The organism is Terriglobales bacterium, assembly GCA_035624455.1.
Lineage (GTDB): Bacteria > Acidobacteriota > Terriglobia > Terriglobales > Acidobacteriaceae > DASPRM01.
In genome coordinates this window covers 57,672-105,764 of the sequence record DASPRM010000156.1, presented here as the reverse complement: position 1 = coordinate 105,764, position 48,093 = coordinate 57,672, and the positions used below count along the sequence as shown (strand labels likewise).

The window sequence follows — 48,093 nt, the reverse complement described above, 5'->3', positions numbered from 1 at the left end:
TTCTTCGCCCGGCCGCCACCTTCTTCTACAACTACTTCCTTCGGCTGGGATTCCTGGATGGCCGGGAAGGGCTGCTTCTGCACCTCTATCACGCCGGGTATGTCTCGTGGAAATATGCCAAGGCCTGGGAGCTGAACCGGTCGCGCCCGGGCTGACTCTGTGTGGGGCGGACACTCTTGTCCGCGGCCTATTGGCCCGATCCTTCCTAGGCGAATCCCGTCGTAACCTTCGTGGTTGAAAAAGGGGGTCTGAAACACGAAGGGAACGACCGTGGCCGTTCCCCAAGGACAGGGTATTGTCACCGTCCGATCGCTATACCCCGTTTACCCACCGTACTCGCGGTTCGCTTTCCAAGTCACGGGGAGGCATCTTGGTTTGTCTCTTGGCTCGGTTCTTGAGCTCGACGTCATGCCCCGGGTTGGCCTGCTTCGGTTTGGCTGGCGCTTCCGCTTCAGGAGAGGCATCCTGCGCAGTTTCTCCCTGCGCCGCCTCCATCTCTGCCTGGGCCTTCTCGCGCTGCTGTTCGAGATTCCTGGTCTTGACCGCCGTAAGCTCCAGGCTGTCGAGGAACAGCGTCTTAATCAGCATTTGCTGAGAACTGATGGTTTGACCTTGGCGATCCACGATCAAGGTTACCAGTAACGCGGCAAACAAGAACAACACCGCTACCCAGTGACGTCTGACCCAGGATCCTTGCGGAACTCCCAATGTGACGAAGTAGCCTCCCACAGCGCACCCCAAACAATTGATCTCTCTTCTGCACCCGTCAAAGTGCATATCGAGTACCAAACTATTCATGAGATGCTGGAAGCTAACTCCACGATACACACCAGTTGTAAATGTAGAGAAAAATTCGCATCCAGGCGGCTTGTGCAAAAGATTGCACATCGAATGGAAACCCTCGCCCATAGCGGCCATAAGTAGGCGAGGGCTGTTACTCCTTTGGGATTAGCCACTGCGCTCGGCCTGGTTGTCACTGACAGCGCTTGGATAGCGGAGTAACATTCGAATCGTTACCTTTCCTTCTGTTGTTACTGTCAGCATGCTGACAGCAGGTCGTCACATCGACGGGAGGCGGCCAATGATTGACCTTCACCTGGTGCGTCTTATCGAATCCCACGCAGACGAGCTGGCACAGGCTTTGATGCAGAAACTACAAGCCAGTCATCGCTGCTCCGACATGGAAAGAGTGCCTAGCTCGGAAATGCAGGCGCGTGTCCTCGAGGTCTACAAAAATCTCACCGACTGGCTCCTGAACAAGACCGAAGAAGACATTGAAGCAACTTACAAACACCTCGGGCGCCGCCGCTGGGAGCAGGGTGTTCGCTTCGACCACCTGTATTGGGCACTGATCGTCGTCAAGGAAAATCTCTGGGACTTCCTGCAGGAAGAGGGCGTTGCGGAAACGCAGATTAATCTGTATGGAGCACTGGAGCTCCTGCATCTGACGGAGCAGTTTTTCGACCGCGCTATTTATCACGCGGCGGTGGGATATCGCGAAGCGTCGCGCACGGCGTCCGTTCGCGCGGCGTGAATGGGATTGCATTTTGCACTCAGCAATCAGCGGCCAGCCGTCAGCTGTTTCGCCCCACGCAGGGGCTCCCTTATCATAGTTAGAGGCCCCTCAGCAGCATAAAAGTGAGTTTTCACGCATACACTGATTGACTCCACGCCGCCCCACGGAGCCGCCCGACAGGGGTTCGTTCGTATCTTCCTTACTCGCGCCATGTTGCTCGATTCGCAGCCATCTGCCAAGATAGAGGCATAAACCGCGCTTATGCCTCGTAAAGCCAGACCGGATACCGGCATCAAAGAATCTGCCATTCACGATGTTCTCGAAGGCCGCCATCCTTCTGCTTCCGAAAAGGACTGGGCGGAGAAAACGCTGGCTCCTTCGCTAGAGAAGAATCCCGAAAAGCCTATCGGCGCGCCTACCGGCACGAATCTCGACGAGTGCGGCGAAGCCCGCTTCAGCACGATTTCGAACGTTCCGCTGCGCCGCCTTTATACACCGGCTGACCTGCCGGAAGATTGGACCTACGAAAAATACCTTGGCTATCCTGGCCAGCCACCGTATACGCGGAGCATCCACGCCACGGGTTATCGCGGCCGTCTGTTCACCATGCGCCAGTTCTCCGGTTTCGCCTCTCCGGAGGAGACCAACCAGCGCTACAAATATCTGCTCGCGCACGGCGGTGGTGGTCTTTCGGTAGCTTTCGATTTGCCGACCTTGATGGGGTACGACTCTGATCATCCGTTCAGCGAAGGCGAAGTCGGAAAGTGCGGCGTGGCCGTCGATTCGCTGGAGGACATGGAGATTCTTTTCGATGGCATCGACCTGGAGAAGACCACCACCTCGATGACCATCAATTCTCCTGCCTCGGTGCTTTGGGCGATGTACCTGGTAGTGGCAGAAAAGCAGGGCGCGGACTGGAAAAAGATTTCCGGCACGATCCAGAATGACATTCTCAAGGAATACATCGCGCATAAGGAGTACATCTATCCGCCGGCGCCATCGATGCGGCTGGTGATCGATACCTTCGAGTTCGGTTCGAAGTACACGCCGAAGTGGAACACCGTCTCGATCTCCGGCTACCACATCCGCGAGGCCGGATCCACGGCGCTACAGGAACTCGCGTTCACTATCTACGACGGTGTGGAGTACGTCGAGTGGGCGCTTCGCCGAGGCCTCGATGTGGATGAATTCGGTCCTCGCCTCAGCTTCTTCTTCAACGCCCATAACGATTTCTTCGAGGAGATTGCCAAGTACCGCGCCGCGCGAAAGATCTGGTATCGGCTGATGCAGGACCGCTTCCACGCGCGCAATCAGCGCACCTGGCTGATGCGTTTCCATACGCAGACGGCCGGCGTATCGCTTACTGCTCAGCAGCCCATGAACAACATCGCCCGCACTGCCATCCAGGCGCTGGCAGCGGTGCTCGGGGGCACCCAGTCCCTGCACACCGACGGTTACGACGAAGCCTTGGCTCTGCCGACGGAGCAGGCAGCACGTATCGCGCTGCGCACCCAGCAAATCATCGCTTACGAAACTGGCGTCACCCAGACCATCGACCCACTGGCTGGGTCCTATTTTCTGGAGCGCTTTACTCTCGACATGGAAAATGGCGCTTTCGATTATTTTGGCAAGCTGGATGCCATGGGGGGCATGGTCAAAGCAATCGAGCGCGGCTATCCCCAGAAGGAGATCGCGGAAGCCAGCTATCAATACCAGCGCGCAGTGGAAGCACGGGAGAAGATTATTGTCGGCGCCAACGAATTTACGGTCGAGGAGCCGGCGCCCGAGATCCTCTATATCGACGAGAGCGTCGCCCGGCAGCAGTCCGAAAAACTCAAGCGCCTCCGCCAGGCGCGCTCGAATGACGAAGTGCGCCGCCGCCTCGATGCCCTGAGGAAAGCAGCCGCCCAGGAGCCGAAGGTGAAGCCCGACGGGTCTATCTCCGACGCTAACACCATGCCCTATATCATCGATGCCGTTCGCGCCTATGCCACGGTGGGCGAGATCTGTGATGCGCTGCGCGAAGTGTACGGCACTTACGAAGAGACTAGCCTGACGTAGATTCTGTTGGACCGAAGGCCTGTCAGCAAATTCTTACTCTGAGCGAGGACGCGGCGAACCGTTCCGCGTCCGAGGCGAAGGACCTTGCGTCTTCTCCTCCCAGGAATGGGGCCTGTACTCCGAACCCGCAGTTCTGTCGGTCCTCGAGATTCGCTGAATGCTGGCTACTGATTGCTGATTCCCGGCAACCCCAGCGGTCGCTTCTGGTGTCAATATATTGGGCGTCTGATTTGGACTTCAGACAGTGGCCATGCGCAAGATTCTTCTGGTTCTCACCGCTTGCTTGGCGATCGCGTTCCTGGCCTGGTGGAACTACGCCGCTCTCTCGATCCGGATTCAGCATTACCGCTACCAGGCCAAAGCTCTCTATTACCGCTATTTCGATCCCGTCGACCGCTATACTCGTGCCTTGGCCGGGGGCGGCTTCGCCGATTGTGGGCGCGTACCGCTGGCCCGCGACCCCAGCAACGCCAACCGCTGCGCCTGGCAGGCGTTCAACGCCCACAGAAATTTTCGAGTGATTTATGACCTCGCCGCGCTGGACAGCCAGCCTTTCACTGCGCTGGTAGGAACGCCCGATGGCAGGGTCTTTGAAGTTCGCTTCGACCGCACGTTATCAGCCGCCGACATCCGCTACTCTGGCGAGAGCCGCCGCTGCCCCGACCCGGTCGCCCTTCAGATCGATGAAGATACGGGGACGCTGGTCTGCACGCCCAGCGCAGTAAACGATTCGGAATTCAGCCGCATTCGGTGAACACGAGTTGTTGGGTACAGCTAACCCCATCCACTTTCCGCCAAGCTGTCATTCTGAGCGAGGGCCGAGCTTAATGACGAGGCCCGAGTCGAAGAATCTTGCGGTTTCGTACCTACGACCCGGAAATGCAGCACACTTTCCCGGGCACCGCGCATTTCCATGCTAGAGTTTGTCCAACGGAACACAACAATGCGACAAGCGGTGCTTGTTCTGATTGCAGGCGTGGTTTTCATCGGCAACACGTCAGCTCAGGAACGCGAAACCCTTGCCGACGTGCTCCAGCAGCACGAAATTCCGTCTCCTCCCGCTTCTATTCCCCACCTCACCTCGAGAATCACCAGCTACGACGTGCTCAATGATGACCGTGAATTTCTGATAGCCTATTACATGGTCGACACGGCGGACGAGAACGCATTGCGGCCGCCACTGTTTTTGACACGGTTCGACAAGAAAACCCAGGAATGGCAGCACGTGGCCATTACCGGCCAGAAGTCTGAGGGCCTTCCGGACAGGCCCGAACTACAAGATGATTGCCTTGGTTCAGTCCTGAGAGCGGAGCATCACAACAGCTGGTATTACTTGAATTTGCATTGGAACCCTTCCGCTGGGTGTCTGCTGATTCTGAATGAGGATTTGAGTGTGAGTCATACCTTGCCAGGTGGATCTGCAGGATTCTTTCAAACAGGCTTGCTGGTTTACTCAGGAAACATGGTGCACTTTGCCGACGTACATCCAGAAACGCTCTGGCTCTATGATCCCGCCACGCACAAATCCGAGCAGCTCTATCCGCAAAAGAACGACCCTTTGCGTGGAGCGTTCAGTACACGGTTGGAGAAAGTAATCGATGAAAAACGCTGTATGCACAACAACTGGGGGTGCGATCCGGACAGGTTCACCAGCGATCTCGTCTATCCCATTGAAGTAAACGATCAGACCCAATCGCTGGCTTTCCACGTCCGCTTCGAACCCGAAGGCTTTCTTCCGCGAGAGGAAGCAGAAGACAGCGGGCAATGGGACGATGATGATTACGTTTATATCTATCGTCTCAGTCCCCTGCGTTGGCGCGGATTTTCCATCTACGATCTGAAGCCCAAGTTTGGCACTGACTCGCTGTCCGAACTCCTCACGCCTGCCAAGCTAAAACAAGTATTCGCCACCCCGGCGCCATGAGCACCAATCAGCTTGCGGGGTGTCGTTCGTAATGCATCTTCCGGGATGCTGTAACAATGGTGACCAGAAGAAAGCAGGTCCCTCCACGCGCGCTGGAATCGCCGGCAGGCGATTTCAGCGCTTGATCGGGATGACAGTTGCGCTGAGATGAGATTAGCGGCCGCGTCCTACGGTGCAGCCAAAGCTGTGCTCAAAGCAAACGCAAATTCGTGCGAATCGGCGGCGATCGCAGCTAGAAAGAATATGGGGTGCCGGTCACCCAGCACCCCACGAATTAGTAGCGCGAATGATCCGCTTCTATGCCGCCGCTTCCTTCTTCGTTCCCGCCTTCTGCTGACCCAGAAAGTCGAGTAGCTCGCGGTTCACTTCCTCGGCATGGGTCCATGTGACGCAGTGCGGCCCATCCTTGATCACCGCCAGGCGTGCTCCCTTGACGAGCTTGGCCGTCCGCAGCCCAGCAGCAGAGGGAGGAACAATCCGGTCCCCATCGCCATGGATGACCAGGCTCGGTACATCCACGCGCGCCAGGTCCTGGCGGAAGTCTTCATGCCACGCAGGCACACAAGCCAGGCTGGCCGTAGCAGAGGCTCCGGCTGCGACGTTCCAGCTCGCCTGTACCACCTGTTCACTGACTCGCTTACCCAGCAGTTGGTCGGTGTTGTAAAAATTCTTGAAAAACTCGGTGAAGAAGGTATAGCGGTCGGTCGCCACGGCTTTTTCAATCCCCTGGAATACGCTGGCGTCCACGCCCTCGGGGTTATCCCCCGTCTTCAATAGATACGGTGGGACCGACGAAATGAATACCGCCTTGGTGACCCCCTTCGACCCATATTTACCGATATAGCGCGCCACTTCGCCGCCGCCCATCGAGAAACCTACCAGCGCGAAGTCGCGCAGGTTAAGCTGGGTCACGACCTTTTGCAGGTCCTCAGCAAAAGTATCGTAGTTGTAGCCGATAGTGGGTTGGCTGGATCGGCCGAAGCCTCTGCGGTCGTAGATGATCACGCGGTAACCCGCGTCCAACAGAGCGGGCAGTTGTTTCTCCCAGGACGCGCCGCTCAGGGGATAGCCGTGGATGAGGACTACGGGCTTACCCGTTCCATGGTCCTCGTAATAAAGGTCAATATTGCCGGAGTTTTCCTTACCGACGGTGATATAGGGCATTGACACACTCCTTCCTTGTAGCTGTGAGAATTGCAGTTAATGCGCGAAGCCCGGAGAATCTCTTGGGGGCCTCTAGACACTGCGCACAGTTTCGAACAAGAACCAGGTCCGGCGTTCGGTTTGATCGATCCAGACCTCGATCAAGCTAGCCGTGGCAACGTCGTTCTGCTCTTCGCAAATTTCATGCGCAGAGCGCAAAAAGCGCGTGAGCTGTTGATTGTCGGCGGCAAGCTCAGACATCATGTCTTTGGGTGTCACAAATTCTTCGTTGTTATCTTTGAGCCGCTGATTCCGCGAGATGTCACTGACGGAATGCAGGGTGGTGGCCCCGATCTTGCGGGCTCTTTCCGCAATGTCATCGCTCATGGCAAAGATCTGCTCGGAGTGTTCGTCCAGCAGCAGGTGATAATCGCGGAAGTGCGGTCCGCTCATGTGCCAGTGAAAGTTCTTGGTCTTCATGTATAGGGCAAACACGTCCGCCAATAACTGCCGTAGCGCGGCTGCGATCTCGGTGACGCCGCGGTGGTTGAGATCAGTTGGGGTTTCGAGAACGGCTAGATGTCGTTCCTCCAGTTGAGCCGCAGTGCTCCTGCTCATATGCTGCCTCTCCTTTGATTCTGATTTTGGAAGCCCTGCTAACCAGATTCGCACCAGCCAGGGCTGGCAGAGAAAGACAAAAAATCTGATGCGCTGAATCTTGATTCGGTTGAGAAAATTCTGTGAGTAAGAAAAGAAGCGACGGCCTTCGATATTGCCAGGCCTGATTGTATACCAGCCAGCGCCGGGCAGATGGTGATCCAAGGAAATGGGGTTCCCACCCCCGCCAAAAGAAGGCGAAGGGTGGGGCAAACCCACTGTCAACGAACGCCGCTCTTAACGAAGGCCGCTGTCATGGGGATATCCGCTCGCCATCAGCTCCTCGAAAAACTCAACGTGCTGGCGTGCAATCACTGGCCAGGAAAAGAGTTCTCGCGCCCGCTGCAATCCTCGTTTGGCAAGCTCATCGCGGCGCGCGGGATCATCCAGCAGCTCGCTGATCGCTCGCGCCCAACCAGCCTCCTCGTTCTCGCCGACGACGAGCCCCGCATCGCCCATGACGTGCGGAATCTCACCACTGTCGCTCCCGATTACGGCTACTTCAGTCGCGAAGGCCTCGATGAGCATACGGCCAAATTGTTCGCGCCAGTGCCGCGCAGTCTGGCTCGGGGCGCAGAGAATGTCGACAGCATTCAAGTATGCCGGCACCTCGCTATGGTGCACATTGGTTATGATCCGCACCCGCTCTCTGTACTTCGCCGCCCACTGTCGGAGAAAGGACTCTTCCGGTCCTGATCCGATAAACACCGCCCGCCACTCAACCCTCACGCCATCTACCGCTCGCGTAAGCAGTCGCAAACCTTTTTCCGGCACGAACCTTCCCAGAAAACCGACCACCGGCGGCCCTGTCTGTACCCATCCCAGTTTCTGCATGATGATCGCTCGCGCCGCTGGATCTCTGCGAAAGACGCTCATGTCCACCCCCAACGGGAGAACACGATGCGGCTTTTCGCGATAACCGGCAGTACTCTGCAAAAGTGTCGCTTCCACTTCCTTTCCCGCCGCAATCCATCCAGCGGATTTTGTCACGGCGTAGCTCTCCATATGCGCAAAGGGTGGAGGGTAGCGCTTGGAGAGATTTTGAAAGGTGTAAAAAACCAACGGAGTTTTTTTTGTGTGGAATGCGACTTGAGCGCCTGCCGCGGTAAATGGCTCCTCCCAGCAATGGATCAAGTTCCAAGGTTCCGCCAGGATGTGCCGCAAGCGCGAACTATAGAGCATGCAATGGATGCGTTCCGGCCAGCGCACCCGCACTACCTCCACGCGGCAGGGCTCATGGGACATCGGCTCAAAGGCCGTAGGCCGCAGGTCTCCGCGCATCTCATGGGGCGCAACAACAGTAACTTCCCAGCTTCCTCCGCTCTCTCGTAGTATTTCGTGAGCGATCCTCCGGTTTAATGCCACAACATAGGAATGCGCGATGGACAGCACCCGAACTGCTGGCGGCATGCCTGCATTCTAGGGTCAGGCTGAAGCCGCGGCCAGCGTCAATCCCGCCGGCGCGCGTGAACACTTTGATGCCGGAAGGAAAATGAGAGTCCTCTTCGCCATTCACACACCAAAGGATCCCCGCACCGCCGTCTATCTCAGCACCAAAGAACGCGCGACGTACCTGGAATCGATGGGTTGCGAGTGTTCCATCGTTTCCTACGAAGACTTCCCTCTGCTGGTGAAGCTTGGCCCGCGCTTCAATCCTTTCCTGTTTCCCGTGGCATTGCTGCTCCACATCCTCCAACAGGAGAAACCGTATGACATGGTTATCGCCCACAGTTACTCCGGTTGGCTAGTCTACTGTATCCGTCGTCTATTTGGCCGGCTGCAGTCTCAGCGGCGAGTGACATCCTTTCACGGCCTTGAGCCTCTATACCACAGCGCTCTGTTGGGAGAATCAAGACGTGCGGGCAAACCTCTGACTGTCCGCTATCGCCTGGTCCAGGGTCCTTTCATGAGATGGATCTTGCGAACGGCCTGCCGTAATTCTGACGTGGTGATCTGCCTTAACCCCTCCGAGTCTGCTTATCTCGAGCAGCACGGATGGGCGGAGGCTTCGTGCATTCGGGTTATTGGTCACGGCGTACAGGAGGGATTTTTTGTCCGTCACGAATATCGCCAACTGGCCAATCGCCTGCTTTTCGTTAGCCAGTGGCAACAAATGAAGGGAATACGTTATCTGGTGCAAGCATTCTCGCAGCTGGCGAGCGAATTTCCAGATCTCAGGCTTTGCTGTGCCGGAACGCTATTGTCCGAATGCGATGTCCTGAGCAGCTTTCCGGAACAATTGCGCAGCCGCATCACTGTTCATCCCAGGCTGGAGGCCTCTGATCTGATCACGCTGTATCGAGAGGCGGACATCTTTCTGTTCCCCTCACTTTGGGAGGGTTTCGGGCGGGTACGCGCGGAGGCGATGGCTGCCGCTCTTCCCATGATCACCACGGAAACCGGCGCTCCCCCCACACTGCTGAGCTCCGGCCACAATTCGATCGTAATTCATGAGCGGAGCCCAGAGGAAATTGTGGAGGCGGTTCGCCTCCTTTACGGCAATTCCGAGTTGCGCGCCAAGCTTGGCATGAACGCCCAAAATGCGATCTCCGCCTTGCGCGGCCGGCAGGGGGCGCGGGAATTCGCGCGCGTGATGGATCAGCTTTTGAATCGGACGGCGGTGAAGGCCGGCTAGTCCCAGGAGCCCATATCTCGTACCACTCTGCATCCGCGAGCCCAGCTACGCCGCTGGAGTCGGACAATCGCTCAAGCAAAACTGTCCCCCTCCGCGTCGCGCTCGTGTGCGACTACCCGGAAGAAGATTGGCCGAGCATGGAATTGGTCTCCAGCATGCTTCTGGGAAATCTGGTCGAAAATTTCGGCGACCAGGTCACGGCAGCCGCGATTCGTCCTGCCATGCGCCGGCGGTTCTCCAAGGCTAGCGCCGGCGCCAGCGGCGGCCTGCACTGGAAAGCTGACCGAGCTTGGGCGCGCTTCTTCGATTATCCGCGTACTGTGGCTCAGCTCTCTTCAAACTTCGAGCTATTTCACATTCTGGATCACAGCTACGCTCACTTGGCGAACTACCTTCCTGCGGAACGCGTCATCGTGACCTGTCACGATCTGGACGCGTTCCGTTGCTTGCTGGAACCCGACAAAGAATCACGATCTCTGCCTTTCCGTCTGATGACGCGCCGAATTCTTCGCGGCCTGCGCCGGGCCGCGTGGATCACCTGCGATAGCGAAGCAACCCGCCGTGCTGTGCTTGAACACCGCCTCTTTCCTCCCGCACGGCTTTCGGTTGTCCACAATGGTGTCCATCCTGCATTCTCGCCGCAAGGCAACGGGTCAGCCGACGAGGAAGTTACTCGCCTGCTTCGCCGCGCATCGGGAGAATTGCCCGAGTTGCTGCACGTGGGCAGCACCATTGCCCGCAAGCGAATCGACGTGCTTCTTCAGATATTCGCGAGCCTCCGCCAGATTTTGCCAACCATGCGCCTGCTTCGCGTGGGAGGCGACTTCACTGCCGATCAGGCTTCGATGGCGCGGAGGCTCGGAATCCGTGAAGCCATCGATGTGCTACCGCGCCTCACGCCACAGCTACTTGCTTCCGTTTATCGGCGTGCCAGTTTGCTGCTCCAGCCATCGGAGTCAGAAGGTTTCGGACTGCCTGTAGTTGAGGCTATGGCTTGCGGCACGCCAGTAGTGGCGAGTGATATCCCCGCGCTTCGCGAGGTAGGGGGAGATGCCGCCGTGTTTTGTCCGCTCACCGACGTTCACGGCTGGGTTCGGACCTGCATTGGGCTATTAGAGGCGAAGACTCGGGATCCGCAGCGGGATTCAAGCCGCCGCGCTCTCTGCCTCAAGCGGTCGCAACAATTTTGTTGGACTGAGTATGCCCGCAGGATGGTGGAAATCTATGAGCGAGTTGCCCATCAATGCTGAGCGGTAATCGAACGCATGTGCGAGTGCTGCATATTGGCAAATTCTACCCGCCCCACAAGGGCGGGATGGAGAGCCATCTACAGCAGCTTTGCAGGTCACTGCGGCAATATGTGGATGTCACCGCGATGGTCTCCAGCGAAGGCAGCAGCACCTCACGCGAAATCGATGAGGGAGTACAGGTCCTGCGCGTCGGAACTCAGGCAGTGATCTGGTCGTCGCCCATCTGTCCCGGTATGCTCGCGGCAATTCGTTCGGTGCCCGGGGACATTGTTCACTTTCATCATCCAAACCCAGCTGCGGCTCTCGCCTATTTTTGCAGCCGTCATCGCGGCAAGCTGATCGTTTCCTATCACAGCGACATCGTCCGCCAAGCTCTTCTGGATTCGATATCCATCCCGCTTGTCCACCGGCTTCTTGGCCGCGCGCACGCGGTGGTGAGTATGTCGCCCAACTACATCGAAACATCGCCCATTCTGCGTTGCTATCGCGAAAGGTGCCACGTGATCCCTCATGGCATCGAGCCCGCTGACTTCTCACAGGCTGACCACGCTTCCGTCAGCGAAATTCGCCAACGCTACGGATCCAGGATCGTGCTCGCCATTGGCCGCCTCGTCTACTACAAGGGATTCGAATTCCTGATTCGCGCCATGGCCAACGTTGAAGGTCACTTGCTGATTGTCGGCACCGGACCTTTGCGCGCTCCCTTGGAGCACACCGTCCAGACCCTTGGCATAGCAGACCGCATTACCTTTTTGGGCGAAGTGCAGGATGTAGTACCGCTTTACCATGCTGCCGATCTTTTCGTGTTGCCATCCATCGCGCGCAGCGAAGCATTCGGGATCGCGCAATTGGAAGCTATGGCTTGCGGCAAGCCGGTCATCAACACTCAATTGGATTCCGGGGTGCCTTATGTTTCGCTGAATGGGATCACCGGAATTACCGTGCCTCCAAGTGATTCGCAAGCATTAGCTTGCGCGATTAACACTCTCCTGGATAACGAGGCTTTACGGCTGCGATTTGGAGAAGCTGCACGCCGGCGCGTATCCGAGGAGTTCACAGTTCAGATCATGACTCAACGCATGCTCAGCTTGTATCAGGAAGTGTTGTGCGAAGGAAAGGCAGATACTAAGATCGGTTCCGCCGTAACCTCGGCTTGATTCGCTGCCAAGTCTCGACTGCAGCTTGGGAAGGAAAATATCTAATGCGTGGCTCCGACAAGCGCCAGCCCACTAGCGATTGAGACAATTGTTTGCACGCTCACTCGTGCTACGGTCTTCCCGGTGCTGACTGGAACGAAAAGGATATCGTCGGGCTGCAGATCCATGTCGTGTGCCTTAGCGCTGAGAATCTCTTTTAACGGCACGGGGGTTTCGGTAATTCCGCTGGCTCCCTTCCGCAGCAGACGCGAACCATTCATCGCTGCTGTACGGTTCGGGCCCTGCGCCATAGCGATCACCTGCAACACGGTCATCTTCTCCCCGTTCTCCATGATGAAGCCGCCAGGCCGCCCCACATCGCCCACCACATATACGATTCCCGCCTTGGCGACGACTACGGTGTCTCCGGGGTAGATCTCAACATTGCTTTCGATGGATTTCGCCGGATCGTTGCTGAAGTTAACCTCAATCGGATTTTGCGGCTGGTCGCGGTGAGTCACGGTCACCAGCTTGCCCGCTTTTGGCGTAAGGCCACCGGCCAGGGAAATGACGTCGTAGAGCCGCCTCGTGCTCAGCAGTGGATAAACTCCAGGCTTCATCACTTCGCCCATGATGCTGACCGCTTGCGAGGAGTATTCCTTTACGAACAACTCGACATTGGGATCGCGGAAAAATCCACCCTCTACCAGCTTTCTGGCGATCAGCGCGCGTGCCTCCTCCGGCGTGCTTCCACCTACGATTACACTACCGATCAGGGGAAGCGAAACTTCACCGGCATCGTTAACCCGGACGTCCTCCTTGAAGTCAGAAACCCCATACACGCTGACCTCTATCAGGTCGCCGCCTCCGATCCTTAGTTTCGGAGGAGCGGGATTTGAGGAGTCGATCTCGGACGAGCGCTGCGTGTCAACCGGTTGAACGGTGGGCGGAGCAGAAGGGGAAGCCAGCTGGGCTGTGAGAGTGAAAGGGAACCCCAGGCAGGCCAAGTGGAGACAGAAAAGCAAGAGATTCCGCCGCACCAGGAACATCAGCCTCCTCGGATTGAGGACAGTCTAGCACACCATCTGCGGCACTCTGGTGTTAGGTATCCCCCCTGCAACTAGCCCTCTACAGCCTGCGCTCCTGTATGCGGCCCCATCGGCGAATTCTCAGAAGCGTGTACGCCATAAGGAAACTGGTGAAGGTCTGCTAGTTCACGCGACCGCCCGACATGGTGCCGACGTGTGTCGACCCGACTGGAGCCACACCATTGCTCACGGTGATGGTAACTGCGGCCGACGTGGTGCAGTTCTGGGGCGAATCGGTGTCGCAGGCATAGGCAGTCAGCGCGTGCACGCCGTTGGCGGCCTGAGTCGTATTCCAAGAGATCGAAGGCGTGCAACTCGCTCCCGAACAGGATTGCTGCGTGCCCAGGTTGCTGCCATCCAATTTGAACTGCACGCTCTGCATCGCGGTATCATCAGTCGCCGAGGCAGCGACCGTGATCGTGCCGCTGACGCTGCCCGCCGAGGGTTGCGTGATCGAGACGGTCGGCGGCGTACTGTCCGAGCCTCCCCCTGACGGAATTACGATCGATACGTGGTCAGCAACATCAGCCAGATACTGCAAGACCAGATCGGAGCCCTCTTTAACGGCAACAAAGTCAGTGTCTTCGGCTTTATTTATCCCACCGACCGTAATCGTGTTGGGCGCGGAATTCGTGTACCCGGTGACGTGGAAGGCAGGACTATGCAGAACGCTGCCGGTAGCGGTGTTCGAGAAGCCGCTGTTTGCGTTGGCGGTGCTGATCGTCCAGTAGCCTTCTTCGGGATCGAAGCTGGCGTTGCTGACGGCGGGCGCTGGCACGGAATTGACTGGCGAGCCGATGTATTCCGCCGCGAAAGCGTTGGCCACAGCTGGGGTAGTGATGCCGTTGTCGCCAAAGAATCCGGCGTTGCGCTCGATATGGCTGCTGCCGGCGTTGATGGTGTATCCGCCGCCATAGTTGCAATAGAAGCGCAGCCCGCCGAGGAAGTAGGATGCCACCAGGGTGGTCATGTAGCCACAACTGGGAACGTCGTAGCTGACTTCCAGCAGGTTGGAATAAACCAGTTTTCCGAGATCGGGCGTGGGATACGCGGCGCAGGCGGTTGAAGTCGCGCCCGGTCCGCACTGATACAGGTGACCTGGCTGCAGACGTCCACTCTGGCCGTCAGAAGGCCCGTCGGGATTCCAGCATCCCGGCTGGCCCGGGAGTTGTTCGCTCGAGTTCGGGGAACTGTTGGCGACGTTGGCCGAGAACAGAAGCCACTGCTTGCCGCTATAGTTGCCGGGATTTTCGTAAACCAGATTGAAAGGCGACGGTCCAAACGTAGAAAAGCCAGTGGTATAGCATCCCGAGCGCGAGTTAGTTTGCTGTTCCCCCGTCAGGTTGTACCAGCCCACATCAAGATACCAGCTTTCCCCAGTGATCTTGATGCCGGTCTTGCCGGACTCGCCCGTGTTGTAGCCCAGGGTTTCGGTTAGATAGACCTTGCCAGCGCCAACCCCTGTCCCTGTGCCGTGGCGATAAAAGACGTACTTGCGGTCCATCCAGACGTAGGGATCGGGGGGATAATCAGGCCGCGCCGCGCCGTAGGCCCGCATGGGGCCGTGCAGCGTGATGCTGCTGCGTACATTGTTCTGTGCGTTGACGGTGGTCGAATAACCCTCTGAGGTCAACCCGGCTGACTCCTTCCACTCCGAGTAGCGCGTGCTATCACCGGGTTCGGTGAGCATCGTACCCTGATGCTGAAACATTCCTGTGTCATCGGTCTGCAACGGATACTGCTGGTTCGCGTCATTCTTCAAATCCCAGAACTTATAAAGATTCTGGTAGCCCGCGCCAGCCTGGCCGCAGTACACGCCACCCTGTCCCAGCCGAAAGCCAGCGTAGCCGGGAAACATGCTGTCCCAATAGGTAGTTGCCTGAGTGCCGCAGGACTCTGTGCCGCTATTAGTGAAAGTCGCGGATGCTATCGAGCCGCCGCCGCTCACGTTCACCGTGACTGTCTTTGAATCCGCGCCATATTGATTGGCGGCCACGACGGTGTAGGTCGTGGTGCTGGTGGGGGAAACGCTGGCAGACGCTGTACGTATCGGACCCACCGCAGGATCAACGAAAACGTAGCCCGCATTAGTGGTCGTCCAATGCAGAGTCGAGGACTGCCCGGAACTGATCGAACTCGGTGTGGCGGTGAAAGTCTGCACGGTTGGCGCAGTTCCGCTCGGCCAGTTTGCATTCGTGCCCTGCGGACCATAACTGACGGGAATGCCATTCGACTGGTCAGTAACAAACTCAAAATTGGGGACACCCGTGCTCTGGTTGATAAACCGGATGGACTGCAATTCCAGCCACATGGGGTAGCCGTTCCAGCGGGAATCGTTGCTGCCATCAACATAAAAACCGCCGCCGCTGTTGTCGGTCATGATGCAACCGTAGGTTTTCAACGCCTGCACGACCGCTTTCGCATCGGGGTTGCTCATCCAGGAGGTGTCATAACTCGACTTCAGCCGCCAGCGCAGGCCCTGCTCCGGCCATCCCGGCCCGGCGCCGCTGGTGCGATGCTCGGCGGGAAGAATCGCGGCGTTGCGGGAATTCGACATTTCACAGCGCAAGGTGTGATTGATCGCATTGTTGTGGGTTTCGTCGTATTTGATGAGCAGCGGAAAGATGGGAGTGCCGCTGGCCCCAATGCCGGTCATCCCGTAAGGCCGCGGGACGTAGTTCATCATGTCCCAGATGGCCACGTTGGAGGCGTACCACTTCCCCGCGACTGAATCGTAGTAGCCCTTATACATCTCAAAGGCATAGCAATTGTCGCGGTTCACAAGCACAGCAATGCGATCGCTGGAATCGTTCACCGTGCAGCCGCTGCCGCTGCAGAAATCCGTTCGCCCGGCCGGGATGGGCACCGCAGCCGTACAACTCTGGAGGCCGTTGCCGTTGGGTCCGGGATTGCAAAAGCCGTGAGTCACATCGTTGATGGCATCAGACTCATAGTGATATTGGTCGGCGGGAATGTAGACCGGAACCAGCGGGGTGCTGTTATCGACGATCAGATAGGGCTGGCCGTTGACAGGACTACCCTGGCCGAATTCGGGGTTGGGATAGAGACAACTGCCGTCATAACCGCCGCTTCCGTAGCAGTTATTGGAGGCAGGATCCATGACGTGAATACGCGCCGCCTGGTCATCGCCAGAAGTGGTGATCGGATACCAGCCAGCCCCGCTTACGTTCACATTAAATGGGTGGCTGGTCACGCCATAGGGCACCGCTCCGCCGAGATTGGTGTTCAATCCCAGGGGAACGCTGGCCAGGGGACAAGTCTGAGCCAGCAGAGAAATCGAAAGAAGCAGAAGGGCTAATACGAGCCTGAACTTCACAATCCGCCTCCGCTCCAGTTGGTGACATAGGTGCCGGAGTAGTTCCCGTAAATTCCAGGCTGCCCAGTGGTGAGATCGCTGCCGCTGTTCGTCCAACTGCCGATCGTGGCGGGCGTGCAGGATGCCCCCTGGCAGTACTTCAGCGTGTAGGTGTGGCCGACAGCTTCCAGGCGCACGGTGGCTGGCGTCCCCGAGGTGGCGCTGTAAAAACTACTGTAGGCTTGGCTGCCTGAGACGACAACGATCAAGTAGCAACCGCCATTGGGCGGCTGGCATTTCGCATAGGCCACGTTGTTTGGGGTCTCACGAACCACCACTCCCATCGTGTCAGTGCCCAGCAACGTCACCTGCGAGAACTGGTTGAGTGTGATGGTGTTCGCCGTCCAGTCCGCCGACTGGTAGGAATCGCTGCCATCGGTGAATCGCACTCCAGTGGAATTGTCGAGAGAGACTGTGGTAGTGCCGTTAAGCGTCCAATTCGAACCTAGAGCGCCGCCGCTGCCACAGTTGGAGCTGCAATTGGCGCGGATGAAACTGTCGGAAACAGTCAGCAAGCCAGCAGAAGGCACGTAGCCCACGGTCATCTGAGCGTGAATAGACAGAGGGGCGCAGAGCGCCACCAGGCACAGTAGAATGCGCTTCATAGAATGTCCTAAGTAAGGGTTATTGCATCGGTTGTCGAGGAATGAACATGGCCACAACGGGCGGACGGCGCCGCGAACTGGCCTCATTACCGGCGGTGAAATTGGAAATCGACCGCACACTGGAGCTTCCGCCGTAGAAGAACATGCCAGCAGCCCCGCTGGTCAGGGTTGAATCCGTTCCACTCAGATAGGCAACACCATTGCGTTTGGTCGTAATCGAGTTGCCAACCACGTGGATCTCATAGACATCGCCGGTTTGGGGCACCGTGGCGTTGTCATGGGCGATCTCAGTAGTCCAGTTACCGTTCTGGCGCAGGTAAAGCTCCGCGTAATCGTTCGGAGCGGCGCTGCCCTTTCCTATGTAGAGCACATAACCGGTGAAGGTCGCAGCATTCGTGCCGCTGGCACGTACCGCCGGCCCCATCCACATGTCGTTGCTATTGGAGTTGTAGTTTTTCACGGTTACCGTCGCGTACTGGTCATTGGCGAAGCTGTCGGCGATCCAGTAACAGCCAGAGTCCTGATAAGAACTCGCCAGCGAAAATGCGCCTTCCGAAGCGGTGGCGCGAATGTTTCCGTTGGCCGGAATCATCTGCACCCACTGACTTCCAGACAGCGGATTCTGATTTACCAGCAGCGAGACATTCACGGGCAGCGCGGCAAAACAATAGATCGCCAGCGCCAGGAGTACCACAAACGCCGCTAAAACTTGCTTCCTCATTGTCCTGTGTCCACCGTGTATTCGATCTCGACAAAAAGCTGAGCCGGCGAACCGGTGGGCGCGTTCGGGAATGTCAGCAACACCGGCGTATGCGCGGCGATCGCAGGGGACGCGATCAGCGTTCCGGTCGCGCCGGACGTTCCGCAGGTGACGTTGCCAGTGAGCTGCGCCGTGCCCGTAGTGCCGACCGTGGACTCGGCCCGTTTCTCGACATTCATCGCGATCGAGGTCGATCCGGTCGGCACCGCGCACCACACGCGCGTCAGCGTAATGTTCACGCCTTCATTCAGTGCGAGGATGAGATCGTTCTGCGCGGGCGCAAAGCTGGTGATGTTCTTCACCCGCGTGCGCATTCCAGTAGATGACTTGGTGGTATTCACCGCGGCATTCACGATAGTGGTGGCCACGCCGCCGGCCGAACTGGTAACGTCGCCGGTGAGCGCCGGGAATTCCGTGGTTTTCAGTTTTCCGCCGGAGTCGAGGCCGGCATAGCCGGAGTTGGCATCCTTATTGGCAGAATTTTCCGCAGTGAAGCCCAGCGCGGCCTGCTTGCCTGCCAGATCGCTGACCAGGTTGGTGACCTTCGACTCGGCGATGGCATTCAGCGAAACGTCGGTGCGCGAAGAACCCGAGTTATCGGCAACCGTAAACTCCGTTCCGAAGTTGAGTGCCGGTTCCTGCGCCTGCACCGTGCCGTTGGAGCGGACAGTCTGATAGTAGAGTGCAGGCAGATCGGCAAGACTAATCGCCGCAAGACTGGTCGCGCCGCTCACACTCTTCAGGAATTGCGAGGTCCCGCTGGCGTTCACAGCAAGACGCGAAGCCACGCCCGAGGCACCACCGACGATCAGGTCGCCAGCAGTCGTCATGGGATTGGTGAGTGGCGTGCCGGTGGCCACCGCAACGCAGCTTCCGCCGTTGTAGGCAATGCAGAAGCCAGTCCCGTTGCCGAAGAGTCCCACTTCTCCCGCGCCAGTGGTCGGCGGAGTACCCGGAATTCCGCGCAGGGCGGGGATCCCGCTTATAACTGAGTAGGTCCCGTCAGCGTTGATCCTTCCCTTCTCAACCCCGCCCAGACGAAAGCTGGCGATTGGCCCCGCAGCCCCTGAAGGTAAATTGAAGATTGTCGGAACGTCGGTCGTCGGAGCGAAAGTATTCTGGGCCGTAAAGGTGTTCGCGGAGCCCAGGCCGGCGCCCCCGCCGGAACCGGCATCAGCTGTGCATTTGAGCTTGCCAGTCGTGTAATCAATGCCGCTGACATGACCATTCACGCAGTCAGCATCGAGGTACACGCCGCCCAGCGCTGAGGTTGTCGGCTTGGGCAGGCTGCTCGCCGGCACGGCGTTTGCAAGCTTGCTTGCGTCCAGCGAGCTGGTGGTGTCGAGCAAGGAATTGCAGGCGCCGCCGTTGTAGGCGTAGCAGGGACGATCATTGCTGTTGCTGAAGAACAGCCCGCCCTCACCTGTGCTCGTAGTTGGAGGAGCCGCTGGAGCGCCGCGCATCCCCGTTACTCCTCCTATGGAACTATAAGATCCATCTGCATTGATCCTGCCCTTCTCAGTTCCATTCACTCGGAAACTGGCAACTGGACCCGTAGCTCCTGAAGGCAGGTTGAAGATGGTGGGTACATCTGTATCCGGCGAGAAGGTCTGCTGTTTGGTGAAGGTGTTCGCGCTGGAAGTGGATGCCCCACTGGCCGCCGGCGTGAAACAGCCCTGAGAATTGCCACTGGCGTCGATGCCAATGGTCGCCTGTCCGGCCGGGCACTTGGTTGGCGCGCTGGCCAGCGCACTGGCGGTTGCGGCATTTCCAGTGGTCGCGCTGGTGATGCTGGCAGGAAATTCCGTGCTCTTCAGCTTTCCGCCGGCATCCAGCCCGGCGTAGCCGTTGGCGGCGTCTTTGTTCGCAGTCTTCTCAACTGTGGAGAGATTCGCTTCATTGATGTCGATGGTAGGATTTCCCACACTCCCATCGCCATTCGTGATTGTGACCTTCGTTGATCCCGCGGCCAGGGAACGGGCTGTGTCTGTACCAGCACTTGTCCGCACCACAAGACCGTTAGCTCCGGGATCGACCAATCCGGTGGAAGAGCCACAGGGCGTTCCTGTGGAGCCCAGACGGCCGCTGCCGAAACTCGCGCAGCCATCCGCGACCATGGCCTGACCGGTACCGGCGTAGTACTGAGTGTCCACAATGATGGTGTTCGAGGAGTTGGTCGCATTCCCGTTGACTTTGCCGGTTACGAGTGTCGACGCAATCGTGCCCACGTGAATGTCGTTGTTCGTGTTCCCGCCCGGAGACATGTCAAGGGCGTATCGCGTTGTAAAGCCCAGACCCCCGGTTGCTGTTTCAAGGAAATCAAAAACCTGCGCCGCGATATACGAGTTCTGCAGGTTGTGCAGTTTGATCCCGCTGGAGGGATAGCTGCTGGCGGCTTTGCCATTGCCGTCCGCCACCACGCCGGAGGCGCTCAGAGCCAAGCTGCCGTCGATGAAGATGCCGTCCGCCCAATTATCCTGCGCGTCGATGGTCGACATGGAGAAGCCATCGGAGGCTTCAATCCAGTAACCGTAACCAGGGCCATTCGCTGTGTTCGATTGCGCGTACTTGGGGCAGACGCCCTGCGAATTCGTCCCGAAATTGACGATCCCATTTTCTGCGCTCTGATACGTTGGCTGCGTGCAGCCGCACCACCACATCTTCGACTGGATCAGATAGACACTGGAGTAGGCATTGATTCCCGTGCCCCCGCTCTGCCCCATGCCCTTCAGGTGGAAACAGGCAGAGCCGGCGCGATCGCCTTGAATACCGATCAGCGCCGCGTCGTACATGGAGTCGAACTGATAGCCAAATCGCCCCATGTGCTCGGATTCGGTGTTGTAGAAAACCTGATAACCGCCGGCCACGTAGCCATCGCGCGTGCAGTTCTGCACCCAGGTGTTTTGCAGGGTGTTAGCCGTTCCCGAGAGATTCAGGCAGTCTTCCTGCGTTCCTGCTGCTTGATCATTGCCGTTCCCATCGATGGTGAAGTTTGAATAAAAGCCATTCGATGCGCCCTGCACGACATTGCTCTGGGTCGCCAGCGGCAATTTGTAGATCGTCGAGACGCCCTGGCCCGAGCCGACCAGCGCCACGCAATTCGGGATGTTGACGGTGTTGCCGACGAAAAACGTTCCGCCAGGCAAAAAGACCTGCCCGCAGGTTGGCGCCGCGGCCGTGGCAGCGGCGTTGATTGCGGCCGTGTCGTCGAATCCCATTCCCCAATAGGGCGATGGCTTGGAAACCTGAGGCGCATTCGCCAGCACGGCGTGATTTGCGTCCGTAACCGACGCAATGGTGGAAATGAAAACGTTGTAATAGCCGGTCGCCAGCCGGCACCAGCCAGCGTTATCTGCCGAGCAGACGTCGCGAATCCAGATGGTCTTCCCAACGTCGCCGGCCTTAAAAGTGCCGCCCGTCCAGGTGACAGTGGTCGAGCCAGCGGTCGTCGCTAGACTGTTCCCTTTCACGACCGCATCGCCGTGGCCGCCATAGGTTGCGCCCACTGGATTGAAGTTGGGGATCAGCGGCTTGTTAATCAGGGCGCCGTAGTCTCCGGAGGTGGCAACCGACGCCAGCGACGATTGCAATGCGCGCAGATTTAACGCGGCGAGTAGGTCTGCCTGATTGGAAAGCGTCCCGGTGATGGAACCCCATGTACCGCCAGAAGCTGTAAAGCACCCCTGAGCATTTCCGCTGGCATCTACACCGATGGTCGCCTGGCCCGCCGAGCACTTTGTGGGAGCGGTTGCAAAAGCTGTCGCGGTTCCCGCATTGCCAGTGGTGGAACTCGAAATCGTCGCCGGAAACTCCGACGTTTTCAGTTTGCTGCTGGCATCCAGGCCGGCGTATCCGTTCGCCACATCCTTGTTGACAGTAGTTTCTTTCGCGGCCAGGTCCGTGCTCAGACTCATGATCTGCGACTCCGGCATGCTGGGAAGATTTGCCGCCGGCACTTTGCTGGCGGCATCCAGCCCGGCATATCCATTCGCCGCTCCCTTGTTTGCCTGATTTTCCGGCGTGTATCCCAGCACCGTCTGCTTGGCATTGAACGATGCCCAATCTGACTGCGACAGATAGCCATCATGCGTCGCATCCGCTTTCGCCATCGTGATATTCGGTGCGCCGCCGCCAGTGGACGTCAAAGGCGCAGAAGCCGTAACACTGGTCACTCCACCGCCGCCGCCCGATCCGCAATCGGAAGCCGTCAGCACCAACTGGCTTCCGTCGGATGACGTGTGCACACACTTGCTGCCGCTGATCGTTCCCGATAGCACCTGATTGGGCGTGAGCGGAAAATTCAGGGGAGTCGTTCCACTAAGTGCCTGCGCATTGGTCCCGTCGTATTTGAAGCTCTGCGTTGTGCACTGATTTGCGGCAGGATTCAGCGCCGCTCCTCCCACCATGTTCGCCGGCCAGGCAAAAGTTCGTCCTCCGGCGGTGTCCTGGCAGAGGATGAACGTCAGCAGATCTCCATTCTTGGCGTTGCTGAGAGTTGAAGATGTAACGTTGCCGGTCAGCGTCATCTTGAATGCCGTTGCCAGAGAAGCGTCAAACGTGGGACTGGCGCTGTAGCCCACCGCCAACACCGTGGACGACTTGATTTGGTTGACGCTTTCTGGATGATCGGTAAGCGCCGGGTTTACCCCCGTGCTGCTCACCAGCTTTGGAAGCAGCACGTTAATCGGCTGTGCCGGCGAGTTGCCGAATTGAAAGACAAATGGTGGCGCCGGGTCTCCGCTGGTGTGCATCTCGTGGCCGAGGACGTTCACGCCATTGGTGCCGTTGTGAAACGTGAAGAATGGCGCCTGATAGTTCTCCGTCGTTCCGCCCACGATGGAGAGCGCATCACTGGCGCTTACCTCCCATGCATTCTGATATTGAGGTCCAACTCCTGCTTCAGGGCTGAGCACCGGGTTGGTGAAGGTCCAGACGCCGTCCCCATTGCCGGCGCCCATCAGTGAGATTCCCGCCCAGGCTAGCGAATTCATTTCCACCCAGGCATTGGTCACGTTCAGGGCTGCACCGTACGCCCGAAGTCCATAAGCACAGGCGCGCAGTTGTGGCGAGCGGATCTCAATCGGTCCGGCCACCGCGAATGACATGCATGCCCGGCCGGTAAACACCTCGACGTCCTCAATGGCGCTCTCGTATCCGTTTTCCATGAAGTAAATCGGATAGGTGGCATTCGTGACGTATACGTTGCGTATAGTCGAGTGCACGTTCCACATTGCCCATATCCCGCCACCAAAGCCGAGATCGTGTAGGTAAACGTCGCCAGGGCCACTGCCGAATTGTGGGTTGATATTTGTCAGCCAAACCGTTCCCAGTCCCTGGTAAGTCGCGCCGACAAAAGCATCAAAGTTGTTATCGAAGTTGACCAGGATCAGGGTGTTCCCGTCATAGGTGAACTTGGCAGTTGGTCGTGTGAAGTTCGCGGTCCAGCGCGCGCCCGCAGAGACGCGGATGGAATCGATCCATCCTTTCGCAGGAGATGAGGTAGCGCCTGCCAGCGGAAAGTTAGTCTGCCCGCCAAATCCCACGTTGAAAACTTCATGTTGAGTGTAGGTGAAAGCGCCGGTGGCGGCCGTGGTCGCCTGCAACACCCCGTTTACGAACAATCGCAGACTCGAACCATCGTAGGTGAACGCAACGTGGTAGACGTTGTTATTGGCAAGCGCTCCTACTGACGACACCACCGTCCGTAATGTGCCACCAATATCGAAGTTCCCCCAGACTTGTCCCTGTGGATTCGCCCCAATCTGCAATGTCTGGTGGTAGTTGTCCCAGTTCGACGCGCCTGCCATTTCCATGATCACGCCCTGGGTGCCGGACGCACTCAGATCCTCGGGCTTGTAATAGAAGTCGAGGGTGAAATTGTTCTTTCCCTTCAGGAACCACTCGAACGTGGAATTGCCTTCGAAAAGATCCAGTGCCTGGTGGCCAGCAATTCCGTCCAGGTACATCGACGATCCGGCACCTGTGGCGAGCGCCGGTCCGGTCAGAATTGGCGGATATTGATTCGCACCTGTGCCAGTGGTACTGGCGAAGAAGATGGCCGGGCCTCCACCAAAGCTCTTTTGAATGGTGGAGATGTATCGTCCATCTCCTCCCATGCTGAACTTGGCGCAGCTCACACGCAGCGGCTTGGAGATCAGGTATGTGGCTGAGGGGAAATAGACTGTGGGCGGCGGATTCTTGCTGCAGGCGTAGTTGATCGCCGCCTGGATCGCCGCATAATCGTCGGAACTCCCATCTCCGCCGGCGCCGAATCCTTTCACATTAACAACGCCAGAGGGGGCCGTCGCTCCGCCGCGATAATCAACCACCGGAATATTGTTGGGATTGGTGAACTTGTCGGCGCCGCCATAGTTCGAGGGAATCACCACCGAGCCTGTCTGCCCGGCGTCGTTGATCGCATCCTGGATGGAAGGGAATTGCGTCGAATAGCGTGCCTCCGCCAGCGTGATCGGCGTATCCCCCTGCCGGTTCATCTTCTGGCCCAGGGTTCCAGTCAACCCAGAAACCTGGAGATCAACGTAGTGGCGATTGGCGGCCTGGCTTGCGCTCTGGGGATCCGCCGCCAAAGTCAAAGCTCCCGTCATGGTGTCGCCGCTACGGCGGACAAAGTCATTGCCACTGCCGCTGGCCACCGCGGTATCCACGTAAGCCTTATTCACAGCCGCCATGGAATCGGTGGGCGTGGGAACGAGCGGCGACGCCGCGAAGGTCTTCACTCCCGCGACCGGTTCGTCGCCACTGCGATGCACCACCACCACATCATCGGCTTTCGCCGCCAGGCTCGAATCCACGTACTGGCGGGAGACGCTCTGTCCCGCTGCCGCCCCCGCCACGACCTTGGTCCGGATCGCCGCGATCGTCGCCGGTCCCGTGGCCGGCACGCTCCAGTACTCCGTACTGCTGGTGCCATCATCCAGTTGCAAAACAACCTTGTAGTAGGTGCCCGCGGGCGTCGCCCCCTCGTTGGGAATCAGCGCCACGCTCAGCGCTCCGGAAGTTCCAATCTTCAAGCTCATCGAACCCGCTGCTACCGGCTTGCTATCGGGGCTGACAAATGCAGTCCACGAGATCACCACCGTCCCCGACGCCGGAGTTCCGTCGGCTCGATAGATCACATCACTCACCAGTACAGTCGCCGGGTCCGTTGTTCCTCTGACCGCAGGCACCAGTGCAGCGGCCAGCATCGACACCAGCACAAAATAGAAAAGCCGCCTCCGCGGGCGGCTATGCTCAAGCAGTCTCATCTTTTCAGCTCACACTCTGTGCGCTAATTCAAGCTTCTATTTCCAGACTACCAATTTCTCACCCCCTTTTGGGACATTGCCACGACCCGGCCATGCTCGTCAAAATGCAGCACTTAGCCGGGACCCTGGATTTTTCTCCTCTTGACAAGAATTTTCCCGATAGCGAACCCGCCTGCATCGAAGTTTTCCACCTATCATCTATTGAGACATAAGCGAGGATCTATGAACACCTTCAAGACAGCACTGCTGCTGACCGCCATGACCCTTTTCCTGCTCTTCATCGGTCAGTACTTCGGTGGACAGCGTGGGATGGTGATGGCTCTGATTTTTGCCGGGTTTATGAATTTCATTTCCTATTTTTTCTCTGACAAGATTGCCCTCATGGCGTCCGGCGCCCGCCCTATTTCGCCCCAGCAGGCTCCTCGCGTTTACCAGATCGTCCAGCGTCTGACTCAAAAGACCGGCACGCCGATGCCGAAGCTCTACATGATTCCCACCGAATCTCCCAATGCCTTTGCTACCGGTCGCAACCCCCGGCACGCATCGGTCGCCGTTACCCAGGGCATTCTCGAATTGCTCAACGATGAAGAACTGGAAGGCGTGCTGGCGCACGAGCTGGGACATGTCCGTAATCGCGACATCCTCATTTCGTCGGTTGCCGCTACTCTTGCCGGCGCCATTACGTTTCTGGCGCGCATGGGATTCTGGTTTGGAGGTAGCCGCGACGATCGTAATCGCGGAGGTGGCGGTGCGATTGGACTTATCATGCTTATCCTCGCCCCACTGGCGGCCATGCTGATTCAGTTGGCTGTCTCGCGCTCGCGCGAGTACGAAGCCGATGCCACCGGCGCTCGCACCACGGGAAACCCTTATGCCCTCGCCAGCGCTTTGGCCAAAATCGATGCCTATTCCCGTCGTGTACCCATGGTGGCTTCGCCTTCTACCGCACACCTTTTCATCATTCAGCCGCTGCTCGGCATGAATTTCGGCAACTTGTTTTCCACTCATCCTCCCGTGGCCAAGCGTATCGAACGGCTCACCGGCCGGCCGGCGAACCTGCAAGCTTAGCTGTGGTGCAGGCCTATTGGGCCACACCGATGGCATAGAGCAGATTGACGAGGCCGGTTTCGTATTTTCGGCACTGCTGCCCCGCAGCAGCGACAGGAATATACTGAACCTCCCCATGCCGGTCATTATTTCCATGCTGCGCGGTGTCAACCTGGGGCCGCACCGCCGCATTCAGATGGAAGCTTCGCGCGGTATATCAGTCCCTCAAACTCCGCGATTGCCAGACCTTCGTGCAATCCGGCAATGTGATCTTCCGCACGGAAGAACGCGATCTGGTTGAGCTCGCCAAGCGCATCGAAAATGCTATTGAGTGTAAGTTTGGATTCCATTCCGACGTTATCCTGCGCACCGCGGCCGAACTTCGTGACGTGATTGCCAGAAACCCGTTTGCCGGGCAGCGCGACCTCGAACCGCGCAAATTTCTAGTCACCTTTCTGGCTGTTGATCCCGGCAAGGAAGCCCGCAGTAGGTTGCTTGCGTTCAAGATTGAGCCGGATGAAGTGCGCGCAGAAGCGCGTGAACTCTATATCTACTACGCCAATGGTTTGGCTCGTCCCAAACTCCCCTGGCCGGCCATTGAGAAGGTGCTGAAAACTTCAGGGACGGCGAGAAACTGGAATAGCGTTACGAAGATGCTGGCCATAGCAGAAAAGCTCGAAGCTTCGAACTAAGCCAATAACGCGCCCTCGCCTGGGCCCAAAGCTGAGGCAAGAGCGCGACGGAGGCCAGTTAGCGGGTTTATTGGTTAGCCGGGTTGTTCATCGCGGAGGCGCGGGCATTGTTGCGCTCGGCGATCACGCGCTTGGCGTTATCCGCGAGTTCCTTGGCCTTGGGCAGCAGATCGAGCGCCTTCACGACCTGCGGGTCAGCTTCGGCGCGAACCTTCAATCCTTCTTCCTGGCCGAAAGCATCCACGAAGATCTCCGAGCGAAGGTTGCCCTTCACCCAGTCATGAACTTCGGCAAGCTCCTGTTCAGTGTAGGGAACCTTTTCTTCATCCAGGTACTTGCGGAAGTCCTGCATAACCGTCTCATCCACTTCGAAGGACTTGGACACCGGGTGATTCAGGGTATAGCGTTTCGCGAAATTGAAGAATGCGTAATGCTGGAGCAGGCGGTCCTGTAGCGGAGTGCTTTTCGGACTTTCAATCTTCACGTCTGGGGTAATGCCACCGCCGCCATAGACCGGGCGTCCGCTATCGGTCATCTTCACTTCATGATTGCCGTTCTTCTCGGCATCGCGGTTGTAGTAATAATCGTACAGGGAGACGCCAGTGTAATCCCGCTGGATAAGGCGGCCGCTGGGCGTGTAGTACTTGGCAGTAGTGAGGGCCAAACCGGTATTTTCAGAAAGCGGATACACAGTCTGTACCAGTCCCTTGCCAAAGGTGTTCTCGCCCACGATCAGACCGCGATCATGGTCCTGGATAGCGCCGGCAACGATTTCTGCCGCAGAAGCAGTTCCGCGATTCACCAGCACTACGATGGGGTAATCCTTACCGCCGTTGCCGTGGCTTGCTCGATAGACCTTCTCCGGTGACGAGCGGCCGTGGTGCGACACAATTACCGCGCCCTTGTGCAGGAACTTATCTGCAACCCCCACGCCCTCGCTGAGCAGTCCACCGGGATTTTGGCGTAGATCAAGGATCAAGCCCTTGAGATCGCCCATTTCGTCCAATGCCTGCTGAACTTCGTGGTCGGTAGTCTCCTGAAAACCGGAAATGTGCATGTAGCCGATCCCCGGGCGAATCAGGAAATGCAGATCTACGCTGTAGCGTGGAATTTCATCACGCACCACCGTGAAATCGAGCGGTTTGGCCGACCCTTCGCGCATGACAGTGATCTTGACTGTCGTCCCTTTGGGCCCCTTTAGGAGTTCAGCAACTTCCGGCGTGCTCATGTTGTCGGTGGGCTTGCCATCTACTGCCACGATGACGTCACCGGGGTGAATTCCCGCGCGGTAAGCGGGAGTACCCGCGAATGGGGCGATCACAATGACCTTGTTATTCCGGGGTCCAACTTGCATTCCCACGCCGTAGTATTTGCCGCGCTGCTCTTCTCGCAGCAGGGCATAGGACTTGGGATCGAAGAAGTTGGAGTGCGGATCGAGCACTCGTAACATTCCCGGGATAGCCCCGTTGTAAATGGCTTTGTCGGCGCTCACCGGCTCGGCGTAGTTCTGCTCGACGAGATCGTAGACTTGCGAAAAGGTCCGCAAGCTGCTACTGATCTCGGAGTCTCCCGTGTTGGCGTTAGTGCTGACCCTCTGGCCGAACATGGCGCCCAGGAACCCACAGGCCAGAATCACAACAGCAATGAGAAGAAGCGAGCGGCGAGAACTACGGGCCATCGGCATGTTTCCTCAGGTGAGAGCGGTATGGGAAGCCCATTACCTTGCTGTAAGTGCAGTATAGCATGGTAAATCCAGCCTTCCAGGGCACACGCTGGTTCATATACCTGTGATGCGGGTGACGGTCCCAAAAGCCGCAAAATATTGTCATCCCGGGCTGGAGCGGTAGGTTTGACGAGACAACCCCAGAGTCTCCTGGCGCCTTGACCATCTCCGCTCCGCGCGGACCGTCCCAGTTTGCTGTGTGTTGCCGGTCGCAGTATGATGACTTCATGAACCTCGGCTTCCCGGAAATGATGTTCATTTTCGTGCTGGCCCTCATCATCTTCGGGCCCAAGAAGCTGCCGGAGATTGGCCGCCAGATCGGAAAGGCTTTGGCCGAATTCAAGAAAGCCAGTAATGAATTCAAATGGCAACTAGAAGCCGAGATGCGCAATCTGGAAGCCGAGGCCAGCCAGATCAAGCAGGATCTTCCCAGGATCGAATCTCCGGCCGGAACCATAATGAATCATTTCCTGGGCACTACTGAGACCGCCAGCGCAACCCCAACCACCACCGAGCCGCCACAAAGTCCTCCAGCCGGCTCCAATGGGCACGCTGCCGGTATGAGCGAATCCGATCACTCGCCTAAGCCCGCCGATGCCTAGTTCCCCCCCGACGCTCTCCGAGGCGCGCCAGGCAATACAAGAGCACATGGCGAGCATGAGCTTCCTCGAGCACCTTGAGGAACTGCGGCGGCGCATTATCTGGTCTCTGGCTTATGTAGCTATCGGCTTTTTCATCTGTTGGGGTTATGCCGACAGAATTTACGGCTACATGCAGACGCCGATCATGGAGGCGCTTGCCCGGCACAATCTGTCCCAGAAGCTGGTGTATCTGAACCCGACCGAGCCCTTCAACATGTACCTGAAAGTGGGGTTTATCGGAGGGCTGTTTTTGGCTTCGCCGTTTGTGCTTTACCAAGTGTGGGCTTTCATAGCTCCTGGCCTTTATCGCCACGAGCGGCGTTATGTCGTGCCTTTCATGTTCTTCACTGTGTTTTTGTTCCTGGCGGGAGGCTATTTCGGCTACAAAATCGTTTACCCGGCGGCGCTGGACTTCCTGATCGGCTACGGACGGCAGTTCCAGCCCATGATCACCATCGGGGAGTACACCGACCTGTTTCTCACTATCATGATCGGCCTGGGCGTCATTTTCGAGATGCCCATACTGGTGTTTTTCTTGTCCCTGATGGGCGTCATCAGTGCCGGCTGGATGTGGCGCAACTTCCGTTATTCGATTCTGATCATCTTCATCATCGCCGCGATCGTTACCCCTACCACCGACATTCTGAACATGTGTATCTTCGCTGCGCCTATGGTATTGCTTTATGCGGTGAGCATCCTGATCGCCTGGCTCGTCCACCCCGCACATCGCAAGCGCAAGACCAAGGCGGAAGCGTGAGACCCACAAGTGTCATCCTGATCCTGACATTCTGCGCTTCCCTTGCCCATGCAATCCAAACTGGATCAAAAACTGCACACCCACGCGGGAAGGCGGCCAACATTTCCGACACAACTCCTTCTTCGGCCCGCATCAATCCAACGCGAGCCATGCAATATGTCCGCGAGGTAGTGCAGATCGGTTCACGTCCTGTGGGTAGCACCGGTCACAAGATGACCCAGGCGTATATCCATTCCCGGCTCCACGGGGACCAGGTGGAGGAGGATGTTTTCACCGCTGACACTCCGGCCGGAAAATTCGAGATGCGCAACATCATTGCGAAGTACCCCGGCACAAAAGACGGAATCATCGTCATCGCCGGACACTACGACACGAATTATCCGCTGAAGAACTATGTCGGCGCGAACGATGGTGGCTCCTCGACCGGACTGCTGCTTGAACTCGCCAACCACTTCCGGGGAAAGAAACGCGACGGATACGCAGTGTGGCTGGTCTGGACAGATGGGGAAGAAGCAATACAGAAATGGAGTCCGACGGATAGCCTCTATGGAAGCCGTCATCTGGCTGCAAAATGGCAGCAGGAGGGAACCCTGAAAACGATTAAGGCATTCTTATTGCTGGATATGATCGGCGATGCCGATCTGAATATCGACCGCGATCTGAATTCAACGCCCTGGCTGGAGGACCTGGTATACCAGGCTGCGGGCGCATTGGGCTTTCAGTCCCATTTTTTTGCGCGCACCACGCAGATTGATGACGACCACCTGCCGTTCGCGCGTCTGCAGGTTCCCGTCGCTGACATAATCGATTTGGACTACGGATACCATAACGTATTTCACCATAGCTCAGAAGACACCCTCGATAAGTTGAGCCCCACGAGTTTGGAAATCGTGGGCAACACTGTGCTGGAGACGGTCAGACTGCTCGATCGCAGGTGAAGCGGTCTGCATTCAGCAATCAGCACTTAGCGGAAACATTAGGGCCGGGGTTAACTCGACGCTTCGCCCAGGTTTGGAGAACGCGATTACCATTTCCCCGATTACCATTCCTCTCAAGGTGATTCTTGAACCAGCTGATCTTCTGGGTGCTGTTCAACATTTTCATTCTGCTAATGCTGACCCTCGACCTGGCGGTCTTCAACCGCCGGGCGCACTCAGTCGGATTTCGTGAAGCGCTCGGTTGGAGTGCATTCTGGATTTCGTTGGCAGCGGCATTTGCCGTAGGCGTGTACTTCTGGCGCGGACCCAACACCTCGCTGGAATTTGCAACCGGGTACCTGATTGAAGAGTCGCTCAGCGTTGACAATCTTTTTGTATTCCTCCTGATCTTCCGCTACTTCCGCGTGCCTGGCCAATACCAGCACAAGGTGCTCTTCTGGGGGATTATCGGCGCACTCGTACTCCGCGGGATTTTCATTCTGGCTGGAGTGGCGCTGATTCGCCGCTTTGAGTGGGTCATCTACATCTTCGGACTCTTTTTGATTTACACCGGCATAAAGCTCTTTCGGCAGCAAGAAACCGAAATTCATCCTGAGCAGAATCCGGTGCTAAAGACTTTCCGGCGCTGGATCCCGGTGACCAAGGACTATGTGAATGGAGAGTTCTTCGTTCGCCATCGTGGCCTCTATGCGACACCACTATTTCTCGTGCTGCTGTTCGTCGAAACCACCGATGTACTGTTTGCCGCCGACTCCATCCCTGCGGTGCTGGCGGTCACGCGCGATCCCTTCATCGTCTATACGTCGAACGTCTTCGCCATCCTGGGGCTGCGTTCTCTTTATTTCGCCTTGGCGGGAATGATGGAACTGTTCCACTACCTGCACTATGGACTATCGGCCATCCTGATTTTTATTGGAGTAAAGATGCTGATCTCCAACTACTACCACATTCACATCGCTATCGCGCTGGGAGTGGTAGCCGGAGTTTTGGCGATCTCGATTGCGCTGTCGTTAATGTTCCCCAAAAGCAAAAAGACAGTTCAGAGCCATTGAACGCGAGCGCAGCAGAATTGCTCGACCGCAAGCGCCTGGCCCGACCACAAGCGCAGATTCATAGATTTTTCGCTAGGTTGTGCCAACCAACGCTCCGCCAGACCAAGTACCTTGGTAACTCACCCTTCTCTTCTCCTGATGCCACAATTCCACAACATCTCATCAACCGCTGTGTTTCGTGAGAGTGAATTTCGGCGTATGCATGCCGAACTGAGACGAATCTGGAGGAGAGACGATTTTATGATCACCGAGTTCAAGAAGATTGCCCTGATGCTGGCCGCTGGTGCGCTGACCGCGTGTCTGGCGCTGGCACAGGATGCGACTACCACCACGACCACACCGCCCACAACTAAACCAAAACCGACGATCGATCAGCGCAAACAGTGGCAGCAGCAGCGCATAGGAGAAGGCGTAGAAAATGGCTCGTTAACCGCCGGCGAAACCCAGCACCTCGAGAAGCAGGAACAGAACCTGAACAAAGAACAACAATTGATGCGCTCCGAAGATAACGGCAAGCTCACCGCTGCTGATCGCGCCACGCTGCAGAAACAGCAGAATCATCTTTCCAACGAAATCTACCGCGACAAGCACAATGCCCGTGTCCAGAATTATGGAAACAGCGAAGTTGGACAGCGTCAGCGCTTGCAGCAGCAACGCATCGGCCAGGGCATTGAAAACGGTTCGTTGACGGCCGGCGAAGCCAAGCACCTCGAAGGCAAGGAAGCAGCCATGAATCACGAAGTGCACAACTTCCGTCAGACCAACGGCGGCACCATGACTCCGGCCGAGCGCGCCAAGGTCAACCGGCAGCAGAACAAGGTGTCCAATCAGATCTACAACAAGAAGCACAACGGCAACGAGCGGTAAGCTTCAACCAGAGCTGCCAGGCACAAAGCCCCCGAAGAAAATCGGGGGCTTTGTCCTTCTGATGTCAGACTAAGGGCGGATTAATCGGCAGCGGCAGCCGGTTTCGATTGCACGCCTCTTTCCAGTGCATCGCGGGCCACGTTATCGGGGGTCTTTTCCTGGAACCAAAGCGGATAGGGTTTGGCGGGAACCGGCGTCGCGTCCAATTCCGCGACCTCCTCCGGTGTCAGCGTCAAATCCGCGGCGCCCAGATTGTCCTCCAGTTGTGCGGTCCTGCTGGCTTTCGGTTTTTCCATCGAAACGATGTTCGTGAGCGCTGGAGGTAATCGCTCGGAGGCGGACAGGCAGGCTTGCCTGTCCTACATCAAACTCAACCCTCCGCCCCCACAACTTCCTTCACCACTGGCTCACCCACGGTGTCCATCAACTGCAACTGGCGCGATGTCTTCTCAACCGGTGGCAGTTCGCCAATATCATCGGTGACTGCCGTTCCAAGCTCTTTGAATTTACGGGCAGAGACCAGCACGCGAGTTTCGAGCGATCCGATTGCCTTGTTGTAGGCCTCCACCGCGCGATCCAGCCCCTTGCCTACGCCTTCAAAGTGCTCGGCTACTGTGCGCAGTCGGTCATGCAGCTCTTTCCCAAGCGCGCTGATCGCTTGCGCATTTTCGGCGATTTTCTCCTGGTTCCAGCCGTAGTTGACCGCTCGCAGCAAGGCAATCAGGGTAGTCGGAGATGCGGGAATCACGCGCTGGATCACACCTTCCTCAATCAGTCCGGGATCCTGCTCGAGCGCCGCGCTGAAAAATGTCTCGCCCGGCAGAAACATGATCACAAATTCCGGCGTTGGTTGGAACTGCTCCCAATAGGCCTTGGCGCTGAGCTTCCCAAGATGATCGCGCAGCTGCCGTGCATGTGCCTGCAAATGACGGCGGCGTTCCATCTCGTCCGTGGCCTCGAGCGCCTCGAGATACGCCTGCAACGGCGCCTTCGAATCCACCACGATGTTCTTTTCGCCGGGAAGCCTCACGATCATGTCTGGACGTAACCGGCCATCATTGGTAAGCACGGAAACCTGCTCCTCGAAATCGCAGTACGCCAGCATGCCGGCGATCTCGACCACGCGGCGCAGCTGAATTTCCCCCCAGCGCCCGCGCACGCTTGGTGTGCGCAAAGCGCGGACCAGATTCCCGGTTTCACTCTTCAGATTTTCAGCTTCGGCTTTCCAATCCTGGTGCGCACTAGCCAGCGATTTCACCTGCTCGCTTAGGCTGACGTACGCCGTAGTGCGAATTCTTTCCAGTTCCTGAATCTGCAGATCTACGCGCCCAAGTGACTCCTTGATGGGCTCGACTAAAGTCTGCATTGCCTTCTGGCGTGCCTCGAGATCCATCTCTGCCTGCGACTGATATTTTTCCAGGGTCGTTTTCGCCAGCTCGAGAAAAGATTCGTTGTTGGTTTTCAGCGCCTGGGCAGCCAGGGCGTCAAAAGCGTCTTTGAGGCGAGAGGATGCTTCCTCCAGCAATCGGCGCTCGTCTGAGATTCGCTGGCGTTCGGATTCCAGTGCGGTTTCCGCCACGGCACGGCCATGCTGCTCATTTTCCAGCTTCGCACGGCTATCGGCGAGCTCGCGTCCGCTGTGCGCCAATTGCTCCTTGTGCGACCGCGCCTCTGCTTGCGCCGCCACGGCACGCTTTTCCGCGTCAGAGAGCCGCCCGAAGTATTCGTCGCGCACCCTTCCCGCGCCCGTGAAGTATCCGGCGATTGCGCCAATCGCCGCTCCCACAATGGCTCCGATCAGTAACTCCAGCCCCTGTCCCATCGCTACATGACCTCTAGCCCGTCTGGGCGGATGCTAACACAGAAGCCGGGAGAGATTTCCTCCTCCCGCGGGTTGCTATTTAGGGCAGAGGTTACGCCAAATGCCATTACGACGTGCTGTCGTTTACCTCCTGTTACTTGCGGGCTCAACCGTGCTGCAGCCGCCCGCGGCCACACAATCCCTCCAGGTCGTGGCCAACACCAACTCCGAGGCCGAACGCCGCTTGCTGGAGATGCTGAACCAATCGCGGATACAGCAAGGGCTGGCGCCACTCAGAATGGATCAACGCCTCACAGCCGCTGCTCGCGAGCATTCCCGTGTCATGGCGGATAGGGGTCAGCTTTCGCATCAGTTACCGGGAGAAGCCAATCTCTCCCGCCGCCTGCGAGATTCTCAAGTCGCTTTCATCAGCGCCGGCGAAAACATTGATATGGGAAACGGCTGGCAGCAGGCTCACTCCGCCTTCATGGCATCTCCACCGCACCGCGCCAACATTCTCGACGATGACTATGAGAACGTCGGCATCGGCGTGGTCGAGAGACATGGCACCTACTGGATTACGGAAGACTTCGCGCGGCCGATCCGCTAGCCAGCCCGCCTTCGCCGAACCTGATACCCTGAAGCTGCACTGAGGGTATGGCGGATATTCGCATCGGCATTGCCGGATGGGCGTACAAGGACTGGAAAGGCATTGTCTATCCCGAAGCGCGCAAGAATGCGCCTCCCCCCGTTGAGTACCTGGCGCAGTTTTTCGATCTGATCGAGATCAATACTTCCTTTTACGGACACATCAAACCCTCGCAGGCAAAGCTGTGGTCACAGCAGGCGGCAAGCGCGAATCCTCAATTTCTATTTACCCTCAAGGCGAATCGGGCCTTCACACACTCACCCATTGCGACCGTCGAATCCACGTCAGCAAGCACGATCCGTTTTCAAATGGACGACGTGCGCCTGGCCAGAGAAGCATACGATGCCCTGGCCAGCGAAGGCCGGCTCGGCGCACTGCTGCTTCAATTTCCGATTTCGTTTCGCAACACACCCGAAAACCGCGATCATCTCGATCGCCTGATTCGCCTGTTCGCGGAATATCCGCTGGCCATCGAAGTGCGACATTCCAGCTGGAGTGATGCAGCGACGCTCAAATATCTGACCCAGGTGGGAGTGGCGTTGTGCAACATCGATCAACCGCTCCTCGGACGCGCCGTTCGTCCCGCCGACCATGTAACCTCGCGCATCGGCTACATTCGCCTGCATGGACGCCGCTACGACCAGTGGTTCGATCCGGAGAAACCCAGCGACCGCTACGACTATTTGTACTCCACGCAGGAGCTCGCGAGTTGGAAAGGGAGAATAGAGAATGTGGCCAGGAAAGCCGAGACTACTTTTGTCGTCGCTAACAACCACTTCCAGGGCAAAGCGCCCGCCAACGCTCTGGAACTGAAGCACATGATCACCGGGCAAAAAGTCAAAGCGCCAAGAATCCTCGTCGATCACTACCCGCGGCTGCAAGACATCACAGAAGTGACCGAATCTCCCATCCCTCTCACGCTTTTCGACAGGGCCCATTAAATTCGAAACCGGGAACTTTTCGTCCCGCCCTCGCGTACTGCTTTATATAAGGGGATGGCACCGGTTAACGGTTTATCGGCCGGTCCGTCTAAATACAAGGGAGGCTGATTATGGACGCGAAATACAACTGGCTTATCGATAACATGACGGTTCGGCTGACCATGGTTGCAGTGGCTTTTGCGGCCTGGCTGGCTGCTTCCGCCGCTCTGCTAACCCTGGCAAAGTTCTGAGTGCAGCGCGAGAATTGAGTCCAAGTGATCTTCGGTGGTCGTCATGTTGGGTCTGGAGGGGCTCGGCTTTAGTCGATGTTCCCGATCACGATTGGGACTTTTCCGCAAACCCGTAGGTCGCGAGCGCGCCGTCATTCCCACGGTTTCACCTTGTACCGCGGGAGCGCGCGGGAACATTCGAAGAGCTACAGTTCACTGACGGCTGAATGCTGATTGTTGACCTTCAACTTACCCGAGCACAATTTCCTTCGATTTCGCGGCGTAATGTGAATCCACATAATCGTCGAGGATCCTGATGAACTCCTGGACGATCCCATCTCCGCGCAAAGTGGTCACCAGGCGTCCATCGACGAACACCGGCGCTTTAGGTTCTTCAAACGTTCCGGGCAAAGATATTCCCAGGTTGGCATGCTTCGATTCGCCGGGACCATTCACCACACAGCCCATCACCGCTACCTTCATTTCTTCTACGCCGGCGTAGCGCTCTTTCCAGACCGGCATCTGATCGCGGAGATAACTTTGAATCTGCTCCGCCATCTCCTGAAAGAATGTGCTGGTCGTCCTCCCACAACCCGGACAGGCCGTCACCTGCGGTGTGAAGCTGCGAATCCCAATCGACTGCAGAATCTGCTCCGCAACCATCACCTCTTCCGTGCGATCGCCATTGGGAGCCGGCGTCAGAGACACGCGAATCGTGTCCCCAATCCCCTCCTGCAGCAGCACCGCCATTGCGGCGGTAGAAGCGACAACACCCTTCGTCCCCATGCCGGCTTCTGTCAGGCCAAGATGCAGCGGATAATCGCAGCGCGCTGCCAGCGTCCGGTACACGTCCACCAGGTCCTGCACGCCGCTAACCTTGGCGCTGAGGATGATCTGGTCCTTGCGCAGACCGTATTTGACCGCCAGGGACGCGGAATTCAGCGCGCTCACCACCATGGCTTCCATGGTTACTTCACGTGCATCCTTTGGCTCGGCCTGACGCGAGTTTTCGTCCATCATGCGAGTTAGAAGCTGCTGATCGAGAGAACCCCAGTTCACGCCGATGCGCACGGGCTTTTGATTCTCGACTGCGACCTCGATCATAGTGCGGAAGTTGTCATCATCTTTCCGGCCCACGCTGACGTTGCCGGGATTGATGCGATATTTCGCGAGCGCCCGGGCGCACTCGGGATATTTCTTCAGCAGTTGGTGGCCGTTGTAGTGGAAATCGCCAATGATTGGAACGGTTACGCCTCGGCGTTCCAGCAGGCTCACGATCTGCGGCACTGCCTTCGCGGCATCATCGTTATTGACGGTAACCCGGACCAGCTCCGAACCAGCGCGGGCCAGCGCCTCGCACTGCTGCACCGTCGCCAGCACATCAGCGGTGTCGGTGTTGGTCATGGACTGCACCACAATCGGTGCATCCCCACCAACCTTCACATCACCGACATGCACGGCTACCGAGTTTCTACGCCGGATTTCTGCCATATGTGAAATTTCAGTTTAGCATGCGGAGGTCACTCGGCCCCGCAATGGGAGCCGCTGAGACGATGCGTGGCGAGTATGCGTGCGGGACAATGCCAAAATCGAGAGTAGGTGCTGGTCTCATGTTGCTGATGTTGGCCCATCAAGTTCCGGATTATACGGCGACTCGACTTGTAATTGGCGTAAATAGGCGTCTACCCGCCCACAATACGTCGCCCCATAAGTAGAATCTGACCAAGGGGATACCCGGATCACATTTCGATTGCCGCGCTCCCCTTTTCTGGCATAATCGTCCTGCTCTGGCGTATTTCGTACGGCCTTTGCGAGACCTGAACTGGTTCTCCTGAAGTACGATTACGCCCAATGAAATCTCTCCCGCACATCTTTACCCCGACGAAGAACCGACGGCTCAATGAGCTGATTGGTTTTCTTTTGTTGGTCTCCGCTCTCCTCTTTTTCCTCGCCCTGGCTTCCTACTCGCCGCTGGATCCATCGCTGAATACCGCGGCCAACACTCTCTCCGGGACCACGCGCAACTGGGTCGGGCGATTTGGTTCTTACGGCAGCGATCTCGCATTGCAGATGGCGGGAATTGCAGCTTTTCTGCTCCCCGCGTATCTGGCCGCGTTAGGTATGCGGTGGTTTCGCTCGCGCGCAGTCGAATCACCCATCGCGAAGACCCTTGGATCCCTTCTGCTTCTGCCGTTTCTCGGCGCATTACTGGCGCTGCTTCCATGGCACTGGCGCTGGCTGCATGCGATCCCCGCGGAAGGCTTGCTGGGCCGCATCACCGCGGATGCACTGGTCCACTACTTCAACCTGATCGGCGCCTACATCGTCGCGGTTACCGCGATGTCGGTGGCGCTCTATCTGTGTACAGCATTTTCATTTGGCGCGCTGCAACTGTGGAGCGAGACTCGCTTTGCCTTCGCCTACGCAGCCTGGGACCGGGTCAATGACTGGCGCATGGAGCGTGCACGCAAGCAAGCGCAAAAGGAACTGGAGAAGAAACGAGCTGCAACCCGGCCCACAATCACGGCACAACTGCTGCGGCGTCCCATGGCTGCGGATAGGGATGTTCCAGCCGCTCCGAGCCTAGCGCCGGTTCGCACAGGCATTCAGCGGATGGAAGCCGAGAGAGAAATTCCGGAGCTGGCTCCAGGAATCGGATTGCCGGAAGAGCCCGAGGATGTCGAGCCGCCAGTAAGCGAGCGCGCCGACAGCGCCTCGAAGCCAAAGACCACCATGCCGAAACTGGCTGGTGGATACAAGCTGCCTTCAAGCTCGCTGCTCCATCGTCCCGAAGATCAGTTCGCCATCGACGAGGAGGAGCTGAAGTCTCTGGCGCGAGTGCTGACGGAAAAGTGCGCGGAGTTCGAGGTCCACGGCCAGGTAACGCAAATCAACCCTGGGCCAGTCGTGACGACGTTCGAGTTCAAGCCGGAGGCAGGCATCAAGTACAGCCGAATTACCAGCCTCTGCGACGACCTCTGCCTGGCCCTGCGCGCGGAGAGCATCCTGATCGAGCGCATGGCGGGCAAATCGACGGTAGGCATACAGGTGCCTAATCGCGAACGGGAGACAATCTGGCTGCGCGAGATGGTGGAATGGCAGGATTTCGTCGCCAGCAAAGGCAAGCTCACACTGGCGCTGGGTAAAGACATCAACGGCCGGATTCATGTTGCCGACCTGGCCGCAATGCCGCATTTGCTGATCGCTGGCTCAACTGGTTCGGGGAAGAGCGTGGCCATCAACGCCATGATCATGTCCCTGTTGTACAAGGCCACGCCGGATCAAGTGCGTTTAATTCTGGTGGATCCCAAGCGGCTGGAGTTGGGTGTCTACGACGGCGTTCCTCACCTGTATACGCCGATCATCACCGAGCCCAAGCTGGCGGCCAATGCGCTGCGCAATGCCGTGCGCGAGATGGAGCGCCGCCTGAAGCTGCTGGCGGAAAAAGGTGTGCGCAATATCGAGCAATACAATCGCCTGTTTGATGGCAGCACTCCCAGCCTGTTCGAGGAGCCAACGGAACAGGAGGGGCCCATCCCCTACATTGTGATCATCATCGACGAACTCGCCGATCTGATGATGCTCGATCAGTCCAACGTCGAAGAGTCGATTACCCGCCTGGCGCAGATGGCGCGTGCAGTGGGAATACACCTGGTACTGGCGACCCAGAGGCCGTCGGTGGATGTGATCACGGGTCTGATCAAGGCCAATTTTCCGGCTCGCATTTCTTTCCGTGTGGCGACGAAGGTCGATTCGCGGACGATTCTCGATGCCAACGGCGCCGAAGCCCTGCTGGGGAGAGGCGACATGCTCTATCTGCCCTCCGGATCAGCGCGCGTGCATCGCCTGCATGCGCCGTTTGTTACTGAAAAAGAAATCGCCTCGGTGGTGGAGTTCTGGCGCTCGCAGGGCACCGCGCAGTATCAGCAGGCCTTCCTTGAGGCTCCCAAGGAAGAAGCCGGGAAGACTGAAGCCGAAGCCGGCGAAGCGGGTGACGAGGAGAACGATGAGCTCTATCAGGATGCCGTCCGGCTGGTGCTGGAGTTTGGCAAAGCGTCCACTTCCCTGCTACAGCGGCGGCTCCGCATCGGCTATGGTCGGGCGGCGCACCTGATTGATCTGATGGAGCGCGATGGGATCGTGGGAGCCGCGGATGGCCCGAAGCCTCGCGAAGTGCTCAAGCGGCCGGACTGGCTGTCAGAGGTGGAGCAGTCGATGCGCTAGCGGGGTTAGCGTTCATGCGAGCCCGGTAACAGCGCTAAGTTAAACACCTTGACTTTCGATCCCTTGGTGACATAATCCACCCGTTGCCTCGGGAGTCTCCCCGAAGCGCAGCACATCTGGCACCGCCCCACCCGAGGTTTCCAGGCCTAACCCCGAACCCTCCCCTACTGGCAGCACAACCCTTGTGCTGCAAAGGAGGAATTTCCAATGGGCACAAACCAGGACAGTGGCGGCGGCTCGATAGCCTCGAGGAGTTGGCAACTTATTGTGTTGCTGGTCCCCATCCTTCTGACGACCTGGCTGTCGTTTCGCACATCCGCTATGCAGGCTGTTGCCAACCAGCAACTGGAGAAACAAAACCAGTTGTTCTCGCAACAGCTCCAGCTATCGGAGGAACTCTACAAGCGACGATTTGATGCTTATGAAAAGGTCTATACGAAGCTGGTCGAGATTGATGAAAAACTTCAGGTCAGAGGCGACGCTCAGCAAGCAGAGTGGAACAGAGTCAACGCGGACGGGATCACACAGTTGAATCAGTTGCTCGACGTTAACAAGCTCCACATGAGTGACAAGGTTAAAACGCTGGCCGAGAGCGCTTGGCAGGTGGGAGCGAATGGAGACGCGGAACAACTTTCTCAAACAATCGCCCAACTTGAGACCAGGATGAAGAGCGAGCTGGATCTTTGGATGCTTCAGAAGGAGGAGGAGGAACGAACAGCGGCTAACGTATCCAAGCAAAAAAAACAAAGAGTGGCGGGGAGGAGCGTTCAATGAACCGAAGAACATGTGCTGTACCTATCATTGCTCTTCTGTGCGCGCTGATAACACCAGTGCACCCCCAGTGTTCAGCCCCAGCGAAGATAGAAGTCCCGCCAGGCGAGATGGCCGCTCTTGAGGTAACACACCCGAACATATCGGGCGATGTGCTGTCCGGCGCCGGCAGCGTGGAATCCATGGCGTTCGTGCCGCCGCCCGACTCCTGCTCGGATTCGATTGCCACCTGCAAAGATCCTGTGAAATACCTTGGAACGCAGAATGGCTGTGCCTGTTTCGCTTGCGAATACGCCACTTCCACGCAACACACGGTCTGCACGCGGAACAGCGCAGATCGAAACGTGCTGTTGAAGAGGTCAAAGTAGGAGCGCCAATGTGCAGGAAATAGCTTGAAGACAGTAACCGAAACTGCGAACGGCACAACGATCGCGCTGGACCTTAACGCTTCGGTCGAACTGCAATTACCGGAGGCTCGCACCTCGGGATATCGCTGGACTGCGGAGGATGCGGGCGCTCCGGTTGTACAAATCGAGGATCGCGGTACCACCCTTCCACACGGCCGGACTGGCGGCCAGGCGTTGCATGTGTGGCTCCTGACTGCCCGCCAGCCCGGTGAAGTGCGTCTCCGGCTTCGGCAGAGTCGTCCATGGGAACCGGCGGGTTCCGGCACCCTATTCACAATCACTCTGTCCGTTCGGCCTTGATCATGCAGCGGCTTTCGCCTGGGCCGCCTCTCCAGTCACGCCCCTTATCGTCCAGAAATCGTTCGCATAGCTCGAGTCTGCAAGATACGCATAAGGCATCGTGCAGTAGCCCTTCATTCCCCATGCGTCTCCCCACGAATTGCGGACGATGAAGCGCTGCTGACTGTCGTCATATCCGACGGCAACAACTGCGTGGCCGCCGATTTGATTCTCCCCAGGAGCCGGCATTGGCACCTGACCTGTCTTTGCCACCTGTGGAGATTCAAAGCTGTCGTACACGGTAAAGCCAAACACAAATGGATAGCCTTCGGCCAGGCAGCCCTTCATCTGGTTCAGACTCTGGGTCACCCGATGGTACGAAATGGCCCGATTTTTCGCAGCATCGACCAGGGTTTGCGCTGGGGGAGGCCCCACAAACTGCTGGATGTTGTACGGCCAGTCAGTCTCCGGACAAACCCCGATTTTCACCGTGGTCTTGATCCCATCTCGAATGCGAGCGCCGCTGTCCTGATTCACAGTGCCCTCGATCTTGCGCTCGTTGTAATAGATGAACAGGCGCGAAGGAACAAACTCCTTCAGCTTTAGTTTTCTCTGATCGAATTCGAAAGCGCCTGCAATGGCATTGGCAGTGCAGCTTCCGAGCTCGCCTTGGTCGTAGACGCCAGGGCATTGGTTTCGTAGATCGATGCTTTGCGGCAACGTAGCCAGAACTGCAGGCGGAGCTGCATACAAGAGATCCCGCGGATCCGGCAGATCTGGAATCCAGCCGTAACGTTGTACCTTTCGTGGCATGGTGACTCCTTTCAGACTTTCAACCGATTTTAAGTTTTTCGCGCGTGATTGCGCTGGGGAGAGAGACGCACACCAAGAGGTGGTGTCACAACAACCATACGAGCACGTTATTGTCCACCTCGATTGGAAGCTGGCGAAAGAAAACTCGTTCTGTTCCGAAATTCGAAAAATCTCTCAAAATGACGCTGCTTGGCCGAGTTCCTGGTGTTTTTGCTGCGGAACACAACGAGGTTCTAGGTAGTTACGGCATCGCCTGACAGAGATTCCCACTATCCAATCGGATTGTGGCTATCCAATTGTCCTCGCTTAGGTAGCAATGGAAGGGTACGAAAGGGGGCCAGCAGCGCTCCCAGAGCCGCTTCCAAAAAATAAGCCCAGGCATGTCGGCCTGGGCTTTATCACCTTCGATCGGAATTCGTACTGCCTACAGCGAGCTCATGTTTGCCAGGAATTCGCCGTTCGACTTGGTCTTACCCAGCTTGTCGATGAGCAACTCCATGGCTTCTACCGGCGAGAGCGGATTCAGCACTTTGCGCAGCACCCAGATGCGCGCCAGGTCTTCCTTGGGGATGAGCAACTCTTCCTTGCGCGTGCCGGAGCGCTGAATATCGATCGCAGGGAACACGCGCTTATCGACCAGCTTGCGGTCGAGAATGATTTCCATGTTGCCGGTGCCCTTGAATTCTTCAAAGATCACGTCGTCCATGCGCGATCCGGTATCGATCAGAGCGGTAGCGCAGATGGTCAGCGAGCCGCCTTCCTCGATGTTTCGTGCGGCGCCGAAGAAGCGCTTCGGCCGCTGTAACGCATTCGAATCTACGCCGCCCGAAAGTACCTTCCCTGAGGGCGGAACAATAGTGTTGTAGGCGCGAGCCAGGCGGGTGATGGAATCGAGCAGAATGACAACATCGCGCTTGTGCTCGACCAGGCGCTTGGCCTTTTCGATCACCATTTCCGCCACCTGCACGTGACGGACAGCGGGCTCGTCGAACGTGGAGGAGATAACTTCGCCTTTGACCGAGCGCTGCATGTCGGTGACTTCTTCCGGGCGCTCGTCGATGAGCAGCACGATCAGCACCACTTCAGGGTGATTGGTGGTGATGGAGTTAGCCAGGTTCTGCAGCAGCATGGTCTTGCCGGTACGCGGCGGCGCGACGATCAGGCCGCGCTGTCCCTTGCCGACCGGGGTAAGCAGATCCATCACGCGGGCGCTCACGTTTTCACGCGCCGTCTCCAGCTTGATGCGCTCCTGCGGGTATAGCGGCGTCAGGTTGTCAAACAGAATCTTGTTGCGCGCTTCTTCCGGAGATTCGAAGTTGACGGCTTCAATCTTGACCAGCGCGAAATACTTTTCGCCTTCATGAGGCGGGCGCACCTGCCCGCTGATGGTGTCGCCCGTTTTTAGGTCGAATTTCCGAATCTGCGAAGGCGAGACGTAAATGTCGTCGGGTCCGGGCAGATAGTTGTAATCAGGCGAGCGCAGGAACCCGTAGCCATCGGGCAGGATTTCCAGAACGCCTTCCGCAAAAATGTGTCCTTCTTTTTCGCTCTGGGCCTGCAGGATTTTGAAGATGAGATCCTGCTTGCGCAGACCGCTGGCACCGGGGAGGTCCAGGGAGCGAGCTATGCGGGTTAGCTCGGTGATGTTCTTTTCTTTCAGTTCAGCGATTGTCATGTTCACCTACGGGGGTATGTGTAAAGGGGGGTCTGAAGATAACCTAAGATTACTTTGAACTTTGGGGCGCGCCTTGCGGGAAGGGGCGCACCCGGAAGCTCTATTATGCAGCCCGCTGCTGCGCCTCGACAACCTTTTCCGGTTCTGACATGACCTGGGTGCGGTCCGAATCGGCAATCTTGCCGAGGACCTCGTTCATCGTCTCCTGGATGCGCGTATTGGGACGATGGAACTTACGGGTTGCTTTGGAGGCAAGCTGGCAGAGCATATAACGATTTCTAAGTGTCTGTAAAGCTTCGAAAACGAGGTCCGAGCGCATCTTCTATCTTGAGAACTCCTTGTCCCAGAAATTGCCGCACATCGAGGCGGTGGGCAAACCCGACCGTTTTAAGGTCCTGCCATCTCCTGTTTTTGTGAGGTACCCAGAAAGAGCATCCCGGGGATGCAGGCCTACGACTATCGGAATAGATGCGTGCCAGTATAACAAAGTTGCATCTTTATCCAAGGGAAAGTTTAAATAGCTCAGCGAGTTAGGGTTACTAAGGTTCTCCGGAGATTCGCCTTTGCGACCAGGGATCGATTCGTACACATACTATGCCTGATCCCTGCCTATTGTGCCTGAATTTACTCGACCCAGCCAAGGGCTAATCCGCCTTGAAAACCACTCACGTGCATCGATGCCCCCGAGCGCTAGCCTCCTGCCTATTGTCCCTGGCTTTCGCTTGGTGCTGGGCCGAAACCGCAGCTTCCCCTCATACCTTGCCGGAACCGTTCGCGCTCCTCGGGAGTCATGTTCTCCCAGCGCTCGGCCATGCGGCGCCGGAAACGGGATCGCGGGGAGCCGCGCATCCCGAGTCCACCGAAGAGAATGCGGCATAGCGCCAATAGTGCCAGCCCTTGCCAGAAGGTGATCTGGGGCCAGCCAAACAGCGGGATCAGCAGCCAGTTCCACAGCAGCTTGACAATCTCGCCGCCGAGGAATGCGAAGAGCACGATTGCCACGATCGCCGCCGGACCTATGAAAAACCATCTCCATCTCCGTCTCATTTCCGTACCTCATCCTTTCGAAATTCGTCGTAGATCTTTCGCAGGCGCTGCCGCAGATACAACACCGCATAGCGCTTGCGCGAAAGCAGCGTATTTACGCTCACGCCGGTCTCCGCCGCTATCTCCTTGAAGCTCTGCCCTTCGAGTTCGTGTGCCACAAAAGCCTCGCGCTGTTCCTCCGGCAGCTCGTCAAGCGCCAATTCGATTTCATTGAGCAGCATGTTGCGCGCGTAAACCGCATCCGGTCCGGCATCGGGCGAAGGCAGCAGGTCTTCCAGGTGCAACCGTTCGCCATTCTCGTTCGCGACCGCGGCCTCGCTGAAGCTCTCCGGTTTCTTCTTGCGGAAGAGATCGATGATGCGATTGCGCGCCACGCGAAATAGCCAGCCGGTGATGTGCTCGATCGGCATCAGCAGGCGGTTGGCTTCCACCAGCGTGTAGAAAACGTCCTGCAGAATGTCCTCAGCGTCGCCCGGATCGGGCACGCGCCGGCGAATGAAGTTGCGCAGCCGGGACTGCTCCCGCTTGACCACTTCCGAGATCAGCCGGTCCTGTTCGAGCGCCATCCGGTCCAGGCTCGCTGCCTTCATCTACTGCTGTAGACGTATGAGGGGGTGCGGATATTGTAGGGCAGCCAGCTCCCTGAAAAGATGGGCATTGCGGCTGATGCTGAGGTCCCGCGGGTGGTCCGACTGCGGCTCATGCTCGGCTAGCTCGCCAGAGCGCCAGCTCTCTCCCGCCACTTCGCGACATTTACGCCCTGCACCGTCAGATACAGCGCGAAGGACAACTCGCCTACAAACGAGGGAATGAGGATGGCGGGAAATAGCCGATCTGCAAGCGCGGGAGCGGCGATCAGCGTGAAACTATTAATCAGATAGCAGACGCCTGCGATCTGCATCAGAATACCGATCGCCTTGGGAAAATATCCCGACCTGAAAATCAGGTAGCCGATCACCACGCAGAAGCAGCCGAAGAAGATCAGACTCACGCCAAATCCATAGCCGTGCGGTTTAACCGCGAGGTATGCCAGGGCATAGAGCTGCTCCGGCGTAAATGCTTTGAGATAACCGGCTTTCCCCAGTGGAAACAGTGCCACGATGAGATACATCGTGCTCACTGCTTCGATGCCGATCGATACGAGATTGAAGAGGACCGACAGTAAAACCAGTTCTTTGCTGACCGGCTTGAGCAGGAAAAACAAGATCCATGTCACGATGACAGCGCAAATCAGCAAGACCAGTTCGGCGGCGATATGGAAGCGCCACAGCGACTCCATCGTCCTTAGCTTGGCGGCTGTCGAGGCTGCATCACCCGAGACGATGACTCTCCCGCGCACACCTGCCTCGCCGAAGAGTCCAATGGCGATGATGATCAGATACAGCACGCCGCCTACTCTTGCGTAAGTCTGCGGCGATGTCCCAATCGTGCGATCTGTCATTTCCCTCCTCAGATCGGTTCGCGATAGCGGCGCACCCGCACTGCCAGCGCAAGAAATACTGCTGCTGCTGCGAGACCAAGCCACAGACCCGGGCTGCTCAGGAATTTGCCCGGATCCATCGTCGTCATCGGATACATCGGCTCGCCGCCATGTCTGGACATCTCGAATCGCTCAGGCCCAATCAGGCGGTAAGACAGCATGCGGGCGAAGTGCGAAGTATTGAATGCGATTTTTTCAATTACGGCGATGGCAAAGGGTGGCAATGCCGCCCACACAAGTGTCGCGCGTCGTGCCCAACCGGAGACGAGCAGCAGCCAGGCATAGATTGGCGCATACCACAGGATGTGCACGCTGACAAGATGGTAGAGCAGCATCAGCGACATCTGGTACATCGACAAATGGGTCCACAGTGGCGCGATGCTCAGCCCGTTGGCCAGCAGCACCATCGAGCTCACCAGCAGCATGATCGCTTGCGTGACAAAGGTGATCGCGAAGTTCAGCAATGGCAGAATCACAATCGCAATGCCCGCCTTCGCCAGCACGGTGGTGAGATCGGAAACCGGCAATGATTTCCAGAACAGGATGCTGCGGTCGCGACGCTCGCCGTGCAGAGCGTCGAGACAATAAAACAGCCCGGCCAAGAAACTCGCCCCCATGATAAGACTGGGAGCGAAGACGTAAGGCCAGGAAAGGACTTCAAACT

At 57.5% G+C, this 48,093-nt stretch carries 40 protein-coding genes (1 of these 40 cut by a window edge); 20 read left to right on the top strand and 20 right to left on the bottom strand.

The genetic code is table 11. The features are described from left to right. The coding region (locus VEG30_18170) for a glycosyltransferase family 2 protein (protein ID HXZ81860.1) at window positions 1–155 on the top strand (155 nt) is incomplete at its 5' end. 157 nt (window positions 156–312) lie between these two features. Here VEG30_18170 and VEG30_18165 read toward each other — a convergent pair. Next, window positions 313–798, bottom strand: a complete 486-nt coding sequence (locus tag VEG30_18165; GenBank protein ID HXZ81859.1) for a hypothetical protein — start codon at window positions 796–798, stop codon at window positions 313–315. A gap of 283 nt (window positions 799–1,081) precedes the next feature. Here VEG30_18165 and VEG30_18160 point away from each other — a divergent pair, with 283 nt between their 5' ends. From VEG30_18160 to VEG30_18145, 4 genes are all read left to right on the top strand, one after another. After that, window positions 1,082–1,534: a hypothetical protein gene (locus tag VEG30_18160; protein ID HXZ81858.1), complete on the top strand. Its 453-nt coding sequence runs from the start codon at window positions 1,082–1,084 to the stop codon at window positions 1,532–1,534. Between the two features lie 243 nt (window positions 1,535–1,777). Further along, window positions 1,778–3,577 (top strand): methylmalonyl-CoA mutase family protein, encoded by a 1,800-nt coding sequence (locus VEG30_18155; GenBank protein ID HXZ81857.1) that lies wholly within the window; start codon window positions 1,778–1,780, stop codon window positions 3,575–3,577. Window positions 3,578–3,827: 250 nt separating this feature from the next. Beyond that, window positions 3,828–4,331 carry a hypothetical protein gene (locus VEG30_18150; GenBank protein HXZ81856.1) on the top strand — a complete coding sequence of 168 codons (504 nt, stop codon included), beginning with the start codon at window positions 3,828–3,830 and terminating at the stop codon, window positions 4,329–4,331. A gap of 189 nt (window positions 4,332–4,520) precedes the next feature. Next, window positions 4,521–5,501, top strand: coding sequence for a hypothetical protein (locus VEG30_18145; GenBank protein ID HXZ81855.1), 981 nt, complete (start codon window positions 4,521–4,523; stop codon window positions 5,499–5,501). Between the two features lie 297 nt (window positions 5,502–5,798). Here the strand turns inward: VEG30_18145 and VEG30_18140 are convergent, their stop codons facing one another. From VEG30_18140 to VEG30_18130, 3 genes are all read right to left on the bottom strand, one after another. After that, window positions 5,799–6,665, bottom strand: a complete 867-nt coding sequence (locus tag VEG30_18140) for an alpha/beta hydrolase (protein HXZ81854.1) — start codon at window positions 6,663–6,665, stop codon at window positions 5,799–5,801. A gap of 72 nt (window positions 6,666–6,737) precedes the next feature. Further along, window positions 6,738–7,262, bottom strand: a complete 525-nt coding sequence (locus VEG30_18135; protein ID HXZ81853.1) for a DNA starvation/stationary phase protection protein — start codon at window positions 7,260–7,262, stop codon at window positions 6,738–6,740. 276 nt (window positions 7,263–7,538) lie between these two features. Then, window positions 7,539–8,711 (bottom strand): glycosyltransferase family 4 protein, encoded by a 1,173-nt coding sequence (locus VEG30_18130; protein HXZ81852.1) that lies wholly within the window; start codon window positions 8,709–8,711, stop codon window positions 7,539–7,541. An 82-nt stretch (window positions 8,712–8,793) separates the two neighbouring features. Here VEG30_18130 and VEG30_18125 point away from each other — a divergent pair, with 82 nt between their 5' ends. From VEG30_18125 to VEG30_18115, 3 genes are all read left to right on the top strand, one after another. Then, window positions 8,794–9,936, top strand: coding sequence for a glycosyltransferase family 4 protein (locus tag VEG30_18125; GenBank protein HXZ81851.1), 1,143 nt, complete (start codon window positions 8,794–8,796; stop codon window positions 9,934–9,936). Window positions 9,937–10,073: 137 nt separating this feature from the next. Continuing rightward, on the top strand, window positions 10,074–11,186 hold the full coding sequence (locus VEG30_18120; GenBank protein ID HXZ81850.1) for a glycosyltransferase family 1 protein: 1,113 nt from the start codon (window positions 10,074–10,076) through the stop codon (window positions 11,184–11,186). A gap of 65 nt (window positions 11,187–11,251) precedes the next feature. Next, entirely contained in the window at window positions 11,252–12,343 is a 1,092-nt protein-coding gene (locus VEG30_18115; protein ID HXZ81849.1) for a glycosyltransferase, read from the top strand. Between the two features lie 41 nt (window positions 12,344–12,384). On the opposite strand, the gene VEG30_18110 is transcribed toward VEG30_18115, so the two are convergent. From VEG30_18110 to VEG30_18090, 5 genes are all read right to left on the bottom strand, one after another. After that, window positions 12,385–13,371: a polysaccharide biosynthesis/export family protein gene (locus tag VEG30_18110; GenBank protein ID HXZ81848.1), complete on the bottom strand. Its 987-nt coding sequence runs from the start codon at window positions 13,369–13,371 to the stop codon at window positions 12,385–12,387. Between the two features lie 160 nt (window positions 13,372–13,531). Further along, window positions 13,532–16,747 (bottom strand): Ig-like domain-containing protein, encoded by a 3,216-nt coding sequence (locus VEG30_18105; GenBank protein ID HXZ81847.1) that lies wholly within the window; start codon window positions 16,745–16,747, stop codon window positions 13,532–13,534. Beyond that, on the bottom strand, window positions 16,744–17,391 hold the full coding sequence (locus VEG30_18100) for a hypothetical protein (protein HXZ81846.1): 648 nt from the start codon (window positions 17,389–17,391) through the stop codon (window positions 16,744–16,746). The genes VEG30_18105 and VEG30_18100 overlap by 4 nt, the downstream gene beginning before the upstream one ends. A gap of 19 nt (window positions 17,392–17,410) precedes the next feature. Continuing rightward, window positions 17,411–18,112, bottom strand: a complete 702-nt coding sequence (locus VEG30_18095) for a hypothetical protein (GenBank protein ID HXZ81845.1) — start codon at window positions 18,110–18,112, stop codon at window positions 17,411–17,413. Next, complete coding sequence (locus VEG30_18090) at window positions 18,109–25,416, bottom strand: glycosyl hydrolase family 28-related protein (protein ID HXZ81844.1); 7,308 nt, start codon at window positions 25,414–25,416, stop codon at window positions 18,109–18,111. The genes VEG30_18095 and VEG30_18090 overlap by 4 nt, the downstream gene beginning before the upstream one ends. Window positions 25,417–25,638: 222 nt before the next feature. Here VEG30_18090 and htpX point away from each other — a divergent pair, with 222 nt between their 5' ends. Beyond that, the gene (htpX, locus tag VEG30_18085) at window positions 25,639–26,484 is read left to right on the top strand and encodes a zinc metalloprotease HtpX (GenBank protein ID HXZ81843.1); all 846 of its coding nucleotides are present in this window, start codon (window positions 25,639–25,641) and stop codon (window positions 26,482–26,484) included. A gap of 143 nt (window positions 26,485–26,627) precedes the next feature. Next, on the top strand, window positions 26,628–27,155 hold the full coding sequence (locus VEG30_18080) for a DUF1697 domain-containing protein (protein HXZ81842.1): 528 nt from the start codon (window positions 26,628–26,630) through the stop codon (window positions 27,153–27,155). A 67-nt stretch (window positions 27,156–27,222) separates the two neighbouring features. Here VEG30_18080 and VEG30_18075 read toward each other — a convergent pair whose 3' ends face one another. Continuing rightward, window positions 27,223–28,833 (bottom strand): S41 family peptidase, encoded by a 1,611-nt coding sequence (locus tag VEG30_18075; GenBank protein ID HXZ81841.1) that lies wholly within the window; start codon window positions 28,831–28,833, stop codon window positions 27,223–27,225. 272 nt (window positions 28,834–29,105) lie between these two features. On the opposite strand from VEG30_18075, the gene VEG30_18070 reads away from it, so the two are divergent. From VEG30_18070 to VEG30_18050, 5 genes are all read left to right on the top strand, one after another. Further along, complete coding sequence (locus VEG30_18070) at window positions 29,106–29,480, top strand: TatA/E family twin arginine-targeting protein translocase (GenBank protein ID HXZ81840.1); 375 nt, start codon at window positions 29,106–29,108, stop codon at window positions 29,478–29,480. After that, window positions 29,473–30,276, top strand: a complete 804-nt coding sequence (tatC, locus tag VEG30_18065; protein ID HXZ81839.1) for a twin-arginine translocase subunit TatC — start codon at window positions 29,473–29,475, stop codon at window positions 30,274–30,276. Before VEG30_18070 ends, tatC begins: the two co-directional genes overlap by 8 nt. Next, window positions 30,273–31,214: a M28 family peptidase gene (locus VEG30_18060; protein ID HXZ81838.1), complete on the top strand. Its 942-nt coding sequence runs from the start codon at window positions 30,273–30,275 to the stop codon at window positions 31,212–31,214. The genes tatC and VEG30_18060 overlap by 4 nt, the downstream gene beginning before the upstream one ends. Before the next feature lie 125 nt (window positions 31,215–31,339). Next, window positions 31,340–32,266 carry a TerC family protein gene (locus tag VEG30_18055; protein ID HXZ81837.1) on the top strand — a complete coding sequence of 309 codons (927 nt, stop codon included), beginning with the start codon at window positions 31,340–31,342 and terminating at the stop codon, window positions 32,264–32,266. A gap of 240 nt (window positions 32,267–32,506) precedes the next feature. Then, a complete protein-coding gene (locus tag VEG30_18050; protein HXZ81836.1) occupies window positions 32,507–33,133 on the top strand; it encodes a hypothetical protein in 627 nt (208 codons plus the stop codon). A gap of 80 nt (window positions 33,134–33,213) precedes the next feature. Here the strand turns inward: VEG30_18050 and VEG30_18045 are convergent, their stop codons facing one another. Both VEG30_18045 and rmuC read right to left on the bottom strand, forming a co-directional pair. Continuing rightward, window positions 33,214–33,429 (bottom strand): hypothetical protein, encoded by a 216-nt coding sequence (locus tag VEG30_18045; protein HXZ81835.1) that lies wholly within the window; start codon window positions 33,427–33,429, stop codon window positions 33,214–33,216. A gap of 74 nt (window positions 33,430–33,503) precedes the next feature. Further along, window positions 33,504–34,955, bottom strand: coding sequence for a DNA recombination protein RmuC (gene rmuC / locus VEG30_18040; protein HXZ81834.1), 1,452 nt, complete (start codon window positions 34,953–34,955; stop codon window positions 33,504–33,506). Between the two features lie 100 nt (window positions 34,956–35,055). Here rmuC and VEG30_18035 point away from each other — a divergent pair, with 100 nt between their 5' ends. Together VEG30_18035 and VEG30_18030 are read left to right on the top strand one after the other, a co-directional pair. Next, window positions 35,056–35,544 (top strand): CAP domain-containing protein, encoded by a 489-nt coding sequence (locus VEG30_18035; GenBank protein ID HXZ81833.1) that lies wholly within the window; start codon window positions 35,056–35,058, stop codon window positions 35,542–35,544. 47 nt (window positions 35,545–35,591) lie between these two features. Further along, window positions 35,592–36,524, top strand: a complete 933-nt coding sequence (locus VEG30_18030) for a DUF72 domain-containing protein (GenBank protein HXZ81832.1) — start codon at window positions 35,592–35,594, stop codon at window positions 36,522–36,524. Between the two features lie 458 nt (window positions 36,525–36,982). Here the strand turns inward: VEG30_18030 and ispG are convergent, their stop codons facing one another. Beyond that, window positions 36,983–38,224, bottom strand: a complete 1,242-nt coding sequence (ispG, locus tag VEG30_18025; GenBank protein ID HXZ81831.1) for a flavodoxin-dependent (E)-4-hydroxy-3-methylbut-2-enyl-diphosphate synthase — start codon at window positions 38,222–38,224, stop codon at window positions 36,983–36,985. Between the two features lie 360 nt (window positions 38,225–38,584). Between ispG and VEG30_18020 the strand changes: the two genes are divergently transcribed. The 3 genes from VEG30_18020 (at window position 38,585) to VEG30_18010 (ending at window position 42,435) form a co-directional block, all read left to right on the top strand. Beyond that, entirely contained in the window at window positions 38,585–40,957 is a 2,373-nt protein-coding gene (locus VEG30_18020; protein ID HXZ81830.1) for a DNA translocase FtsK, read from the top strand. A 207-nt stretch (window positions 40,958–41,164) separates the two neighbouring features. Continuing rightward, a complete protein-coding gene (locus tag VEG30_18015; GenBank protein ID HXZ81829.1) occupies window positions 41,165–41,731 on the top strand; it encodes a hypothetical protein in 567 nt (188 codons plus the stop codon). Between the two features lie 389 nt (window positions 41,732–42,120). After that, complete coding sequence (locus VEG30_18010; GenBank protein ID HXZ81828.1) at window positions 42,121–42,435, top strand: protease inhibitor I42 family protein; 315 nt, start codon at window positions 42,121–42,123, stop codon at window positions 42,433–42,435. Here the strand turns inward: VEG30_18010 and VEG30_18005 are convergent, their stop codons facing one another. The 7 genes from VEG30_18005 to VEG30_17975 all read right to left on the bottom strand — a co-directional run. After that, entirely contained in the window at window positions 42,436–43,227 is a 792-nt protein-coding gene (locus tag VEG30_18005; protein HXZ81827.1) for a C1 family peptidase, read from the bottom strand. 424 nt (window positions 43,228–43,651) lie between these two features. Beyond that, on the bottom strand, window positions 43,652–44,902 hold the full coding sequence (gene rho / locus VEG30_18000; protein ID HXZ81826.1) for a transcription termination factor Rho: 1,251 nt from the start codon (window positions 44,900–44,902) through the stop codon (window positions 43,652–43,654). A gap of 103 nt (window positions 44,903–45,005) precedes the next feature. Next, window positions 45,006–45,221 carry a DNA-directed RNA polymerase subunit omega gene (locus VEG30_17995; GenBank protein HXZ81825.1) on the bottom strand — a complete coding sequence of 72 codons (216 nt, stop codon included), beginning with the start codon at window positions 45,219–45,221 and terminating at the stop codon, window positions 45,006–45,008. A 383-nt stretch (window positions 45,222–45,604) separates the two neighbouring features. Next, entirely contained in the window at window positions 45,605–45,949 is a 345-nt protein-coding gene (locus tag VEG30_17990; GenBank protein HXZ81824.1) for a hypothetical protein, read from the bottom strand. Then, window positions 45,946–46,539 (bottom strand): sigma-70 family RNA polymerase sigma factor, encoded by a 594-nt coding sequence (locus VEG30_17985; protein ID HXZ81823.1) that lies wholly within the window; start codon window positions 46,537–46,539, stop codon window positions 45,946–45,948. The genes VEG30_17990 and VEG30_17985 overlap by 4 nt, the downstream gene beginning before the upstream one ends. A 119-nt stretch (window positions 46,540–46,658) precedes the next feature. Further along, window positions 46,659–47,390 carry a DUF4386 domain-containing protein gene (locus VEG30_17980; protein HXZ81822.1) on the bottom strand — a complete coding sequence of 244 codons (732 nt, stop codon included), beginning with the start codon at window positions 47,388–47,390 and terminating at the stop codon, window positions 46,659–46,661. Window positions 47,391–47,398: 8 nt separating this feature from the next. Continuing rightward, window positions 47,399–48,093: the 3' portion of an ABC transporter permease gene (locus tag VEG30_17975; protein HXZ81821.1), read on the bottom strand. 223 nt of this gene lie beyond the right edge of the window; only the last 695 of its 918 coding nucleotides appear in the window; the start codon falls outside the window, past its right edge; its stop codon occupies window positions 47,399–47,401.

Excerpts from the sequence above, each read along its gene's own strand:
- VEG30_18165 (HXZ81859.1), bottom strand. The coding sequence starts at position 798 with ATGAATAGTTTGGTACTCGATATGCACTTTGACGGGTGCAGAAGAGAG.
- VEG30_18140 (HXZ81854.1), bottom strand. The coding sequence starts at position 6,665 with ATGCCCTATATCACCGTCGGTAAGGAAAACTCCGGCAATATTGACCTT.
- rmuC (HXZ81834.1), bottom strand. The coding sequence starts at position 34,955 with ATGGGACAGGGGCTGGAGTTACTGATCGGAGCCATTGTGGGAGCGGCG.
- VEG30_17995 (HXZ81825.1), bottom strand. The coding sequence starts at position 45,221 with ATGCGCTCGGACCTCGTTTTCGAAGCTTTACAGACACTTAGAAATCGT.
- VEG30_18005 (HXZ81827.1), bottom strand. The coding sequence starts at position 43,227 with ATGCCACGAAAGGTACAACGTTACGGCTGGATTCCAGATCTGCCGGAT.
- VEG30_18115 (HXZ81849.1), top strand. The coding sequence starts at position 11,252 with ATGGAGAGCCATCTACAGCAGCTTTGCAGGTCACTGCGGCAATATGTG.
- VEG30_18160 (HXZ81858.1), top strand. The coding sequence starts at position 1,082 with ATGATTGACCTTCACCTGGTGCGTCTTATCGAATCCCACGCAGACGAG.
- VEG30_18045 (HXZ81835.1), bottom strand. The coding sequence starts at position 33,429 with ATGGAAAAACCGAAAGCCAGCAGGACCGCACAACTGGAGGACAATCTG.
- VEG30_18125 (HXZ81851.1), top strand. The coding sequence starts at position 8,794 with ATGAGAGTCCTCTTCGCCATTCACACACCAAAGGATCCCCGCACCGCC.
- VEG30_18075 (HXZ81841.1), bottom strand. The coding sequence starts at position 28,833 with ATGGCCCGTAGTTCTCGCCGCTCGCTTCTTCTCATTGCTGTTGTGATT.
- VEG30_18050 (HXZ81836.1), top strand. The coding sequence starts at position 32,507 with ATGATCACCGAGTTCAAGAAGATTGCCCTGATGCTGGCCGCTGGTGCG.
- VEG30_18135 (HXZ81853.1), bottom strand. The coding sequence starts at position 7,262 with ATGAGCAGGAGCACTGCGGCTCAACTGGAGGAACGACATCTAGCCGTT.
- VEG30_18145 (HXZ81855.1), top strand. The coding sequence starts at position 4,521 with ATGCGACAAGCGGTGCTTGTTCTGATTGCAGGCGTGGTTTTCATCGGC.
- VEG30_18130 (HXZ81852.1), bottom strand. The coding sequence starts at position 8,711 with ATGCCGCCAGCAGTTCGGGTGCTGTCCATCGCGCATTCCTATGTTGTG.
- ispG (HXZ81831.1), bottom strand. The coding sequence starts at position 38,224 with ATGGCAGAAATCCGGCGTAGAAACTCGGTAGCCGTGCATGTCGGTGAT.
- VEG30_18020 (HXZ81830.1), top strand. The coding sequence starts at position 38,585 with ATGAAATCTCTCCCGCACATCTTTACCCCGACGAAGAACCGACGGCTC.
- VEG30_18155 (HXZ81857.1), top strand. The coding sequence starts at position 1,778 with ATGCCTCGTAAAGCCAGACCGGATACCGGCATCAAAGAATCTGCCATT.
- tatC (HXZ81839.1), top strand. The coding sequence starts at position 29,473 with ATGCCTAGTTCCCCCCCGACGCTCTCCGAGGCGCGCCAGGCAATACAA.
- rho (HXZ81826.1), bottom strand. The coding sequence starts at position 44,902 with ATGACAATCGCTGAACTGAAAGAAAAGAACATCACCGAGCTAACCCGC.
- VEG30_18120 (HXZ81850.1), top strand. The coding sequence starts at position 10,074 with ATGGAATTGGTCTCCAGCATGCTTCTGGGAAATCTGGTCGAAAATTTC.
- VEG30_18100 (HXZ81846.1), bottom strand. The coding sequence starts at position 17,391 with ATGAAGCGCATTCTACTGTGCCTGGTGGCGCTCTGCGCCCCTCTGTCT.
- VEG30_18095 (HXZ81845.1), bottom strand. The coding sequence starts at position 18,112 with ATGAGGAAGCAAGTTTTAGCGGCGTTTGTGGTACTCCTGGCGCTGGCG.
- VEG30_17990 (HXZ81824.1), bottom strand. The coding sequence starts at position 45,949 with ATGAGACGGAGATGGAGATGGTTTTTCATAGGTCCGGCGGCGATCGTG.
- VEG30_17980 (HXZ81822.1), bottom strand. The coding sequence starts at position 47,390 with ATGACAGATCGCACGATTGGGACATCGCCGCAGACTTACGCAAGAGTA.
- VEG30_18015 (HXZ81829.1), top strand. The coding sequence starts at position 41,165 with ATGGGCACAAACCAGGACAGTGGCGGCGGCTCGATAGCCTCGAGGAGT.
- VEG30_18090 (HXZ81844.1), bottom strand. The coding sequence starts at position 25,416 with ATGAGACTGCTTGAGCATAGCCGCCCGCGGAGGCGGCTTTTCTATTTT.
- VEG30_18150 (HXZ81856.1), top strand. The coding sequence starts at position 3,828 with ATGCGCAAGATTCTTCTGGTTCTCACCGCTTGCTTGGCGATCGCGTTC.
- htpX (HXZ81843.1), top strand. The coding sequence starts at position 25,639 with ATGAACACCTTCAAGACAGCACTGCTGCTGACCGCCATGACCCTTTTC.
- VEG30_18070 (HXZ81840.1), top strand. The coding sequence starts at position 29,106 with ATGAACCTCGGCTTCCCGGAAATGATGTTCATTTTCGTGCTGGCCCTC.
- VEG30_17985 (HXZ81823.1), bottom strand. The coding sequence starts at position 46,539 with ATGAAGGCAGCGAGCCTGGACCGGATGGCGCTCGAACAGGACCGGCTG.
- VEG30_18030 (HXZ81832.1), top strand. The coding sequence starts at position 35,592 with ATGGCGGATATTCGCATCGGCATTGCCGGATGGGCGTACAAGGACTGG.
- VEG30_18035 (HXZ81833.1), top strand. The coding sequence starts at position 35,056 with ATGCCATTACGACGTGCTGTCGTTTACCTCCTGTTACTTGCGGGCTCA.
- VEG30_18110 (HXZ81848.1), bottom strand. The coding sequence starts at position 13,371 with ATGTTCCTGGTGCGGCGGAATCTCTTGCTTTTCTGTCTCCACTTGGCC.